Source organism: Pseudohoeflea suaedae (assembly GCF_004354915.1).
Lineage (GTDB): Bacteria > Pseudomonadota > Alphaproteobacteria > Rhizobiales > Rhizobiaceae > Pseudohoeflea > Pseudohoeflea suaedae.
Genome location: NZ_SMSI01000001.1, coordinates 1,714,585 through 1,770,980, shown reverse-complemented (window position 1 = coordinate 1,770,980; position 56,396 = coordinate 1,714,585). Strand labels below are relative to the sequence as shown.

Sequence of the window (56,396 nt, the reverse complement as noted above, 5' to 3'; positions counted from 1 at the left end):
AGGTGTGATTGCCCCGTCGGTCTTGAGTGACGCGATATCCGTTCTGCGCGTTTCGCTCACGGCAGTCCGGCTTCTCGTCTTCCGGCGCGGGCTGACGGATTTGGGTGCCGATGCACCGACGCGCAGGGCCGGTGTGTCGCAGGGATGATCCAGCCAGGTGGTCAGGTCCTCGTCGAGCTTCATCACGGTGACCGATGCGCCTTCCATGTCGAGCGACGTGCAGTATTCGCCCACCCAGCTGTGATGGATCGCAACGCCCTTCCCCTCGAGCGTCCCGGCCGTGCGACGGTGGAGAAGATAGAGTTCCAGCAGCGTGGTGGATCCGAGACCGTTGACGAGAACGGCAACGCGATCGCCCTTCCCAAGTTCAAGTTCCTCGATGATCGGCGCAAGCAGACGGTCGGCCACCTCATCGGCGCTGCCGGCGGGGCCGCGCTCGACGCCGGGCTCGCCATGAATGCCCATGCCGATTTCCATCTCCCCGACCGGAAGCTCGAAATTGGCCTTGCCGGTCTGCGGCATGATGCAGGCCGAAAGTGCGACGCCCATGGTCCGGGTCGCATCGTTTGCACGCGCGGCAGCGGCCTCGACCTCATCGAGCGAGAGACCCAGATCGGCAGCGGCGCCGGCAATCTTGAAGACGAAGAAATCGCCGGCGATGCCGCGGCGTTCCTCCTTCCTGTCGAGCGGCGCGGAGGCGATGTCATCCGTGACGACGAATGAACGCGCGGTGATGCCGTGCCTGGCGAGATTTCCCTCGGCCATGCCGAAATTCATCACGTCGCCGGTGTAGTTGCCGTAGAGAAATAGAACCCCCTCGCCACCGTCGGCCGCAAAGCCCGCATCCATGATCTGGGACGGCGACGGCGAGGCGAAGATGTTTCCCAGAGGCGCGGCATCGGCCAGCCCCTGCCCCACATAGCCGGCAAAGGCCGGCTCGTGGCCGGAACCGCCGCCGACCACGATCCCCACCTTGCCCTCGCGCGGACCGTTCAGCGCGACGATTGCGCGGCCTGTTTCCCCTTCCACCGTGAGGTGGCGCGGATGGGCGGACACCATGCCGGCGATCAGATCCTCAATCAGGCGGTCGGGGTCGTTGATCAGTTTCCTGTGCGTGTCGGTCATGCGATCCTCCCAGATCTGTTTTCTCGTTTCCACGCTCAGAATCGAACGCCGTGCCTGCTTTCGAGTACTCTGAGCGTACGGGCGATTTCCGCCTCGGTCGTCTCATCATTCCAGTTCAGGGCATCCCCGACAATCCGGCCGATTCGCCCGAGCAGCGCTCTCGTGAGCTGACCGGTGATCGCCAGCGGCGTGCGGCGCAGGATCACATCCTCGAGGTGGATCACCTGCTCGTTGCGCGCGATCCAGTCGATCTCCGCGGGGCTGAAGCCCGGCGCGTCGCCGAAAAGATCCGGCTTTCCACCTTCGTGCACCGCAATGGCGCGGGCGGTGGACCCATAGCGGTCGAGCAATCGTTCGACGCGGGCTTTTTCCGCACCGCTTTCACGCGCCACTTCCGCGATCCAGCCGCTGCGGTCGGCCGCCGCCGGCAGCCCCTGCGCGCCTCCTATGGCCATTGCATCGGTCGTCGTCTTGCGGGTTGCGGCCAGACGGGCCAGCACCGTGTCGGCCACGTCGGCGGAGAAGGCGCGGAAGGTGGTCCACTTCCCGCCCACAAGCGAGATCACGGGGAACGGCCGGCCCTGCTCGGGCTCGTGAACGGGGGCCGAGTGATCGCGGCTGATGAGGCCGGGCTCGACGCCTTCCGAATTGGGCAGCGGACGGATGCCGGCATAGCTGTAGACGATCTGGGTCTCGTCGAACTCGAGGCCGGGCAGCAGCTCGCGCAGGCTCGACATGAAATAGGCCGTCTCGTCATCGGTGCAGTGGGCCTGGTCCGGCTCACGCGCGGGAATGTCGGTCGAGCCCACCAGCGCCTTGCCCAGATAGGGAAAGACCAGAAGGATGCGCCCGTCATTGGCCTCGAAATAGATCATCCGGCCATCAAGCTGTCTAACCAGTTCCGGATGATCGAGAAGGATGTGCGAGCCCTTGGTGCCGCCGATCAATTTGGTCTCGATACCGATTGCGGCATTGACCGCATCGATCCAAGGGCCTGCGGCGTTGACCACCAGTCTCGGGCGAACCCTTCCCACCGTGCCGTCGGGTTTGTCGAAAGACACCACGCCGCCGGCCTGCCCGCTGACCGATGTCCAGTTGCAGGCTTGCGAATGCTCCGACAGCCTCACGCCGTCATGAACCAGTTCCATCACCAGCCGCTCCGGCGCGGTCACGGCGGCATCGTAATAGGTGCCGACCGCGACGATACGCGGGGTGAGCGCCGGAATGGCCTCGAGCGCTTTCTTTTTTCCCAGCATGCCGTGCCTGGGCATGAACCGCGCGCGGGCGCCGAAATGGTCGTAGAGCGAGAGCCCTATCTTGATCAGCAGCGCGCCGCGGCTGCGCGGTGCGCTCTTGGCGCCGAAGAAGGTGCGGATGGCGGGCCATATCCCCCTGGTCCACGAATAGATCGGGATCACGGTGGGCAGCGGCTTGACCACATGGGCGGCGTTCTTGAGCAGGAGATTGCGCTCATAGGTCGATTCCGCCACCAGGCGGAACTCGCCGGTTTCGAGATATTTGAGCCCGCCATGGATCAGGCGTGACGGGGCCGCACTGGTTCCCGAGCCGAAATCGCCCTTGTCGATGATGACGCAGGCAAGCCCCTGCGCGCAGAGATCGCGGAAAAGTCCCGCGCCGTTGATCCCCGCCCCGATGATCAGGACATCTATATCCGTGACTGTACCGTCATTCATTGCGCGCCGCGCACCTTCTGATCGAGTTCGTTGAGCCGGTCCCAGCTGGCGCGCATCTCGCTCGCGATCTCACGGTAGACGGCATAGCGTTGGTGATAATGCGCCGCGCGGGCCGGATCGGGCCGATAGGTGGTGGAAACCGCCTCGAGATCGCGCGGATCGGCATCGAACCGCTCGAAGGCTCCGACCGCCGCCCCGGCACAGAGTGCAGCGCCCCAGGCGGCCGCCTCATCGGTCCCGGTGACCGTCACCGGCATGTCGAGAATGTCGGCAAAGAGTTTGGCGACCACCGGATTGCGTGACGCTCCGCCCGTCAACCGCGCGACATCGGCGCCGAAATTCCGTCTCAGGACATCCACATGGTCGCGGTGATTGAAGGCGATGCCTTCCAGCAGCGAGGCGAGCACGTCACCGCGCCCGTGCCAGCCGCGCAGGCCCATGAAGCTCGCGCTCGGCGCAGGCCCCATCGGCGAGCCGAAGAGGTAGGGATGGTAGACCACCGAGCTCGCGCGACGCAGGGCTTCCTCGAGTTCGGGCGCCAGCACCGCATGGATGCTGCGCCCTTCCGCCTCCGCCTTCTCGCGCTCGGCGACGCAGAACGTGTCGAGAAACCATTCGTAATTCGTGGTCGAGGCCGGCGAGATCGCCATGTTGTTCCATAGGCCCGGCTCGATCGCATTGCGGCAAAGCCAGTCCGGGCCGACGCGCGGCTGGGCCGAGACGCATTCGTTGATCGAATAGGTGCCGGCGACGATGCCGACCACGCCGGGCACATGCGCAGCGATGCCGAGCACCGAGGCTGTCACGTCGTGAACGCCGGCGGCCACCGGCGTGCCCTGCCTGAGGCCAGACGCCCTGGCGGCTTCGGCGTTCACCTCGCCGACGATTGCGGCCGGATGGCTCGACGGCGGCAGCGCCCCGGCGAGCGACGACAGGCCGAAGAGGGCCAGCGCATCCTCCGAATAGTCCTGCGTACGGACGTCGGTGAAGGACGTGCTCGCCTCCGTGCGATCGGTACCGATGACGCCGCAGAGGCAGTAGCGCAGCCAGTCCTTGCAGGCCATCATGTGGCCGATGCGGCTGAACCGGTCCGGTTCGTTGGCCTTGAACCAGGCAAGCAGCGACGAAGGAGCCGCCGCATGGGGCGCCTGCCCCGTCAGTTCGAGGCTCTTTTCGGCGGTACCGTCTTTCTGCCAGCCGGCGACGATACCGGCGGCACGGCTGTCGAGCGACAGGACGCCCGCGCCAAGCGGACGCGCGTGCTCGTCGAGAAGATAGATCCCGTCGCCATGGGCCGTCGTCGCCACCGCGAGGATGTCGCCGGCATCGATGCCTGAACCGGCGATCACCTCGCGGATGGCCGAAGCCGTCTGGCTCCAGAGATCGTCCATGTCGCGTTCGACATGGCGCGGGTGCGGCATCAACTGGCGGACATTCCTGCGCACGACGCCCAGCTGCCTGCCCGCGAGATCGAAGAGCACCGCCTTGGTGACAGTCAGCCCGCTGTCGATCGCCAGAATGCAGTCCATGGACCGGTCCCTCCTCCCCGAATACGCGTCAGGCGTCCTTCTGGTACTTCGCGCCGACCTCGTCGATGGCGTTGACGTTGCCTGCCGAGCGGCCCTCGGGATCGAAGGAAGCCGAGAGAAACGCCTCGGCGATATCCTTGGCAAGTTCGGCGCCGATCACGCGCGCGCCCATGGTGATGATGTGGGCATTGTTCGAGGTTGCGGCCTTGCCCGCGGAATAGGTGTCGTGGCACTGCGCGGCGCGGATGCCCGGCACCTTGTTGGCGGCCATCTGGACGCCGATACCGGTGCCGCAGATGAGGATCGCGCGGTCATATTCACCGGCGATCACCGCGGAAGCCACGCGGTCGGACAGGTTTGCGTAGAACTTGTCGGGACCGTCCTGGGTGCGGGAGACTTCGGACACCTCGTATTTGGCCTTGAGGTGCTCGGCGAGGATCTTGGCGAGGTCTTCGCCTGCGCTGTCGCCTGCTACTGCGATTTTCATGATGATATCCTTCCTTCAGATGATGTCGGCGCAGCTCTTGAGGATGCCGAGATAGCCCTCGACGTTCCATGCGGAGCGCCCGATGAAAAGCCCGTCGATATGCGGGCACTGGATGAGTTCCTGACAATTGCCGGGATTGACGGAGCCGCCGTAGAGGCACGGCACCTTGCGGCCGAGCACAGCGGCTGCGACTTCGATGATTTCGGCCTGACGGGCGTCGGCATAATCGGACGTGGCGGGAATGCCCTTCTCGCCGATGGCCCAGACCGGCTCGTAGGCGAGAAGGATTTCCGCCTGAAGCTGGTCGCCGGAAAGCTTGCCGAGGGCGCCGCGCACCTGCGCTTCGAGCACTTCACGCGCACGGCCCGCCTCGCGTTCGGCCAGCGTCTCGCCAATGCAGACGAGCGGGATCAGGCCGTGACGTACCGCGGCTTCCGTCTTCAGCCCCACCGTCTCGTCGGTCTCGCCGAAATGCTCGCGCCGTTCGGAATGGCCGAGTTCGACGATGTCGAGATTGCAGTCCTTCAGCATTACCGGGGAGACTTCCCCCGTCCAGGCGCCCTCGTCTGCCCAGTGCATGTTCTGCGCGCCGACCTTCACGGAGGTTTCGGCGAGCAGTTCCTTCACTTCGCGCACGGCGGTAAAGGGCGGGATCACGAAACGCTGGATACGCTGGTCGCGGTCGGACTTGGCCAGGGCTCCGGCGAACTCGCGGGCCTGCGCCAGCGTCTTGTTCATCTTCCAGCTGGTTCCAATCCAGAAATCGGGTGTTGTCATTCTGCGGCCTCGTCTTTTCCGGCAAGTGTGAGGGGAAGCCCGTTTTCGCGAAACAGTCTCATCGTTTCGGCGTCGGGGCGGTCGTCGGTGATGATGTGGTCGAATTCGGCCAGTGCGCCGAGCCGGTAGAGCGCGGCATGACCGAAACGCGAATGATTGACGACGAGGCAGCGCGCGCGCGCCCTGTCCATCATCTGGCGCTTGGTGCGCAGCACCTGTTCGTCCATGTGGAAGACCTCGAGACCGGCAACGGCCGGTGTCGAGATGAAGGCGATGTCGGCGCGAAGCCCGGAAAGCGATTCTTCGGTCACCTTTCCGAGAAAGGCATTGAATTTGGGCGAATAGATGCCGCCGAGTGCGATCAGCGTGATCCCCGCCTCGCTTTTGAGCGCATCGATCACCGCCGCATTGTTGGTGATCACGGTCAATGGACGCTTGGCTTTCAGCCGCTCGCCCAGGAGAGCCGCCATCGAGCCATCGTTGATCATCACCGTCATGCCGGGCTCGACGAGTTCGAGCGCTTCCCTCGCCATCGCCAGCTTCGCCGCGCCGCCCTGCCTTTCGCGGAAGCGGAAATCGCTTTCGAAGCGAATGCCCGACTCGATCGTCGCGCCGCCGCGCATCTTTCGCAGCAGGCCGGCATTCTCCAGTTCGTCGAAATCACGGTGAATGGTCATGCGGGAGACGGAGAAACGCTCGGCGAGGCTGTCGAGATCGACATTCCCCTCGGCCACCAGCAGATCCATGATCGCCTGTTGTCGGCTTTCGCGCTTCAAGACCGATCCTCCGTTGAGGCTCCATCCCATAACACGAACATCACGTCAATAATGTGATTTTGTGATTTCACACTGTTACAACAGGATTGTCATCCCTCGCGCTTCGCTCTAGATGTCGAAGCGCAAAGAGGAACCGTCCATGCCCCCGTCATCTGCCGCATCAAAACCCGTCGTCCTGAAGTCCGACAGCGCGATTTCCGCTCCATCGCTTTGTGACATCCTCACCCGGTGGGCCGCGGCCGACCCCGGCCGGCAGGCAATGAGCAACCTCATCATGCGCATCGCGGAGGCCAGCATTCCTCTTGCGGCCAGGCTGGCCCAGGGCAAGCTGCCGGGCGATCCGACGGCAATCGTCGGAACCAACGATTCCGGCGATGCCCAGAAGGCGCTCGACATGGCCGCCCACGACCATTTCATCGACGCCTTTCACGGTGTCTCGGTGGCCAGTGTGTTGTCGGAGGAAGTGGAGGACGTCACCGATGTGGATGCGGGCGGCGCATTCGACATCGCCATGGACCCGATCGACGGTTCGGGCAATATCGGCATCGGCGCGCAGCTCGGCGCATTCTTCGCGATTTTCCCCGCGGGCGAGAGCTTTCTGCGTTCGGGGCGCGACGTGATCGCCGCAGCCTACGTGTCTTTCGGCCACTCGATCGATCTGGGCTTCTCGGTCGGCCAAGGCGTGCACATCGCCACGCTGGACGCGACGACGGGGGCATTCCACGTTCACCGGGAGAACGCCACGGTGCCGCAGAGCCACAACACGATCGCGCTCAATGCATCCTATTACCGGCGCTGGTCGCAAGGTCTGCAGAACTATGTGGACGACCTGATGGCCGGCAAGGACGGACCGCTGGAACGCGACTTCAACTTCCGCTGGCCGGCGGCGGCGGTGGGCGACCTCAACCGGATTCTCAATCGCGGGGGACTGTTTCTCTATCCGGGCGATACGAGGCCGGGCTACGAGAAGGGCTATCTCAGGCTCGCCTATGAGGCCTTCCCGATCGCCTTCCTCATGGAACAGGCGGGCGGCATCGCAACCGATGGCGCGGCCCCGGTTCTCGATCTGGCGCCGTCGCGCCTGCATGACCGTGTTCCACTGATCTTCGGCAGCAAGCGCGAGGCTGAAATCCTGCACGGCTATTTCGCAGGCACCGCCGTTCCCGACGCCTAATCCGCCTCAAGCAGCGCCCTGGCGGTCCGCTCATCGGTGATCAGGCCGTAGAGCTTGCCACTTTTCAGGATCGCGCGGATCGTCTCCACCTTTCCCGGGCCGCCGGCAAGCGCGATGATGCGCTGCTCGCTGGCCCTTTCCATGGTCACGGCGAGCGTGCGCGAGGTCAGCTCGGTCTCCAGCACATTGCCGTCACGGTCGAAGAAGTGTCCCAACATTTCGCCCACGCCGCCGGCGCGCGCGATCTCCTCGATCTCCGACGCCTCGATCATGCCGGAATGAACGAGCTGGGTTTCGGCTTCCACGGTGCCGAGTCCGACGAATTTGAGCGGCGCTTTTTCAGCCAGTTCGAACACCTCGGCCACCCCGCGCTGGGAGAGCAGAACTTCCCGGTCCTCGGTTGTGTTGGCGAAGAACGGCACCGGCATCACATAAGCCTGGGCACCGGTCTTCTCGGCCAGAAGATGCATCACGTCATGGGGATTTGCGGCGAAGTTGCGCGTCAGTCCGCCGAGCAGGGAAACGAATTTCAGGCCGTGCGCGTCGAAACGAGGCATGGAGCGGACGGCTTCGGCAAGGGTACGACCGTGGCCGAGCCCGATCGTGCTCTCCTCGCCACCTTCCATCCAGCGGCGCAACAGCGAGGCACCCGCAAGCCCCAGCGTCCTGAGCGGGAGGCCGGGCTCCTCGAGATCGGGCGCGACCTCGCAGGTCTGCAGGCCGTAGCGGGCGCAGATGTTTTCGCCCATCTCGATACATTCGATGATGTCGCCTTCGATCGTGACACGGACCGCTCCCTCGGCAACCGCGCGGGCAATCAGGCGGTGCGCCTTGACCGATGGCACGCCGATGCGCTTTGCCACTTCAGCCTGACGCAGGCCGCCGACATAGTGCAGCCATGCGGCCCGGATTGCGAGCGACCGCTCCTCGTCTCCCGACAGGCGCCCCTTTGCCATGGTCTTCTCCCTCCGTCCCCGATGTGAACAAGAGCACCGGGACCCTGTCGTCTCAGCGTGAAAGGGACCTTGCCGAGACCCTTCGCCGCGCTTTCGGTCTCAAATCTTCAGGTCGGCGGCCCCACTGTCGATATGCGGCGCCCAGAAGGCCACGCTCTCGGCAATCTGGCTGATGACCTGACGGTCGTTGGGCTCGCGCTCCTTGAAGGACAGTTCGAGGCAGATCTCGTTGTCCTCGGCACCGCCCTCGGCAAATGCCTTCAGAAGCGGCTCGGGTTGGATCGCCCCCCTGGCATTGTATTCGGCTGTAAACGGCTTGTGGCCGGACTTGTCCATCATCGACTGCTTGATGTGAATGATTGGCGAGACCTTCGGCACCGCCCTCGCCCAGGCATAGGGATCGGTGTCATCGGGGTTCGGAGACGTCACGTCGCCATGATCGATATCGGCCATCATCCACATCGGGATCGCCATGCCGGCAGCCGTGAGGCGATCCTGGAGTTCCATCGTCGCCTTGATCGTCTCGCCGAATTCGCGCCCGACACTCATCGGCTCCCAGTAGACATAGGAGAGCCCGGCATCTTTCGCGTGCTCGGCGACTTCCGCCCAGCAGTCGATGGCAATGCTGATCAGTTCCTCGCGGCGGACCGGATCGTCGAAATCCTTGTAGGTGAAGATGGCAAACTGGGTGCCGACCGAGACACCGCCGAGATCGGCGATGATGTCGGCGAATGTCTTGAACCAGTCGACATAATAGCGGCGCACCCCGGCATCCGGGTGGCCGAAATGATTGAGCCGGCCATAGGGCCCGGTCATGCCCGACGTCACACGCGCGCCGGTGCGGTCGAGCGCGCGGTCCATCTGCCGGGTCAGCCGGCGCAGCACAGGCGCCTGCCAGCTCGGGTTGATGAATTCGTGGGTGAGCTGAATATCGCGGATTTTTATGTCGCGCGCGATCGCCTCGACCAGATCGTCGGGATCGGCGAAGCGGTTGACCAGCGGGTTTGTATTGAGCGACAGCGTCAACGGCATGGTCAGGCCGCCTTGACTCGGGTGCGATCGAACCAATCGGCAAAGGCCGCCTGCTCCGCATCGCTCAGATGCAGACGGTGCTTGGTGCGACGCCAGATGACGTCTTCCGCCGTCTGCGCCCATTCATGCTTCACGAGATATTCCACCTCGGCCTCGTAAAGACAGCCGCCGAAATGGCGCCCGAGACCCTCGACGCTCGTCGCCTCACCCACGATCTGCGCGATGCGGGTGCCGTAGCACCGCCCGTAATGGCGCCGCAGCTCGCGCGGCATCCAGGGGTAGTCGGTCTTCATGGTGTTGCGGAAGAGTTCATAGTCGGCGTTCTTCATGTCGCCGCCGGCAAGCTGTGCGTCCGCGGTCCAGTCGCCGCCCATCTGCGGGAAGAATTTCGCGATCTTGTGCAGCCCGCGTTCGGCGAGTTCGCGGAAGGTGGTGATCTTGCCGCCGAAGATGTTGAGAAGCGGCGCGCCGCCGGTCTCGTCGAGATCGAAGACATAGTCGCGGGTCACCGCCGACGGATTGCCCTGGCCGTCGTCGAAGAGCGGCCGGACGCCCGAGAAGGTGGTCAGCACGTCGTCGCGGGTCAACTGTTCCTTGAAGTAGCGGTTGACCGCATCGATCAGGTACTGGACCTCGCTTTCGTCCGCCTCGACGTCCTCGGCACGGCCTTCATAAGCGATATCGGTGGTGCCGATCAGCGCCTTGTCGCGCTCATAGGGGTTGATGAAGATTACCCGCTTGTCGTGGTTCTGCACCAGATAGGCGTTCTCGCCCTTCCAGAATTTCGGCACGATGATGTGGCTGCCTTTGACAAGGCGCACATTGCGCAACGAGTTCGACCCCGCCACACGGTTGACCACATCCGTTACCCACGGGCCGGCGGCATTGACGACAACCCTGGCCTCGAACTCGCGCATCTTGCCGGTCACGCTGTTCTTTGTCGTGACCTTCCAGACACCGTTCTCGCGCCGCGCGCTCACGCAGGGGCTGCGGGTGAGAACCTCGCAGCCGTGCTCGGCGGCATCGACAGCGTTCAACACGACCAGACGCGCGTCATCGACCCAGCAGTCCGAATATTCGAAACCCTTGGTGTACTGATCCTTGATCGGCGCCCCTTCCGGATCGCGACGGAGGTTGAGCGTGCGCGTTCCCGGCAGCTTCTTGCGGCCGCCGAGGTGATCGTAGAGGAACAGTCCCAGACGCACGAGCCAGGCGGGACGATCCTCGGGGCTGTGAGGCAGAACGAAACGCATCGGCCAGATGATGTGCGGGGCTGCGTTCATCAGCACCTCGCGCTCGATCAGCGCTTCCCGGACCAGACGGAACTCGTAGTATTCGAGGTAGCGCAGACCGCCATGGACCAGCTTGCCGGAGCGCGAGGACGTGCCTTCCGCCAGATCGTCCTTCTCGCACAGGACGACGCTCAGCCCCCTGCCCGCCGCATCGCGCGCGATGCCCGCGCCGTTTATGCCGCCGCCGATGACGAAGAGGTCGACCTTGGTTGTCTCGGTCATTGCTTTTCTCCTTGCGCCACGCGGGCTGCCGCCAGATCACCCCAGACAGGGGCCAGCGCCTCACGCGCGTTGCGATACGATGTGTAGAGCGTGTCATAGACCGGCACGAGCGCCGGGTCGGAGGCCTCGGCGGGGCCGAGAAGCGGTGTGACCCATTCGGCGATGCAGGCATCCATGTTGGAATAGGCACCGATGGCGACAGCCGCCATCATGGCGCAGCCGGCGGCCCCCGCCTCCTCCCGCGACGAGATGCGCACGGGGGTATCGAGAGCGGCCGCGAGGACACGGCGAAGGGCTGCGGAACGAGCCGCGCCACCGGTCAGCCGAAGTTCGCTCGGCATCTCGCCCATGGCCTGATAGCAATCGCGCGCCGCCATGCCGAGACCCTCGACGACGGCCCGGATCATGTCGGGGAAACGATGATTGGCGTTCAGCCCGACAAAGCTCGCCCGGGCGTCGGCATCGACGAAGGGACCGCGCTCGCCGGCCTCCGAGATGTAGGGATGATAGACCAGCGCCCCGGGCACGGATCTCTCCATCCAGCCGTCGATCCGACTGACCAGGTCCGCATGGGTCGGTCGTTGCCCCATCTCGCCCAGAAGGTCCTCGGCCACCGACAGCGCCCAGTCGATATTGAGCGTGGAAGCCATGTTGGTCTGGACCTGGGTGACGAGATCGTCGGCAGGCAGGCAGATCACATAGCCGGTGCCCTCGGCATTGAGATGCACATCGCCGGAACGCACCGCGCGCATGTGGACACCGGTCGACCCCACGGTGGAACAGGCCACGCCGCGCTCGCCGGTGTGGACGCCGCTGCCCAGCGCGGTCATCACCATGTCGACATAGCCGAGCGAAACCGGCGTGCCTTCGGCAAGCCCGGTCTGGCGGGCGGCATTTGCGGTCAGCGGGAAGGTCTGTTTCGATCCGTCGACGATCTCCGGCAGAAGATGGCGACGGCCTTCGAGCCCGAGGGCGGAAATCACGATGTCGGAATAGCGGCGATCGCGGAAATTGCCGAAGGTGAAGCTGGCTTCCGACGGATCGGTGGCACGCACCCCGGTCAGATTGAGAAAGAGCCAGTCCTTGCAGTGCAGCGCCACTTCCGAGCGGTCGAGCAGATCCGGACAGGTCGCATCCATGTGGGCCATCTGGGTGCCCTGCTGGCAGGTATTGAGCCCCGTTCCGGTCGCTTCGAAACGCTGGCGCTCATGGGGTCCTGCCGCGAGCTTCCCGACCGTCGGCGCGGCGCGCGCATCAAGCCAGATCCAGGCGTCTCCGGCGGGCCGATTGTCCTTGCCGACAAGCCAGGTCCCATCTCCCTGCCCGGTCAGCGCGATGGCCGCCGTGCGGTTTGCAAGATTGTCGACCGCTTCGCCCAGACCGCGAATGGCTGCAGCGCAATCCTCCCAGGTCCGGGCCAGTGACTGGGTGGCCGAACCGTCGCGCCCCATCTCGTAGCGATTGCGCACGGAGGCCGAGCCGATCTGCTCGCCGGACAGCGTGAATGCCACGGCCTTGATGACGGACGTCCCGGCATCCACACCGATGATGATGTCAGCGCCGCTCATGATCGCACTCGCGTCGAGGGGCGTAGCCGCAATGGAAAATCATCCTCGCTCCCTGATCTCTTTCGCCTCCCTGCGCGCCTCGTTGCGAGGCCCGCAGCAACGCCCGATGGAAACGGCTTCCTCCAGCCACCACCGGTGTCGCGTTTTAAAATCGTGTAGCACAGAAAAAATGGAAAATGTGTATTTCTTTGCAGACAACGTAATTTTTTTCAAATATGGTCATGCGCAACATCGGGGTCGCTCGCGACGCCGCAGGACAGTCCACAAGACGGGATTGAGGAGTTCCGGGACTGCCTTGAATGGGGAGGAGACGCGCCGTTCGAGCGCCGCCGACTTCCCGACACACTGAAACCGACCACCCATGACGGGTGGCTTCCCGCAGGCTCTCCACCGAGCCCACGAGAATGGATACAGGACGGACATGAGCGGTATCGCAAAAGCCAGCAAGGCCAGCACCAACAGGCGCAGAGCGATCATCGGCATAGCTGCCATTGCCCTTGTCGGCGCCATCGCGCTCGACACCAAGGTCGTCACGGTCGGCTCGGACGCGGATCTGCGCCAGCAGGCCTTCAACCCCGACAATTTCGGCCAAGAAGAATATCCGCGCGTCCGCGATTTCGTCGAAGGCCGCGCGCCCGACGCCGTCACGCTCGCCAATGAACTTGCCTCCGACAAGAAGGCGGCGATCGCAGCCTATGGCACGCAGGCCGGCGCCTTCCCCGTCATGCCGGTCAAGTTCAGCGGCACCGCGGGCGAAGGCAAGTCCGGCATCTTCGATGTGAATGTCGACGGCATGCCGTCCGGCTACAAGATCCGCGTCCAGACCGGTCCGGCCATCAACGGCACCGAGCTCAGGGACATTCCCGGCGACATCGAGTTCGGCGCCTTCAAGAACCAGATCGAGTATCAGAACGCAGGCGCGGGCATCAATCGCGCCATGTCCGAGGCGACGCTGAACGATCTCGATCGGGATACCCTCACCGGAAAGACCATTTCCGTGACCGGCGCGTTCACCATGATCAACCCGAAAAGCTGGCTGGTCACCCCGGTCGCTCTCGAGGTGCAATGATGGCGGCGCCGGTGACCGCGCAAACGCCGAATACGGGCTCCGGCACCGCCGAAGTCGTTCTTGCCGCGCGCAACGTCGCCAAGAATTTCGGCGCGGTGCAGGCACTCAAGGGCGTCAATTTCGACGTTCATCGCGGCAAGGTCACCACGCTTTTCGGCGAGAACGGCGCGGGCAAGTCCACGCTGATGAAGATCCTGTCCGGCGTGCAGCTCCCCTCCTCCGGCGAAATGCTGCTCGACGGCAAGCCGGTGTCGTTCACCTCGACCGTCGACGCACGCGAACACGGCATCTCGATCATCCACCAGGAACTCTCGCTGGCGCCTAACATGAACGTGCGCGACAACATCTTCATGGGCCGCGAGATCATGGGGCGCGCCGGCGTCGATTTCGCCGAAGAAGAGCGCCAGGCGCGCGCGCTGATGAAGGAACTCGAGGAAGACATCGATCCGCTGACCAGGGTCGAGGATCTGCGCCTCGGCCAGCAGCAGATCGTCGAGATCGCCCGCGCCTTGTCGGTCAAGTCCCGCATCCTGATCATGGACGAGCCCACTTCCGCGCTGTCGGCGTCGGAAGTCGAGGTGCTCTTCAAGGTCATCGGCGATCTCAAGGCGCGCGGCGTCTCCATAGTCTACATTTCGCATCATCTCGAGGAAGCCCTGACCATCACCGACCATGCGGTGGTGCTGCGCGACGGCGAGATGACGGCCTATGCGCCGCGCGCGGAAATCGACCTGGAATGGATCGTGCGCAACATGGTGGGCGAGAACTTCGACCTCGGCTCGCCGCCCACCGGACACGAATTCGGCGCGCCCGCGCTCACTCTCGAAAATCTTTCGGTTCCGGCCAATACCGGCATCGGCAACGCGGTGAACGGACTGAACCTGTCGGTCAAGGCGGGCGAGATCGTCTGCATCTACGGACTGATGGGCGCAGGCCGCACCGAGATGATGGAATGCGTGGCGGGCCGCACCAGGGCCAGCGACGGCCGCATCCTCCTTCACGGCGAGGATGTCTCCGAACTCACCATCGCCGAGCGCATCGAGGCCGGTCTCGTGCTGGTGCCGGAAGACCGCCAGCGCGACGGCCTTGTCCAGACCATGTCGGTCGGGCGCAATCTCTCGCTCGCCTCGATCGGCAACTTCACCCGTGCCTTCCTGACAAATCTCAGGGCCGAGGCCTCGATCATCGAACGCTCCATCCGCGAAGTGACCGTCAAGACCGACGGTCCCGATGCGCCGATCGGCTCGCTGTCGGGCGGCAACCAGCAGAAGGTGGTGATCGGCAAGATGCTGGCCACCTCACCGTCCGTCGTCCTTCTCGACGAGCCCAGCCGCGGCATCGACATCGGCGCCAAGGCGGAGGTCTTCCGTATCCTGGCCGACCACGCCCGCGACGGCATGGCGGTCATCTATTCGACATCCGAAGTCGGCGAATGCCTGGCCATCGCACATCGCATCATCGTCATGCGGCGCGGCCAGATTGCCGCCGAGTTCACCCACGACACGACCAAAGAAGCAATCATGGCCGCCTCCGGCGAGAGCCTGGTCGCATAGAAAAGTTTGCAGGGAGTTCCGCCCATGTCGGAAACGACAACCAACGCCGCAGAGACGGCACCGGCGAAGAAGAAGAGCTTCTCCATCGTGCATCTTCTGCTCGAGGGCCGCGCCTTCTTCGCACTGATCGCGATCATCATCACCTTCTCGATGCTGTCGCCGAACTATGCCACCGTCTCGAACTTCCTGATCATGTCGAACCACGTGGCGATCTTCGGCCTTCTCGCGATCGGCATGATGCTGGTCATCCTCAATGGCGGCATCGATCTCTCCGTGGGCTCTGTTCTGGGGCTCAGCGGCGTGTTCGCGGGCTTCCTCATGCAGGGCGTGGAATTCCAGTCGGCCGGCGTCATTCTCTACCCGCCGGTCTGGGCGGTTGTGGTCATGACCATCGGCCTCGGCGCTTTCGTCGGCCTCTGCAACGGCGTCCTGATCGCCTATTTCAGGGTGCCGGCCTTCGTCGCGACGCTCGGCTCGCTCTACGTGGCGCGCGGCGTGGCGCTCCTGATGACGAACGGTCTGACCTTCAACAACCTCGCCGGCAACCCCTCGCTCGGCAATACCGGGTTCAGCTGGCTCGGCTTCAACCGTCTCTTCGGGGTGCCGATCGGCGTGATCATCCTGGCTGTCGTCGCCATCGTCGCGGGCCTGGTTCTCTCGCGCACCGCCTTCGGCCGCTGGCTCTATTCGTCGGGCGGCAACGAGCGCGCGGCCGAATTGTCGGGCGTGCCGGTCAAGCGCGTGCAGGTGTCGGTCTATGTGCTGTCGGGCATGTGCGCAGCCATTGCGGGCCTGGTGCTGAGCTCGCAGCTCACCTCCGCGGGTCCGACGGCAGGCACCACCTATGAGCTGACCGCCATTGCGGCCGTCGTCGTCGGCGGCGCCTCGCTGATGGGCGGACGCGGCACCGTGCGCGGCACCCTGCTCGGCGCCTTCGTCATCGGCTTCCTGAGCGACGGCCTCGTCATCATCGGCGTCAGCTCCTACTGGCAGACGGTCTTTACCGGCGCAGTCATCGTGCTCGCCGTCATGCTCAACTCGATCCAATACGGAGGTCGCCGCAGCGGGCGCTGACCTTCACCACCTTCGCGAAAGCCCGGGAGGAGACCCGGACGCGAGACACAGCCGGGCAACCGGTGCAACAACCCCACAGGGAGGATAACCACATGTTGAAACTGACCAAACGCGCATTTCTCGCCGCTGCCGCAGCCCTTCCGCTGATGACCAGCGCCGCCTGGGCCGACGGCCTGATCTCGATCATCGTCACCGACCCGGCCAACCCCTACTGGTTCACCGAGGGTGAAGTCGCCAAGAAGACCGCCGAAGAGCTCGGCTACACGGCAACCGTGGCCGCCCACAAGGGCGACACCAATGTCGAATCCAACCTGATCGACGCGGCCATCACCAACTCGGCCAAGGCCATCATCCTCGACCCGGCCAATGCCGACGGCTCCGTCGGCGTGGTCCGCAAGGCCACCGAAGCCGGCATCCCGGTCTTCCTCGTCAACGCCGAGATCAACGAAGCCGGCATCGCCATCGCCCAGCTCGTCTCCAACAACGCCCAGGGTGCTGCCATCGGTGCCGTCCAGTGGCAGGAACTCGTCGGCGACAACGCCAAGTATGTCGAGTTCTTCGGCAATCCGTCGGACAATAACGCCGCCACCCGCTCGAACGGTTACAAGACCGTGCTGAGCCAGTATTCGGGCCTCGAGAAGGTCGCCGAGGAAGTGGCCAACTGGGACCGTACCCAGGGCTACAACAAGATGCAGTCGATCATCCAGGCCAACCCGGAAATCGACGCCGTCATCTCGGGTAACGACGAGATGGCTCTCGGTGCGATCGCAGCGCTCAAGGAAGCCGGCAAGCTCGAAGGCGTGACCGTCGGCGGCTTCGACGGTTCGCCCGATGCCGTGGAAGCCATCAAGGCCGGTGAAATGGCCTACACCGTTCTCCAGCCGGTCGCCGTCTTCTCGCGCGAAGCCGTCATCCAGGCCGACCACTACATCAAGAACGGCGAGCCGATGGTTGCCGAGGAAAAGCAGCTCTTCGATTGCCTGCTGATCACCCCGGACAACGTTGCCAACTATACCGCTCCGTTCACGCTGTCGGAATAATATCCTCCCAGGACGAGACAGCGAGAGGGCGCCCTTCGGGGCGCCCTTTTTCGTTGCGGGCCAGACAGTTGAAACAGTGCGTCAAGAAACTGATTCATTGACGCAACGGCCAGCGGCCGATATTCATGAAGCTTCTCAGGGCGGGGTGAAATTCCCCACCGGCGGTTACAGCCCGCGAGCGCCTTCCGGTTATCGGAAGGGTCAGCAGACACCGGTGAAATTCCGGGGCCGACGGTTAGAGTCCGGATGGAAGAGAACGAGACGAACCGGCTTCATGCCGGGGCGTGTCTGCAGCTCTGGGATCTTGTCATTTTGAAAGGATCAACGAGCGATGACAAAATCCCCAAAATTCGCATTCATCAAGGCCCGCTGGCATGCCGAGATCGTCGACAAGGCGCTCGAAGGCTTCCGCCAGCGCCTGACCGAACTCGGCGTCGATGCCGATGTCGTCACCTTCGACGTGCCGGGCGCTTTCGAAATGCCCCTTCTGGCCAAGAAACTCGGCGAAACCGGCAGCTATGACGGCATTGCCGCGGCCGCTCTCGTGGTCGATGGCGGCATCTATCGCCACGACTTCGTGGCAGCGGCCGTCGTCAACGGGCTGATGGAAGCGCAGATGGCCACCGGCACGCCGGTCTTCTCGGTTTCGCTGACGCCGCACCATTTCCAGCCGAAGCCGGAAATCGAGGCCTTCTATCTCGATCATTTCATCGGCAAGGGCCGCGAGGCAGCCGATGCAGCCGTCCAGACCTGGCGGCTTCACGCGAGCCTCGAGGCGCCCAAGGCCGTCGCGGCTTGATTGCCACACCCTGTTTCAGCCCGGCCCTCACGCATCTTCGCAGGGCCGGGTTTTGCTTGTCCCTTCCCCGCTCTTGGTGCTAAGGCCATCGCGCTCCGGGCGGATGCAATGCAAGACTTCGCGGACGCCCGGCACCAGCTACAGTTTCCGGGAAAGAACCGATGTCCACTTACAAGTCCGATTTCCTCAACGTGCTCAACGAGCGCGGCTTCATCCACCAGTGCTCCGACTTCGACGGTCTGGACGCGCTGCTGAAAAAGGAAACGGTCACCGCCTATGTGGGCTATGACGCGACGGCCACGAGCCTGCATATCGGCAACCTGATCTCGGTCACGATGCTCTACTGGCTGCAGGAAACCGGCCACCGTCCGGTCACCCTGATGGGCGGCGGAACCTCGATGGTCGGCGATCCGTCCTTCCGCGACGACCAGCGCAAGCTTCTCACGCCGGAGCAGATCGACCAGAACATCGAAGGCATCAAGAAGATCTTCGGCCGCATCATGCGCTACGGCGACGGCCCGACCGACGCGCTGATGGTCAACAATGCCGACTGGCTGATGAAGCTGAACTACATCGAGTTCCTGCGCGATGTCGGCCGGCATTTCTCGGTCAACCGCATGCTCTCCTTCGACAGCGTGAAACTGCGCCTCGACCGCGAGCAGTCGCTCTCGTTCCTCGAGTTCAACTACATGATCATGCAGGGTTACGACTATGTCGAACTCAACCGCAATTACGGCGTCCGCCTGCAGATGGGCGGCTCGGACCAGTGGGGCAACATCATCAACGGCGTCGATCTCGGCCACCGCATGGGCACCGACCAGCTCTACGCGCTCACCACGCCGCTTCTGACCACCAGCTCCGGCGCCAAGATGGGCAAGTCGGCCAATGGCGCGGTGTGGCTGAACGGCGATCTCTTCAGCCCCTATGACTACTGGCAGTACTGGCGCAACACCGAGGATGCCGACGTCGGCCGTTTCCTCAAGATCTTCACGCGCCTGCCGCTCGAGGAAATCGCCCGGCTCGAGGCCCTCGGCGGCTCGGAGATCAACGAGGCGAAGAAGGTGCTCGCAACGGAAGCCACGGCCATCGTGCATGGTCGCGAGGCCGCCGAAGCCGCGTCCGAAACCGCCCGCAAGACCTTCGAGGAAGGCCAGGCCGCCGATACGCTGCCGACGGTGGCGGTCGCCAGGGGCGATCTCGACAACGGCATCGGGCTCCTTTCCCTGATGGTCGAGGCGGGGCTCGCCGCCTCCAACGGTGAAGCCCGCCGTCACATCAAGGGCGGCGCGGTGAAGATCAACGATGCCGGCGTCAGCGACGAGAAGGCCATGGTCGACAGTGCGATGGTCGGCTCGAACGGCGCCATCAAGCTGTCGCTCGGCAAGAAGAAGCACATTCTGGTACGCCCCGAATAGGCAGCCCCCTCCTCCGGCTCTTCGAAACCGGAGGCCTTACCTGAATTCGAAGATGTTGCGGAACACGCCCGGCGCGATCAGCGACAGCGGGTTGATGACCACTTGCGGGCTGTCGGCATCGCCGACGAGGCGGAAGGTGATGCCGAGCAGGCCCTGGTCGCGTCCGTTGCCGAGAATGGCGCCGATCAGCGGCAATTCGCCGAACAGCCGGTTGATGCCGTAGGCGGGCATGAAGGTGCCGGCGAGATCCATGTTGCCGTTCTGGTCATACACAAGACCCCGGAACGCCGCGCCGATTTCGGTGCCGCGCAAGATGCCTTCATCGAGGTTGAGGTAGCCGCGCCCGCTTTCGATGCGCGCATTGGCGACCTCGAAGCTTGCTTCGGTGACGTCGATATTGCGCCTCACCGCATCATTGAGGCTGCGGCCCTGCGAATCCGCGGGGCTCGAAACGAGCGCCTTGAGCTTCTCCTCGCCGACAATCTTGAAGTTGCGGATGTCGACGACGCCGCGGCGCGGACCGTCGCCAGCGCGCTGCAGCCGGACATTGAGAAGCCCGCCCTGCATCTTGCCGTAGACGCCCGCAAAGCGCGCGAAGGCTCCCGCATCGCCCGACGTCATCTCCACCTTCTCCTGGCCGGACTGCGACTGGCCGTCGACGTCGATCACCACGGCCTGACCGGACGGCGATACCGCCTTGAAGGAGAGCTTCTCCGTCCTGCCGTTGCGGCCGGCATAGCTGAACCGGGCATCGGACAGCGAGGTCTCGTAAAAGCCCCGGACCTGACCGAGGCTGCCCGAGGCGGCAATCACGAAATTCTCGCCGCCGCCGCCATCCGTCGCGGCCACATTGCTCTTGGCCTCGGAGATCAGCTGCCTGAGATCGGCGGAAGCGCCAGAGACCTTGATGTCATAGGCCTTGTTCCGGTGGGTGATGTCGGCACGGTAATCGTCGCCGGGCGAAAGCCGGATGCTGTCGAGGCGAGCAGAGGAGAACGATCCGTCGGCAATGTCGATATTGCCGGTCACCTTGAAGCCATCGCCGGAAACCACGAGATGACGGAGCTTGTGGCTGTTGCCCTCACTCTCGATGTCGAAGCTCGCGGTTCCGGGAATGCCTGCGCCCTTCTTCCAGCCGATGCCGGGAACGGTCAGCGTGGCTCTGTCCAGCTTCAGCGTGATTGCATTCTTGCCCGCGCCCTTTTCCTCAAGCTTGAGGCCGACGGGGCCGCTCAGCAGCAGTCCCGTGCCCGGCGCGATCTTCTCGCGCTGAGTATCGTCGAGCGTGCCGGAGATCAGCCGCTTGCGCTCGACGCCGGAATTGGAAACGGGCTCGGTCAGGTCGAGCGTCAACGGAATGCCGTCGACCGTGGCATCGGCGGTCAGATGGGCGCGCGCAGGCGTGACGTTCAGCTTGCCCTCGATATCGCTGAAGGTCCGGCCCTCGACCTGCTTGCCGATATCGACGCCCGCAAGGTCCATGTTGACCTCCCACTCGGTGGGTGGCGGATCCTGTTCGCGCACCAGCCCGAAACGGGCCCGGACCTGGGAGGAAATCTCGCCCGACAGTTCCTCCGGCTTGAAACCGATGCGATCGAGAACGTCGATCGGGTGGTAGGTGATCAGTTCGGCCACCGCATCCGCCGCGCCGGACACCGAAAGCGAGAGATCCGCCATCAGCGGCTTTTCCTCGGTGTCGGGAATGGTGAGCGTTCCGTCGCTGACCTTGACGACGCGTCCGGTCGGGAAATATCCGCCGGCGGAGGAGACCGACACCTCCACCTTGGTCCCGCGCAGGCTGAGATGGCCATTCGCATCCCTGAGTGGCGGAATGTCACCGGCGACGTTCATGCGGGCCCGCTCGATATCGAACTCGATCTGGAACTGGTTTTCGGTGAATGGCGGCGCCCTTTTGCCCGGCGGGAAGTGCCCTGCCGGCGCGGACAGCTGAATGCGGCCGTTGGAGACGGTGCCCCCGTAGAGGTTCTCGAGAACCCACTGGCGCGCCCGCTTGCCCATCCAGTAGGGCCAGAGCTGCTTGACGGCAGTCGTGGGCAAGCGATCGGTCTGCGCGTAAAGCGTGATGGCCGGCGAGATGCCCTCGACGAACTGAAGCGACAGCGACGCGGCCATGTTGTAACGGCCCGTGACGAGCGCCAGCTGGTCGGCAACGATGCGATTGCGGTTGGGCATGATGCGGCCGAAGGCGCGCGCGTCGAACTTCACCGGCGAATCGGCGGAATCGCCCGGAGCGGCAAGCCCGTTGGCGATCACCAGATCAAAGGCCATCCCCGGATAGTCGCGGTTGATATCGGTGCGTTCGGGCACATTGTCGATATCGATCAGGCCGCCGTTGAAGGGCAGTTTGGTGTCACCGATCTGAAGCAGCGAGGGCATGATCTCGATCTTCTTCTGCTCGGCCTGATAACTCATCGCGGTCTTGAGCTCGCGCAGTTCGGCGCTCACCCCGCCCAGCATCATGGAGCCCGGCTCGCCGTCGATGGTCAGTTGCAGCTCGGGCACGCCTCCGGGTGTCGCACGCGTTGCACTCAGGCCGATGTCGACCAGCGTCTCAAGTCCGGTCGCGCGGCGCTCGAGCCCGTCGGACGTATAGTCCACGGGCAGACCGGTGACTGTGGCCTCGAGCTGGGAAAGATCGTCGCGATCTCCCTTCGTGGCGTGGACGGCAAAGCCGAAATCCCGGCTCTTGAAGGACAAGGTCGCGTCGATGTCGAACTCGTCTTCTTCCTGGCCCGTCAGTTCGGCACGCTTGACGGTGATACCGCGCAGATCGTCACCGAGCCGGATATTCTCGAGAACGATGGTCTCGGTCCCGCGATTGGCCAGGACCGAGCCGACACGGTCCACCGCTTCGAAAGCCTGCTCGATGCGCTCATCGAGACTGTCCACGCGGAAATGGGCCAGATCCGAAAAACCGATTCCGGGACCGCTGCCTGCGATCAGGTGAGCCCCCTCCACCTCGATGGAATTGACCTTGAGCGATCCGCCCATCATCGCCAGCGGATCGAGCAGCAGACGCAGCCGGTTGACCGCATATTCACCGCCCGTGCCGTCGGCGGGTCTGATCTTGACGTTGTTGGCGATCAGCGCGACCTGCCCGCGCGACGTCATCCGCACACCGGCGCCGCCGATCTCGGATGTATAGGTCTCGCCCAATGCGCCGGCGAGTGCCGAACGCGCCCGGTCTTCGATCACACCGTCGACGAGACCGCGATCGAGGGCGATCAGGATGGCGCCGAAGACGACGAGGAAGAGGATGACGAGAAAGGCCACCGCCTTGATGTGGGCCTTTACCCACCCGCCCGACCGGCCGCCGCGGTGAGCGTTGACGATGATCGGATCCTCGCACTGGGCAGACGGCAGGTCATGCAGCGCCGTGATGTCGCGCCGCGAGAAACTAACCTTCTGATGCGGCCCTTTCGCCATGCGCTGCAGTCTGCCCCGTCCAATTCGAAAAATATCCGGGCGCAACGCTCCCGACTGGTTTGCGCGCGTCCGTTCGGGCACTATACCGGGCGGGCCCGAAAGGCATATCCCGAGAACGCTTTATCACCAGGGAAGAACCCAATGAGCACAATCGAAGTCGGACAGAACGCCCCGCAATTCTCCCTGCCTCGCGATGGTGGCGGAACCGTGTCATTGGCGGACTATGCCGGCAAGAAGGTGGTGCTGTATTTCTACCCCAAGGACGACACCAGCGGCTGCACCGTGGAAGCCGTCGATTTTACCGCGCGTGCCGGCGAATTCGAAAAGGCCGGAGCAGTCGTCATCGGCATGTCGCCGGACCCGGTGAAGAAGCACGACAAGTTCGTCGACAAGCACGGGCTCAACGTCATCCTCGCCTCCGACGAGGAGAAGAAGGTTCTCGAAACCTACGGCGTCTGGGTCGAGAAGAGCATGTATGGCCGCAAATATATGGGCGTGGCGCGCACCACCCTTCTGATCGACGGTGACGGCGTGATCCGTCAGGTCTGGGAAAAGGTGAAGATCCCCGGCCATGCCGAAGCCGTGCTCGAGGCCACGCGCGCGCTGTGAGCGAAGCTGAAGCCCACGCATTCCGGACACGCTCGCTGAGGGACGCCGCGGCACGCGCGGTCGCGGCATCCGATCTCGACGAGAAGACGGCGCGCACCCGCGCCGCCTATGCGCGCTGGAAATCCCGCACCATCTCGCTCCGCGATCCCGGCGACTTCAAGCCGCCTGCCCGGCCCGGGCGTCCGGACAAGCCCGAGCTCGTGCCGCCGACGCAGGTCAAGCGCCGCACGCTCAACTCCGAGCGCGGGCGCATCATTCTCCTGCATGCCATCTGCCACATCGAACTCAACGCCATCGATCTGGCGCTCGATATCGTCGCACGTTTTGCCGACAGGCAGATGCCGCTGTCCTTTTTCGACGGCTGGATGCAGGTCGCCTTCGAGGAAGCCAAGCATTTCAACATGGTGCGCGACCGGTTGCGGCAACTGGGCACCGACTACGGCGACTATCCGGCCCATGACGGTCTGTGGCAGGCGGCACACGACACCCGCAACTCCCTGATGGCGAGACTGGCGGTCGTTCCGCTCATCCTCGAGGCGCGCGGGCTCGACGTGACCCCTTCCATGCGCGCGGCGATGCGGGCCGCCGGCGACGAGGACAGCGCCGCCGTTCTCGACGTGATCTACGAGGATGAAAAGAAGCACGTGGCAATCGGAGCGAAATGGTTCCGCTTTCTCTGCGCCCGCCACAAGCTCGATCCGTCCGCGGAGTTCCAGGCTCTGGTGCGCGCCAACTTCCGTGGCGGACTGAAACCGCCATTCAACGACCTGGCCCGGGCAGCGGCAGGACTGACGCCCTCCTTCTACCGCTCCCTGGCGGCGCAGAGCGCTTCGTGAAAGAACGGCTCCAAACAGCCGGAAATCGCCTGCCGGAAAGCGTTTATTAACCTTAACACGGTGTAATCGCCGCAATCAGTTTTCGGATTGCAGGGGACTATCCGTGTCGCAGGGGCAGCAAAGCCGCATTTTCGGCAAATGCAAGAAAAGTCATACGATCATCTTCGCCAGCGGAGAGAAGATCCGTCACGTGACCTTGCAGCCGTGGGTCGCGGGCGTTGCCGCATCCTTTGCGGGCGTCATGGTCATCTCCTATCTTGCCGCGACCTCCTACCTCGTCCTGCGCGACGACCTGATCGGCGCCGCCATGGCGCGTCAGGCGCGCATGCAGCACTCCTATGAAGACCGTATCGCCGCACTTCGTTCGCAGGTCGACCGTGTGACGAGCCGCCAGCTCCTCGACCAGCAGCTGATGGAAGACAAGGTCGCCGAACTTCTCGCGCGCCAGGACACGCTGACCTCGCGACAGGGCCGGCTCGGCCCGCTCCTGGAACGTGCGCGCGCCGCTGATGCCGCCGACACGGTCCCGGTTCCGCAGAAGAAGCCGGAGCAACAGGCGAGCAACCAGACTTTGGAAGTGCCCCGTTCCTCGCGTCTTGCGGCGCTTACGGCCGTCCGCACCCCGGTTGCCGAGCCGGCCCAGATCGGCATCAATCCGCTGGCCTATGCCGATCCCGTCGAAAGCGTCGGCCAGCGCGCGGACAGGATTTTCTCCAAGGTCACGCTGTCGCTCAAATCGATCGAGCGCGACCAGGTCGAGAAGATCCAGAACCTCGCCAACAACGCCTATGACACCGCAAGCCAGATTTCCGAGATCATGGAAGCTGCCGGCCTGCCCGCCCCGCAGGTGGAAGCCAGCGGCATCGGCGGTCCCTATATCCGCGCAAACGATCCGTCGGCCTTCGACGCCTCCATCGACGATCTGGATGCCGCCCTCACCCAACTCGACACGGTACGCGAAAGCGCCTTTTCGATGCCGGTTTCGGTCCCCGCACCGGGCGCGCAGATCACCAGCCGTTACGGCAAGCGCAAGGATCCCTTCCTGGGCCGCCTCGCCTTCCACTCCGGCATCGACTTCCGCACCCAGACCGGCACTCCGGTTCATGCGTCCGGATCCGGGACCGTTGTCCGCGCCGGCCGTGCAGGCGGCTACGGCAACATGGTCGAGATCGACCACGGCCACGGCCTGACCACGCGCTACGCGCATTTGTCGAAGATCCTCGTAAAGAAGGGCGACCGGGTCGATTCCGGCGCCACGATCGCGCAATCCGGCAATTCCGGCCGTTCGACAGGCCCGCATCTGCATTACGAAATCCGGCGCAACGGCAAGGCGATCAACCCGATCGGCATCGTCAAGGCAGCCTACGAATTGCGTCCGTTGCTGGCGTCGAACTGAACGATTATTGCCGGAATGGGCACTCAACCTTTTCATTAACGGCTTATTCTAACCATATTCCCCCATAAATCCCTTGTTTTCCTTGACTCTGGCGGATGTTGGCCCTAAGTCGGCTCGCAAGGTCGTTGGTCCAATGACACCCGGCCATTGACGCCGGATACGTCTTTTCCGGCCCGACGTGCTGACGAATAAGCAATCCCGATACACGCCGAAACGGAAACACATTCCCATTGACGACGTTCGCTGATCTTGGCCTGAGCCAGAAAGTTCAATCCGCCGTATCCGACGCAGGTTACACGGAACCGACCCCAATCCAGGCGGGAGCCATTCCGCCTGCGCTCGAACGCCGTGATGTGCTGGGAATTGCCCAAACGGGTACCGGCAAGACCGCTTCCTTCGTGTTGCCGATGCTCACCCTTCTCGAAAAGGGCCGTGCGCGGGCTCGCATGCCGCGCACCCTCATTCTCGAACCGACCCGCGAACTGGCGGCACAGGTGGCCGAGAACTTCGAGAAATACGGCAAGAACCACCGGCTCACCGTGGCGCTCCTGATCGGCGGCGTGTCCTTCGACGAGCAGGACAGGAAGCTCGAGCGCGGCGCTGACGTGCTGATCGCGACGCCCGGCCGTCTGCTGGACCATTTCGAGCGCGGCAAGCTGTTGATGAACGGCGTCGATCTCCTCGTCATCGACGAGGCCGACCGGATGCTCGACATGGGCTTCATCCCGGACATCGAGCGCATCGTCAAACTCATCCCGTTTACCCGGCAGACGCTTTTCTTCTCGGCCACCATGCCCTCGGAGATCCAGAAGCTCGCCGATGCCTTCCTTCAGAACCCGGTTCGCGTGGAAGTGGCGCCGCCCTCCTCCACCTCGGTGAATGTCAGCCAGGCGCTCGTGTCCTGCACCGGCAAGGATTACGAGAAACGTGCCACGCTGCGTGACCTGATCCGCGCCCAGGAAGGGCTGACCAACGCCATCATCTTCTGCAACCGCAAAAAGGATGTGGCCGATCTCAACCGCTCGCTCCAGCGCCACGGCTTCTCCGTCGGCGCGCTGCACGGCGACATGGACCAGCGCTCGCGCATGGCAACGTTGCAGCAGTTCAAGGACAACGAGATCACGCTTCTCGTGGCTTCCGATGTGGCAGCCCGCGGCCTCGACATTCCGGCCGTCAGCCACGTCTTCAATTTCGACGTACCTATCCACGCCGAAGACTATGTCCACCGCATCGGCCGTACCGGCCGTGCCGGTCGCTCGGGCGCAGCCTTCACGCTCGCCGGGCGCCGCGACGGAAAATATGTCGAAGCCATCGAAAAGCTGATCGACCGCAAGATCGAATGGCTCGACGGCGTCGAGACGTCAGCCTCCTCCTCGGACGAGGACGAGGAAGACGCCGGCCGTTCGCGCCGTGGTCGCGGCGGCAAGGGTCGCGGCAAGAAGGACGGCGACGACAAGGCGCCGAAGGCCAAGCGCGGCAAAGCCAGGGATCACGAGGACGTCACCTACGAGACGCCCGAGGAACTGTCTTCCGACGACAGCGCCAATCCCGCGCCGGAGGGCGAATGGGTGGAAGCGCCCAAGCCGCGCGGTCGCAAGAAGAAGGACGCTCCGGCCAAGGTTCGCGAGAACGAGGTGGTCAATTACGAGACCGCCGAGGAAATGTCCTCCGATCCCGAACAGACACCTGCTCCGGCGCCGCAGCGCGAGAGCCGCTCCAAGCCCAAGCCGGCAAACGACGACCGCCGCCGCAATCGCCGCAACAGGCGCGATGACGACGACGACATGCCCGTGGGTTTCGGCGACGACATTCCGGCCTTCATGATGATCAGCTCGAAGATCGGCTGACCGGAAGCGACCGACGAACAGAAAAGCCGCGCCAACCGCGCGGCTTTTTCTTGTTTTTCAGGACGATATCTTCGCGAGCATTCGCCTGACCGCGTCCTTCAACGCGGCCAGTTCGCCGTTTTGCCACGTGTTCCACAGGAGTTCGAAATCGACACGGTGATAAGCGTGCCGCAAGTGATTTCCTATGCCCCTGATCTGGGACCACGGGACCGCGGGTTCTTCGTTCTTGAGATTCTCTGGAATATGCTTGGAAGCTTCGCTCAATATTTCGAGAAATCTCTCGAATGCTGCGCGCCGGACATCGTCGCGATACAAATCCTCAAAGCGGTTGCCCTCCAGAAGGGCATCGATCTTGTCGATCGAATCCACGATATCTTGAAGTCTGAATACAGTCCGGTCTGCCATCAGAAGACTTCGATTCCCTCCCGATCGAGTTCGCTCCTGAACTCCTGGTCGAGCGAACGGCGCATGAATGCATTCGCGGGAATACCGATTGCCTCGGAAACGATCTGCTCGACACCGACAAGATTGATAATCGAAAAACGGCTTTCAGATTCGACGTCGATTGCGATGTCGATGTCACTGTCAGCTGTTTGCGATCCGCGCGCCTGCGACCCGAACAGAATCAGGTGCCGCACGCCCTCGTTCTCCAAGCGGGGCCTGAGGGTCTTTAGCTTCTGAACCAGATCAGTGGCTGTCATCAGACTTTACATCCTTCCCAGGCGATCGCTGGGAACCTGTACCTCAATGGCCGTCCTTGCAAGAGTTCATTCATGAACCCTCGATCCGTCCGCCCGCTGCCCTCACCGCTTCGGGCGTATCCACGTCGATACGCGCGGCCGGGCCGATATCGATATCGATGACCGGCAGGCCGCTTTGTTCGATCAGGGCGCGGGCGCCGACATCGCCCTCCAGCTTCATGATGTCCGGCACCAGACTGGCGGGCAGGATCACCGGGTTGCCGCGATGATCGCCGTCGGCCGCACGGATGATCGCCTTTGCATCATGCTCCCCGAAGGCTTCGAGCAGCAGGTCGATATGGGCCGTTTCCAGCTTTGGCATGTCACCGAGCAGGATCATGATGCCGGAAAGATCGGGGCCAAGAGCCTCCACGCCGGTCTTCAGCGACGAGGCCATGCCCGAGGCGTAACCGGTATTCTCCGCGATGGTCAGTTCGAGGCCTTCAAGGGCCCCCGCCACATCCTCGGCGCGGAAACCGGTGACCGCCGCCACCGCCTCGGCCCGGCTCGCAAGCGCGCGCTGCGCCATCAGACGCACCAGCGGTTCTCCGTCGAACTCGGCCAGCAGCTTGTGGCCGGCGCCCTCACCCATGCGGCTCGCACGTCCGGCCGCCATCAACACGATGCCGACACCCATGACCTGGGCTTTGTCGCGCGGCAGCCGGGGCTGGGGTCTTGTCGGGATTTCCATCAGCAGCCCGCCGACGCCCATTGCGGCCAGATCGTCATTGCCCGGGCTTTCGCCGGCCATGATCCGGGCCAGAACCCAGTCGAAGCCGTTCTCCCTGGGTGAACGGGCGCAGCCCGGCGCGCCAATGACAGGCTTGCCGCCGATCGAGCCGATGACAATGAGATTTCCCGGATCGACGGGCATGCCGACGCGTTCGACGTGTCCGCCAGCCTGCCGGATGGCTGCGGGGATCACATCGTTGGTGTCCGTTACCGCCGAAGCGCCGAAGATGATGATCATCTCGCAGTCCGCGGCGATGGCTTCGAGTTCCGAGGCCAAGGCGGCTGCCTCGTGCCCGACCTCGGCGGAAGCCACGATCGTCGCGCCGTACGCGGCCAGGCGGGAGGCCGTCAGTTCGCGCGTCTTCACCATGACCTTCGGCTTGAGCGTCGGCAAGGCCGTCGCCACATAGCCGACGCTGCGCAACGCGAAAGGCCGGACATGCGAAAACCCCTGCTCCGCAATCAGTGTCTCCGCACGCTCGACCGACGCCCCGGCAACGGCGAGTGGGATGATCTTGATGGTCGCCACCATGTCGCCCCCGGCGACCACGCTGCGGTCATTAAGGCAGGCATAGGTGATAGCCGGATCGATCGAGTTGAAGGCATCGACCCGCGCCTTGTCGGCGCGAAACAGGCCGGCCGAGCTGGCGTGGAGATTGACGCGACCGGTCGCCGGCGCCCTCGCCTCGACACCTGCTCCCAAGAAAGCGGCAGCAATTCGCCCCGCAGCCTTGTTCTCGTCGATATCGCCCGTGTCCAGACGGGCAACGATGACATGTTCAAGACCTGATTCAAGAAGCTGCGAAATTGAGTCCGCGTCGAGCTGCAAGCCCTTCTTTAATCTTGCTTTTCCGGCTTGCGTGGAATGGGCGAGAATAGCCCCTTCAGCGTCGTGCACCGGAACCGGGCCAAACTTCACGCCGCCGCCCCTTCGTCGGCATCACGGACCGGCAGGTCCCGCGTTCTGAGCGCTTCGATCACCTGCGCAAGAACCGAGACGGCGATCTCGGCGGGGCTCGCCGCCCCGATCGGCAATCCGATTGGTGCAGCAATGCGCCCGATCGTCTGCTCGCTCAGGCCGGCTTCCTTCAACCGTTCGACGCGGCGGCCATGGGTCTTTCGCGAACCGAGCGCGCCGACATAGAAGCACCCGGTCTTCAGCGCCGAGATCAACGGATAGTCGTCGATCTTCGGATCGTGGGTCACGGCGACCAGCGCCGTGAAATAGTCGAGAGGCCGATCCTTGAGCACATCCTCCGGCCAGTCGGCCACGAGATCGCTGTCCTCGAAGCGCTCCGGCGTCGCGAAAGCCGTGCGCGGATCGATCACGGTCACGTCGAAACCCGCCATCCGCGCCATCGGAGCGAGCGCCTGGCTGATGTGGACCGCGCCGATGATGACCATGCGGGCCGGCGGAACGTGGACATTCAGGAAGAACTCGCGGCCTTCCGCCTCGGCAATACCGGATTTTCCGGATTTGAGCGCCTTGCCGATCGCCTCGCCGAGCTCGCCGGCGACATGATCGCCGGCGCGCACCATGCGATCGCGGCCGTCATTGAGGTCGGTGACGATGACAGCGGCCTCACGAGCGCGCTTGGCGGCATTGAGGGATTTGAGAACATGGGGATCCATCAGCCGAGCCGCTCCAGATAGACGCGGATCTTGCCGCCGCAGGAGAGCCCGACGCGCCAGGCGGTCTCATCGGCAACGCCGAATTCGAGCATGCGCGGTTTGCCGCTCTCGATCACCTCGATCGCTTCGGCAATCACTGCTCCCTCGACGCATCCGCCGGAAACGGAGCCTTCGAAATTGCCCTCGGCATCGATGACGAGATGGCTGCCCGTCGGACGGGGGGCGGACCCCCAGGTTTCCACGACCGTGGCAATCGCCAGATCACGGCCTTCGTTCATCCAGCCCTCGGCGATCATCAGCGGATCTCGGATATCTGCTTGTTCGGACAGGGACATGCGCAGCCCTCCTTGTTCAGAAGTCTCTCCTCAATATGGTGCGCCGTTGCCCGGTTCCGCAAGTCCGGGAGAACCGAATGGTCCTCCCCTATGCCGCAGGCACGGCCAGCCGGCGCGGATCCCATTTGCCGTGACGGTCGTCGCCGAGCGCCGTGACCAGATCCGACATCGCCGCGATGTTGTGAACGGCGCGCACCTCGTCGACGTGGCGCAGTATGGTGCGCACGCCCCGCGCGCGGGCTTCGAAGCCATCGAAGCGCAGCAGCGGATTGAGCCAGACGAGCCGACGGCACGAGCGGTGGAGGCGATCCATCTCGCGGTCCAGTTCGTCGATCGAATCGCGCTCCAGCCCGTCGGTAATGAGAATGACAGTCGCCCCCTGGCCCAGCACCCGGCGCGACCAGTTCCTGTTGAATTCGTTGAGCGTTTCACCGATCCGGGTGCCGCCCGACCAGTCCTTGACCATGCCGACGCACTGGTCCACCGCCTCGTCGGGGTCGCGGTAGCGCATCTGGCGGGTGATGTTGGTCAGTCGGGTACCGAACAGAAAGGTGTGAACCCCGCGCCTGCGCTCGGTGATGACATGCATGAAATGCAGGAAGATGCGGGTGTACTGGCTCATCGAGCCGGAGATGTCTGCGATGATGACGAGCGGCGGGTGCACTTTCCGCTTCCTCCGGTAGCGCGGCAGGATCAGGTCGCCGCCGGTCTTCATCGCCGCGCGCATCGTGGCACGCGGATCCACCCGCATGGCACGGTTGGCCGCTTCGAACCGGCGGGTCTCGATCTCGTCGAAAGGCAGGGAGAGAGCGGCGATCGCCTTCTTCGCCTCGGCGAGTTCGGCAGCACTCATCTGCGCAAAATCCTGCGTGCGGTTGACCTCGCTGCCGGATGCGGTCTGACTGGCGTCGATCTCGATCTCCGGCTTCTCCTGGACCGGACGATGCTTGTCGTGACCTTCGAAGAGAGCCTCGTTGACCCGGGATTCGCCCGCCTTGGGTTTTTCCTTCGGACGGCTGTCGGGCACGACGGGCGAAAACATCGCAATCATCTTTTCGACCAGATCGCGCGAGCGCCAGAACAGCCTGAAGGCCTGATCGAAGACGACGTGATCCTCGCGGCGCTTGACGAAGACCGAGTGCAGCACCCAGTAGAACTCCTCCCGGCTGCCGATGCCTGCGACGGTAACCGCCTCGACCGCATCGCGCGAGCTGGCCGGACCGACCTTCATGCCGGCCTTCCTCAGTGTTCGCGCGAAAAAGGCGATATTGTCGGCGAGTTTGCCGGGATCGCCGGAGGGCATGACGATGGCGTTGCCGGCTCCGGTGCGCGATGTATCGCCCGCCTCAGCCATCAGCCTGCCCGCGCCAGATCCGCCTTCACCTCGTCGAGGATCTGGCGTCCCGCGGACCCTTCGATCCGGGCAATGTCGTCCTGATATTTGAGGAGCGTACCGAGCGTATCGGAAACGGTCTGCGGATCGAGCGCCAGCCGGTCCAGTTCGGTCAGCGCGGTCGCCCAGTCGATCGTTTCGGCCACACCGGGGTTCTTGAAGAGCTCCATCTGCCTGAGCTTCTGTACATAGGCGACAATCTCGGCAGTCAGCGCCTCGGCAGCCCCCGGCACCTTGCGGCGGATGATCTCGAGCTCGGCATCAGCCTCCGGATAATCCACCCAGTGATAGAGGCAGCGACGCTTAAGCGCGTCGTGGATCTCGCGCGTCCGGTTGGTGGTGATGATGACAATCGGCGGCTCGGCGGCCTTGATGGTGCCGAGTTCGGGGATCGTGACCTGAAAGTCGGAGAGGATTTCGAGCAGGAAGGCCTCGAAAGCCTCGTCGGTGCGGTCGAGTTCGTCGATGAGAAACACCGGCGCGCGCCCGGGCTCGCCCTGCAGCGCCTGAAGCACCGGACGGCGGATCAGGTGGCGTTCGTCGAAAATATTGGTCTCGATACGATCACGGTCCGCCTCGCCGGTGGCTTCGGCCAGCCTGATTTCCAGCATCTGCGCGGGGTAGTTCCATTCATAGACGGCCGACGAGACGTCGAGACCTTCATAGCATTGCAGCCTGATCAACGGGCGATCGAGCGCGTGGGCAAGCACCTTGGCGATCTCGGTCTTGCCGACACCCGCCTCCCCCTCGAGGAACAGCGGCCGGCCCATGCGCAGGCTGAGAAACAGGACCGTCGCCAGCGCGCGGCCGGCCACATAGTCATGCTCTTCCAGCATCTTCAGCGTTGCCTCGATGCTCTCAGGCACGTTTCGACTGGCTGCGGTCATGTCACCTCCCCTGAAACTCGCAATCACACTGTATGATAGGAGCGGTTTAAGTAAATGAGGGCCGGGGCGCTTTCTCCCAGGCGGATGGCCTGGACCTCGCCGAACAGCACCATGTGGGTGGCCACATCCTTGGCCTCGACCAGCTTGCAGTCATAAACCACCGCCGCATCGGCAAGCGTCGGCGCGCCGGTTTCCATCTTATCCCAGACACCCTGTTCGAAACGCTTGTCCGGATCCATCGGGACGAGACCGGAAAAGACGTCCGCGAGCGGCTGATGACGGGCGGCCAGCGTGTTGAGCGCGAAGGCACCGGCTTCGACGAAGGTACGGTTGGCCGCATTACCCTTCGCCACGCAGACGAGAACGGTCGCGGGATTGTCCGAGACCGAACAGGCAGCGGTCACCGTGACGCCGCGCTTGATGCCGTCATGATCGGCGGTGGCGATCTGCACATGTCCCGCGTAACGCGCCATGGCATCGCGATAGAGTTCGGGTGAAATTTTCGAATAGCTCAAAATGACTTGCCTTTATTCGACTATGTCGTTTCCGGTCGCGCGGAGGCATGTGTAGCCATAACGGCTCCCCTTGTCTCGCCTAGATAGGCAGCCATAGCCCGATTGAAACCCGGCGAGAGGGGAAAAACCCCGTATCCATAGGGGAATAGCGGAAACTACGACTTTGCCCGCGCTTCCAAATGGAGCTGATCCGCACTAGGGTTTGCTCATCATGATGCATATCACGACTGCCCTTGTTTTCACCCTCGCAAGCCTCGCCGCCGGCCCCGCTGCCGCCGCAGACCTGCGCGTGGGCCTCGCCATTCCCGAAACGGGCCCCTTCGCGCCGCTCGGACAGCAGGTGATCGACGGCTTCCGTGTCTGGGAACAGGATACGGCCAGGAGCTTCACCGATCTCGTTGAAGGCGAGGATCGCTGCGACGCCAGGAGCGGGGTCGAATCGGCGCAATCCTTCGCCGAGGCGGGCGTCGATGTCGTCGTCGGCTATCTGTGCGCGGAAAGCCTCGCGGCTGCCCTGCCCCTTCTCTCTGCCGAGGGCATTCCGGTGCTCACGCTCACCGTGCGCGCCGACATCCTTGCCGAGGAGGCCAGCCGCAACGACTGGTCCTTCTACCGCCTTGCACCTCGCGACAGCCAGGAGGCCGAGGTCGCCGCCGAATCAATCATCTCGCTCTGGGCCGACCGTCCCTTTGCGCTGATCGAGGACGGCACGATACAGGGGCGCGAACTTGTGGAAGCCATCCGGGTCGATCTGGAAGACCGGGGACTGAAGCCGAACTTCATCGACAATTACCGCCCGGGACAGGAGCGCCAGCCGAGCCTGGTTCGTCGGCTCGATGCCGCAGGCGTGGCGCGTGTCTTCGTCGGCGGAGACCGATCGGACCTGGCGATCATCGCCCGCGACACGGCATCGGCCGGGCTTGATCTGACATTCATGGGGGGTGACGCGCTCAACGCGCCGCGGGGCGAGGCACCGATCCCGAACGGCACGCTGGCCGTCATTGCAACAGACGCGTTGCCGGACGCAGCCTCCTCGTCAGCGGCGAGCGCCTTTGCCGCTGCCGGTCTTCCCATCGAGGGCCTGCGGCTCCCGGCCTATGTCGCGGCCCAGGTCCTCGGCTCGCTCGCTCCCATGTATGAACGCGGCAATCTGGGCGAGTTGCTCGAACGCGGCAAGTTCGGGACGGCACTCGGCGTCGTCAGCTTCGGCTCCGACGGCGAGCGCCAGCAGTCCGGCTTTTCGCTCGCAGAATGGCGCGACGGGCGTTTCGAGCGCGTCACCTCCGCCGCCCCGCAAAACTGAGGCAATCGCCGTGAAAACGAGAAATCTCATTACCGATGTGGCCGGCCTGACCGTCGGCAATGCCCATGACGAAAAGGTCAGGTCGGGCGTTACCGCCATCCTCTGCGACAAGCCCACCGCGGCAGCCGTCCAGGTGCTCGGCGGCGCGCCCGGCACCCGCGAAACCGATCTTCTCGAACCCCACAACATGATCGACGGCGTCGATGCGATCACGCTTTCGGGCGGATCGGCCTTCGGGCTCGATGCGGCGTCCGGGGTTCAGGCCTGGTTGCGCGAGCACGACCGCGGGTTCCTGCTCGGCCCCCACCGCATCCCGATCGTCCCCTCGGCAATCCTCTTCGACCTCGTCAACAATGGCGACAAGGACTGGGGCCGCTTTTCGCCTTATCGCGAACTGGGATTCGCGGCCGCCGACACCGCCGGCGAAACCTTCGAGCTCGGCACCGCCGGAGCCGGCTACGGCGCTTTGACCGCGGGGTTGAAGGGCGGTCTCGGCTCGGCTTCGGACAGGACGGACAGCGGCTTCACCCTGGGTGCTCTGGTCGGTGTCAATGCCGTTGGCTCCGTCACGGTCGGCGACACCCGCAACTTCTGGGCCGCCCCGTTCGAGAAGGACGGCGAGTTCGGCGGTCTCGGCCTCCCCCACCCGATGCCCGACAATGCCGGCACGCCGAAAGTGAAATTCCGCGAGATGACGAAACAGGCGGGCGCCAATACCACGATCGCGGTCATCGCCACGGACGCGGTTCTGGACAAGGCCGCGGCCAAGCGTCTGGCGATTGCCGCCCATGACGGCTTTGCCCGCGCCATCTGGCCCGCGCATACCCCGTTCGACGGCGATCTGGTCTTCGCGCTCGCCACCGGCAGGAGCGGCAAGAAGCCCGATCTGCACGACTTTCTCGACCTCTGCGCGATGGCGGCCTCGACCATGGCCCGCGCCATCGCGCGCGGCGTTTACGAAGCCACACCGCAGGACAACGACATGTTCCCGGCCTGGAAGTCGGTGGACCGTTAGGCGGCATTCGCCCCGCGCTTGCATCTCCCTCACCCCGCAGCGCATAATCGGCGCGGGGCGAGAGGAGAGTTTTATGTTCAGAACCTGTCTGGCTGCAGCCACCATCGCCCTCGTCCCCGCATCAGCGCTCGCCGGCGATTTTTCGGAATTCCGCCCCATCGGCTTTTCGAGCCATGGCGGCGTCTTCGCCTTCGAGGAATTCGGCGTTCAGGACGGCTCGGGCTTTGCCTATGCCAACCGCTACTACATCGACACCACAACGGACCGGTATCTGCCGGGCACGCCTGTCCGCGTGAGGCTCGAGGATGAGACGAGGACGGTCAATGACGCGCGCGCCGAAGCGAGGGCCCAGGCTCTCGAGACCGAGACGACGAGCGGGGCGGCCGACGACCCAGGCATCTTCGCAGCCTTCCAGCCGGCCACCGAACCGCAATCGGACGGCACATTCCTGCTTTACCAGCCATTTGCCATCGAGCCCTATCCCGGCGACACGTGGGGCGTATCCCTCACGGAGAAGACGCTTACGCCATCGTCGAACTGCACGTCGTTCGATCAGGCGAACAAGGGGTTCCGGCTCGAGATGAAGAAGGCCGCCGGCAATGCGGACGCCATCCTGCTTCATGACGACACCTCGATCCCGAATTCGCGCGGCTGCCCGCTGTCCTACAAGATCGCCGGAGCGATGACGCATCGCAATCCGGACGGTTCGACAACCCATGCGATTCTGGTATTGATCAGGAATATCGGTTTCGAGGGCCCCGACGGGCGCTACATTGCGGTGACGAAAAGGATCGACTGAGGCTTGCCCGACATTTCAGCAACTCCGGACCGGAAGACGTCTTCCGGTCTTGTGGCGCGTTTGCGCTTCGCCCTGCCCTCTGCCCGCTCCGCAAGCGTCGGCGCCGTCCTGTGGGGCCTCGCCATGACACTGTCGGCGCAGCTTGCCCTGTGGATCGCCATCCGGCTCGATACCTGGCATCTGCAGGCACTGTCGATGCTGTTCTTCGCCGGAGGCGCCATCGCCTGGCCGCTGGCGCTTTGCGCGATCCGCTTCTGCTCCTATCGCCGTGCGCCCGAAACCTGGTTTGCAGCCTCGGTGCTGTTTCTCTCCTGCGGCACCGTGATCGTCACTGCAGGCCTCTTCGCGCTCCAGTACCGGATCTACTATGCGCAGTGGCACAGCGAATTCCTTTCCAAGATCTGGATCTTCCAGTTCGTCTTCACGACAGCGGCGGCCGTCTACCAGTTCGCCGTGATGGGCTTGCGGCTCTATTTGCCGCTCGGCGCGGTGGTTCTGTTCCTCACCGCACTGATTATTGCGCGAAATGCAGGAAAGGCCGGGCGTTCCGGCACAATTTTCCCTTTCTGAGCGCCGCGGGCCGTTTCCTTTCGCACAGGTTTTGGGATAGACCGCTCCCGACCACCCTCATCGCCGACCGAAATACGGATACGCCCATGATCCCCCGTTATGCCCGTCCCGAGATGACCGCCATCTGGGAGCCCGCCACCAAGTTCAAGATCTGGTACGAGATCGAAGCCCATGCCTGCGACGCGCAGGCCGCGCTCGGCGTCATCCCGAAGGAGAACGCGGAAGCGGTCTGGAGGGCCAGGGACGTGGATTTCGACGTCGCCCGCATCGACGAGATCGAAGCCGTCACCAAGCACGACGTCATCGCCTTCCTCACCCATCTGGCCGAGCATGTCGGCTCCGAGGAAGCCCGTTTCGTTCACCAGGGCATGACCTCGTCGGACGTGCTCGACACCTGCCTCAACGTTCAGCTCGTTCGCGCCGCAGACATCCTGCTTGCCGACATGGACAAGCTTCTCGCCGCGCTGAAGACCCGCGCCTTCGAACACAAGAACACCGTCCGCGTCGGCCGCTCGCACGGCATTCACGCCGAGCCCACCACGATGGGGCTGACCTTTGCCCGCTTCTATGCCGAGATGGACCGCAACAAGGCCCGCCTTCAGGCCGCCCGCGAGGAAATCGCCACGGGCGCGATCTCCGGTGCCGTCGGCACCTTCGCCAATATCGATCCGGCGGTCGAGGAACATGTCTGCGAGAAGCTCGGCCTCAGGCCCGAGCCGATCTCAACCCAGGTGATCCCGCGCGACCGTCACGCAATGTTCTTCGCCGTCCTCGGGGTCATTGCCTCGTCGATCGAGAACGTGGCGATCGAGATCCGCCACATGCAGCGCACGGAAGTACTGGAAGGCGCGGAATTCTTCTCGATGGGCCAGAAGGGCTCCTCGGCCATGCCGCACAAGAAAAACCCCGTCCTGACCGAAAACCTGACAGGCCTTGCCCGCCTGGTGCGCATGACCGTGATCCCGGCCATGGAGAACGTCGCTCTCTGGCACGAGCGCGACATCTCCCACTCCTCGGTCGAGCGCGGCATTGCGCCTGACGCGACGATCACGCTCGACTTCGCGCTCAACCGTCTCGCAGGCGTCGTCGAGAAGATGCTCATCTTCCCGCAGAACATGCTCGACAACATGAACAAGTTCCCGGGTCTGGTGATGAGCCAGCGCGTTCTTCTGGCCCTCACCCAGGCCGGCGTGAGCCGCGAGGACGCCTATTCCATGGTGCAGCGCAATGCGCTCAAGGTCTGGGAAGAGCGCCTGGATTTCCGCGAGCTTCTGCTCGCCGACGCGGACGTCGTCAAGGCGCTCGGCGTGGACGGCATCAACGCGAAATTCGACATGGACTACCACACCAAGCACGTCGACACGATCTTCCGCCGGGTCTTCGGCGAAGCCTGATCGAACCGTCCCATATTGCTATGCAGCAAAACTCGCCATGAGTTTGCTGCATAGCAGCATTGGCGAAAAGGCGTTTGTTTCTCTTCCCCCACGCGTGCATCCTGCGACTGGGAGAACTCGAACTAAGGGGAAACGAACATGTTTTCGAACCTGCAGAAATTCGCCGCCAAGTTCCGCGTTCCGTCGCAGCACGAGCTTGAAATGCGCTACCTCAACGAATCGCGCGACATCTACGATCTGGAATATCGCAGCCGCCAGATCGACAATGGCCACTTCCGCGGCCGTCGCTGAGCGGCATCAGGCAGCGCATGAAGTTTCAGGGCCGGCCTCACGCGAGCGCCGGCCTTTTTCATGCCTGCACACCTCTTTCATGCCTGCACATATGACGGCTCACTCGATGCCGCAAAAACCCTTGTCCTGGAAGCGCGGCCAGTCCTCGACCGTCAGCGGACCGAGCGAGAGCGTGAACTGCTCCTCGTCCTCGTCCACCTCGCGCTCTCCCCTGCCCGTCAGCAGGTTCACATCGCACTTCCTGGCATCGCCGCCCTTCACCAGGGTGTCGTAGCTGGAATAGGTATAGCCGGCGAGCATCATCTTCCCGTCACGCCATGCCAGTGTGAGCGTCTGGCTCCAGCGATGCCGGCCCACGGAGTCATTGTGGGAGAGCAGCCTGATCGAGCTGTTCGCCGCGATCGTGACCGAGGGACGGTTGCCGACCATGCCGCCTGGCAGGCCACCCCAGACGAGGTCGGGATAATAGGCTTTCGGCCTGATCCGGTCCTTGTCCTTTCCCGCGCCCTTCATCAGCAACAATCCGTGGTCCCTTTCGCCGGCGTCTTCGTCGGGCGTCAGAAGCAGCACGAGGTCGACCTTGCCGTCACCATCGACATCGCCCGAGGCCGCGGAGACGATGCGGTTCGCGAAGTCCGGAATTTCAGCTGCCTGAGCGCTCCCCGCACCGGCCGCGGCAGGTCCCAGAACTGCGGCCAGCGCGGCTGCAATCACTGCCGTCCTGCGGCGAATTGTGTTCGTACTCTTCATTCAGGGCCTCCTGTCGGCGGATACTTATCCTGTCGCTTCACGGCTGGAAAGCAATTCCGCTCGCTGTGACATTCGTACATCTTATGTGAGCGATTGCGCCGGATTTCGGCCCCAATCACGCATCACATTTCCTCCTCAAAAGAACCCCGGCGCCGCGACGCTTCACGCCGACGACCGGGGCAACCCGCAGGAGGTTGAGTAAATTGACTGACATACAGCAGGACCACGGCCCGGCGCAGACGCGTCGCTTTGGCCGAACCAAGACGGAAATCGAGATCGAAGACGCCGCGACGGTCACATGGCTCATCGGTGTCGCAGCGGCAATCGTGGCGGGCGGCTATCTTTTCCTCTCCACATTTTCCGGCGTCGATCAGGCGACCCTGGATGCAGCGGTCGGCGCACGCTCGGCCAACGCGGCCCACAGCGGCACGGCCACGGTAGACGGCTCTCACCTATCCGAAGGAATGCAGGCCACGCCAGTCGCCGCCACCTCGACGCTCGCCACGCCTCCGATCGCCACCACTCCCATCGCCACCACACCCATCGACTGACATTCAGGTCGTTTCCCCGTCCGGTGTTCCCATGCCTCCGGGGCAACGACGTGGGTTCACCGACAGCCGCCGCGGTTCTCCCGAGCCGCGGCGGCATCTTTTTAGGGCTGTCGCGCCATATCAAGAAAACTTGAAATATCGCCGAATATTGACATTTTGAGGCCAAAAGACCACATCCCCGCCCATGAAAGTCGCAGAAACCGATATTCTCATCGTTCCTGGATTCAAGAATTCCGGTCCTGATCACTGGCAGACACGCTGGGAGAAAAAGCTCTCCTCGGCGCGTCGGGTCGAGCAGGCGGAATGGACGAAGCCGCTTGTCGAGGACTGGACGGCGACGCTCGCCGAGGCCGTCAACGGCGCCGAGCGGCCCGTCGTGATCATCGCCCATTCGCTGGGGGTCGCGACATTCGTTCAGGCCGTGCCGCAATTCGAAAAGAAGATCGCCGGCGCCTTCCTGGTCGCCCCGCCGGAAGTTGCCAATCCGGGCATAAGGCCAAAGCACCTGATGACTTTCGGCCCCTATCCGGAAGAACCGCTCCCCTGCCCGTCCATCGTCATTGCCAGCCGCGATGATTCCTTCGGCAGTTTCGAACATGCCGGCGACATGGCGAATGCCTGGGGCTCGCTCTTCATCGATGCCGGCCATTCCGGCCATATCGATGCAGCCTCCGGCCATGGTCCCTGGCCGGAAGGCTCGATGGTGTTCGCGAAATTCCTCTCGCGGCTGACGGCTGAGGCCTGATCCCGGTCAGCCGCGCACTGCACCGAGAATCGCGTCCGCCCCGGTCTGGATCAGCACATCGTCGTTGGTCGCGGTGATCATACGGTATCCCATCCTTGCGGCCGCGATGGCCGATTCGGCGGAATTGGCATAGATCGCCGAAAGCTTGCCGGCCTCCGTGCAGCTTCTGGCGATACCGGCGATAAAATCCTGCATCTCCGGCAAGAAGGGGTTCATCTCCTTGCCGCCCGACCAGGAAATCGACAGATCGGATGGGCCGACGAAAAGGCCGTCGATGCCCTCGATCGCCAGAATCTCCTCGTAGATCTCCACGGCGGCCATCGTCTCGATCATCGCAATTGCCAGGGTCTGGGCGTTCGCAGACTTGAAATAGGTGCCGGCCGTGTGCTCGCGGTGAAGGTTGAGAGCCTGCAACGGTCCCCAGGAGCGCTCGCCCAGCGGCGGGTATTTCATCGCCGCAACGAAGGCCCTGGCGTCTTCGAGCGTGTTGATCATCGGCGCGATGACGGCCTCGAAGCCGGCATCGAGTCCGCGCGAGGCGAGATCGAATCGTCCGACCGGAATGCGGAGGATCGGCGGCTTGCCCGCGGCCATGATCTCCAAAGGCTCCCGGAGCGCGGATGTTTCGGTGTGCATGCCGTGCTGCATGTCGATCACCACCGCATCGAAACCCGCATGCGCCATGCGAGCCGGCATGCCGGCCGCCGGGTAGGATGACCATGCCACGAACAGGGGTTCGGGTTGTGCCAGACGTGGGTTCAAAAGCATGCGGGCTCCTCCATTTTTTCCAGTATAGACCAATCCAACAAAAAACCGCTCCCGGGAAGCCGGAAGCGGTTGGGACAGGCTCGAATATTGCTGCCGCCTATTCGGCCTGGATCTGTTCGATGGCAATATGTGCCAGTTCGAGCATCTTGGCGCGGATCTCCTCGTCGGACACCGCGATGTTCTTCGCGTCGAAGTCGCCGCGCACCTTGCGGAAGACGTCTTCGTGACCGGCTTCCTCGAAATCGGCAATCACGACGGTCTTGGCATAGGCATCGGCGTCGTCGCCGGAGATGCCCATCTTCTCGGCAGCCCAGAGACCGAGCAGCTTGTTGGCGCGGGCTTCCGCCTTGAACTTCATTTCCTGGTCGTGAGCAAACTTGTTTTCGAACGCTTTTTCGCGATCATTTAAGCTGGTCATGGCCTTCTCCGGCTAAGTGTTATCGTTTCCTCCCCCGCAGGGGATTGCCCGCCATAAACCAAAAGGTGGGCAAAAGTGCAATGAGATGAAACCGAACCCTGACTGAATTATCGGTGACTTCGGGACCCAACGGCGTTGTCGAAGCCGCCGCGATGCGATAATACCCCAGAAAATGGCCAATCACGACCGGATGGCTCCCAAACGTCCGGCCAAAACACAGAGATTTTCCAATGAACCGTCGTCGCCGCATTTACGAAGGCAAGGGCAAGATTCTTTATGAAGGCCCGGAGCCCGGTACGCTTATCCAGTTCTTCAAGGACGACGCGACCGCCTTCAACAAGAAGAAGCATGATGTCGTTGACGGCAAGGGCGTCCTGAACAACCGGATTTCCGAGTTCATATTCAGCCATCTCAACAAGATCGGCATCCCCACCCACTTCATCCGCCGCGTCAACATGCGCGAGCAGCTGATCAAGGAAGTGGAGATCATTCCGCTCGAGGTGGTGGTACGCAATGTCGCAGCCGGCTCGCTGTCCAAACGCCTCGGCATCGAGGAAGGCACCGTGCTGCCGCGCTCGATCATCGAATTCTACTACAAGGCCGATGCGCTCGACGATCCGATGGTCTCGGAAGAACATGTCACCGCCTTCGGCTGGGCAAGCCCGCAGGAAATCGACGACATCATGGCGCTCGCCATCCGCGTCAACGACTTCCTCAACGGCCTCTTCCTCGGCGTCGGCATCCAGCTCGTCGACTTCAAGATCGAGTGCGGCCGCCTCTATGAAGGCGACATGATGCGCATCGTCGTTGCCGACGAAATCTCGCCCGACTCCTGCCGCCTGTGGGATGTGACGACCAACCAGAAGCTCGACAAGGACGTCTTCCGCCGGGACCTCGGCAGCCTTGTCGAAGCCTATCAGGAAGTCGCCCGCCGTCTGGGCATCATGAACGAGAACGAACCGCCGCGCCCTTCCGGCCCGGTTCTGGTAAAGTAAGCAGGGACTGTCCGGACCAATGATCAAGGCACGCGTAACGGTAACGCTCAAGAACGGCGTTCTCGACCCCCAGGGCAAGGCCATCGGCCATGCCCTCTCCGGCCTCGGCTTCGACGGTGTCGGCTCGGTGCGCCAGGGCAAGGTGTTCGACATCGAGATCGAAGGCGACGACCGCGCAGCGGCCGAAGCCGATCTCAAGGCCATGTGCGACAAGCTTCTGGCCAACACCGTGATTGAGGACTATTCTGTAACCCTTATCTGAGGTTGCAGGAGGCCTTGATGGCCGATGTCACGCAGGAATTCATGTACGAGCTGATGAAGCGGATTCACGCCGATATCGGCGAATTGAAGCTGGCTCAGCAGGAAACGAAGGCAGAGCTCGTAAACATGCGCGGCACTATGGTCGCCATGCAATCCGATATCCATAACATGTATGGCATGCTGTATCGGCTTGACGACCGTGTTGCGCGCATCGAAAAGCGGCTGGACTTGCGCGAATTCACCGAAGGCCACAGTCCCTACAATCCGGATGCCTGAGTTTTTCGCGGTCAGCGCATAAAACCCTCGAAAATTGCTGGGAAGCCCCACCCTTCGCACTCGCAATCGCCGGCGGAGTGCGGTAAACGGGGCCAATTCCATTCTTCTTGAAGCGGACTGCCCATGAAAACCGCCGTCGTCCTCCTCCCCGGCCTCAATCGCGATCGCGACATGATCGCGGCGCTCACCAAGATTTCCGGCACGCCGCCGGTCACCATCTGGCAGACGGAGACCGAGATCGCAGACGATATCGACCTCGTCGTCGTGCCCGGCGGCTTCTCCTATGGCGACTATCTGCGCTGCGGCGCAATTGCCGCCCGGATGCCGGTTCTCCGGGCGCTCAAGGAAAAGGCCGAACGCGGCACCCGCGTGATCGGCGTGTGCAACGGCTTCCAGATTCTCGTCGAAGCCGGCCTGCTGCCGGGCGCGCTGATGCGCAATGCTTCGCTCAAATTCGTCTGCCGCGAAGTCAAGCTCGAAGTCGCCAATGCTTCGACCTCCTTCACCTCGGGCTACACACAGGGCCAGATCATCCGCTGCCCGGTCGCCCATCACGATGGCAATTACGTCGCCGACGAAACCACGCTGAAATCGATCGAGGACAAGGGCCAGGTGGTCTTCCGCTACGCCGAAGGCACCAACCCGAACGGTTCGATGAACGACATTGCGGGCATCGTCAACGAAGCCGGCAACGTGCTCGGCATGATGCCGCATCCGGAAAATCTCATCGAGGCCGCCCATGGCGGCGACGACGGCAGGGCGCTCTTCGCAGCGGCTCTGGAAGTCGCCGCATGATCACCGCGCGCCGCCTGACCGCCCTTTCCCTCGCGGCTGTCGCGGCCGCCGCCCTGGCCGGCTGCAACGAGCAGCCGAAGCCTTCGTCGGGCTCGGCGCACGCCCAGGCGGTTACGACACTGCAGAAGGTCAACACGCAGGCGCACCAGTGCTGGCTCAAGGACGATGCCTTCAAGGCCTATGGCATCGTGCCGGAGCTCGACACCTCGGGCACCCCGCGCCTTCTCGTCATTCCGCGCGGCAAGCCGCAATCCCTCCCCCAGCTGGTCATCGCCGCCATGGGGCCGGATGTGAGCCTTTACGGGCCGCTGACCGATTCCGCCCTTTCGCCCCGGATCAAGGCCGATGTCGGTCGCTGGTCGAAGGGCGCATCCGGCTGTGCATGAAAAACAGGCCTTCTTCGGGGGATAGCGCAGTCAAAACGGGTGCCATCAGCACACCGCCTGCGTTATAGGAAGGCCAGACAACGCCCCCGAGAAATCCGCGTTTCCGAAAGACAGTTGCCCATGTCCATTCCCAATACCGTCGCCATCACCGAAGAGCTGATTGCCGCCCACGGCCTCAAGCCCGACGAATACGAGCGTATTCTCGAGCTGATCGGCCGCGAACCGAGCTTCACCGAACTCGGCATCTTCTCGGCGATGTGGAACGAGCACTGCTCCTACAAGTCGTCCAAGAAGTGGCTGCGCACGCTGCCGACCACCGGACCATACGTGATCCACGGCCCCGGCGAGAACGCCGGCGTGGTCGATATCGGCGACGGCGACTGCGTGATCTTCAAGATGGAGAGCCACAACCACCCCTCCTATATCGAGCCCTATCAGGGGGCCGCGACCGGTGTCGGGGGCATCCTGCGCGACGTCTTCACCATGGGCGCCCGCCCGATCGCGGCGATGAACGCACTCCGTTTCGGCGCCCCGGACCATGCCAAGACCCGCCATCTGGTGGCCGGTGTCGTCGCCGGCGTGGGCGGTTACGGCAACTCCTTCGGCGTGCCGACAGTCGGCGGCGAGGTGGAATTCGACGCCCGCTACAACGGCAATTGCCTCGTCAACGCCTTTGCCGCGGGTCTTGCCAAGACCGACGCGATCTTCCTGTCCGAAGCCAAGGGCGTGGGGTTGCCCGTCGTCTATCTCGGCGCCAAGACCGGCCGTGACGGTGTCGGCGGCGCGACCATGGCATCTGCCGAGTTCGACGACACGATCGAGGAAAAGCGTCCCACCGTTCAGGTCGGCGACCCGTTCACCGAAAAATGCCTGCTCGAAGCCTGCCTCGAGCTCATGCAGACCGGCGCCGTCATCGCCATCCAGGACATGGGCGCTGCCGGGCTCACCTGCTCGGCCGTTGAAATGGGCGCCAAGGGCGATCTCGGCATCGAACTCGATCTCGACAAGGTCCCGGTACGCGAAGAGAACATGAGCGCCTACGAGATGATGCTGTCGGAAAGCCAGGAGCGCATGCTCATGGTTCTCGAGCCCGCCAGGAAGGACGAGGCGGAAGCCATCTTCGTCAAATGGGGTCTCGACTTCGCCATCGTCGGCAAGACCACGGACGACCTGCGCTTCCGGGTCCTGCACCAGGGCGAGGAAGTCGCCAATCTCCCGATCAAGGAACTGGGCGACCAGGCGCCCGAATATGACCGCCCCTGGCGCGAGCCGGGCCGCTTCTCGCCGCTGCCTGCGACAGATGTCGCCGAACCGGAAGACTACGGCCGGGCGCTCCTGGCGCTATTGGGATCGCCCAACAATTCCTCGCGTCGCTGGGTGTGGGAGCAATACGACACCCTGATCCAGGGCAACTCGCTGCAGATCCCCGGCGGTGACGCCGGCGTGGTACGCGTCGAGGGGCATCCGACCAAGGCGCTGGCCTTCTCCTCGGACGTCACGCCGCGCTATGTCGAGGCCGATCCGTTCGAGGGCGGCAAGCAGGCGGTTGCGGAATGCTGGCGCAACCTGACGGCCGTCGGCGCCGAACCGCTCGCCTCCACCGACAACCTCAATTTCGGCAATCCCGAACGCCCCGAGATCATGGGCCAGTTCGTCAAGGCCATCGAGGGTATCGGCGAAGCCTGCCGCGCCCTCGGCTTCCCGATCGTGTCGGGCAACGTGTCGCTCTACAACGAGACCAATGGCGAAGGCATTCTGCCCACCCCGACCATCGGAGGCGTCGGCCTCATCCCGGACTGGGCGCAGATGGCCAAGATCGGCACGATGCAGGACGGCGATGTCGTGCTGCTCTTCGGCGGCGACGGCACCCATCTGGGCCAGTCGGTCTATATGCGCGACGTTCTGGGCCTTGCGGAAGGTCCCGCACCGGAGGTCCATCTCGGCGACGAAAAGCGCAACGGCGACTTCATCCGCTCGCTGATCCGCAACGGCCAGGCCACCGCCTGCCACGACATCTCCGCGGGCGGTCTGGCGCTCGCGCTCGCCGAAATGTCGATCGCCTCCGGTCTGGGCATGTCGATCGACATTTCCGAAGCCGCCGGCCCGGCGCACGCGGTTCTCTTCGGCGAGGATCAGGCGCGCTACGTCGTCACCGTTCCCGCCGACATGGGCAATTTCCTCATGGTCAATGCCGAGGGCGCTGGCGTGCCGTTCCGCAGGCTCGGCACCGTGGGCGGCGACACGTTCTCGGTCGAGGGGATCCTGAGCCTCGATGTCGGCCAATTGCGCAACGCGCATGAATCGTGGTTTCCTGACTATATGGAAGCGACCGCCGCGGAAGCGGCGGAATAGGATCAGGCAGCACCAGCTGCACAGGACGGAAACGAGGAGTACCCGGAATGCCCATGAAGGCTGGCGACATCGAGACGATGATCAAGCAAGGCATCCCCGACGCAACGGTGAAGATCCGCGATCTTGCCGGCGACGGCGATCACTTTGCCGCCGAGGTCGTGGCCGAGAGTTTTCGGGGCAAGTCGCGCGTCCAGCAGCACCAGATGGTGTACGAGGCGCTCAAGGGAAACATGGGCGGCGTGCTTCACGCACTCGCCCTTCAGACCTCCGTGCCTGAGTAGACTTCAGCCATGGCCGGCTTCTTCGACGAGTTCATTGCCGATGTCGTTGACGCTGCCGGCAAGGAACTGACCAAGCCAAGACGCCGGCGGCGGAAGTCCACCACGCTCCGCCGCAAGGTCACCTCGACGCTTGAAAAGGCGCTTATCGAGGCCGTTCTCGGCGAAAAGACCACCACCCGCAAAACGAAGACGAAACGTCTCGCCAGACGCGCCAGCACGCGGACACGTACCAAGCGACGGACCACCACGCGCAAGACGGCTGCGCGCCGGGCATCCTGAGTTCGCGGTTTCCGGGCCAACTCCACTGTCTTCGTCATGCCCGGACTTGATCCGGGCATCCAGTCCGTGATCCGACCCCATTGCAGGAACCAGCGCTCGGGCGTCTCCGTCTTGGAGACCGAGGCAACCATTGCGTGAAGCCTTCGACGGTTCAGGTTCAGGATGACACGTCAGGGTATGGATTCTCGGGTCAAGCCCGAGAATGACGAGTGGAGAGACTGTGCACCCCGCCCGAGAATGACGAGTGGAGAGACTGCGTACCCCGCCCGAGAATGACGAGTAGAGAGACTGCGTACCCCGCTATCCGCAGAGCATGATGCCGCCACACGCCACTCTCCCCCTTGCGGGGAGATGTCTGCGCCAGCAGACAGAGGGAGAGCACGATACCACCACACGCCACTCTCCCCCCTTGCGGGGGAGATGTCTGCGCCAGCAGACAGAGGGGGGTGCCCCTCCGCGATTTCGGTGTCTGCGCCAGCAGACAGAGGGGATGCCCCTCCGCGATTTCGGTGTCTGAGGCATTCCCCGCTGTCATCTTCGGTGACATCTCCCCCGCAAGGGCCGAGAGAGGAAGAGGCGCTCGCCTTCGCGCCTATTCCATCACCGCGATCACCGTTCCTGCCGGTTCGCGCTTCTCCGCATAGACGGTGCCGTCGGCATAAAGCGCCGAAACCGAGCCGTCGAAAAACAGCGCGTTGGGGCAGTCAAAGGCGTTCTTGAAGGCCATCGCGAAGCCGTAGAAGTTCACCGGGTCGAGCGACAGCGCCATGACGACCTTCCCCTCCGGCGTCACACCGATACCGTTGCGGGTGTAGGTGGAGGTGCCGGCGACGAGGAACCGTGGGTGCAGCTGCCCGTCGATGACCATCATCGGGCCCGACTGCGAAGCGATGCGCGGCCTGATCCCGGCCGTCACATAGGCCTCCGTCTCCATCACGCCGGGCTTGCCGGTCTCGTCGACATAGAAGATGCCGTTCGGTTTGAGAAAGAAATTGCCGAAGCCGCCCGAGGTGTTGACCGGGGCGATCTGCTCCCCGCCCTCGACAAGAAGGCCGACAGGGCTCAGGTCGGAATGGTACATGCCGGCATTCATGGCGATCAGCGGCGCACGGCCCTCCGCCTTGCTCGCTGCGACGAAACCTTCCACATCGCCCCAGGGCTTGCCGTCCGGACCGGCGTGGAAGAGCTCGAGATCGGCGGTCGCCGGGTCGATCTCGCAGACCACATAGCGGATGCCGTCCACCTGCGTCTTCCTGCAGCCATGCGTCAGTGCTTCCACCTCGTTGCCCTCCACGCCTTGCGCGGGTTCGACCGTCGTCCGCGACGTCAAAGCCCACCACAGGATGGCAGCCACGACAAGGGTGGCAAGCACCGAGATCAGAAGCAGAAGGTAGCGGTTCATGGAAAAATTCCCGGTCGGACGAGGATGGGCATCGGCTTGTATTGTCGCAGCCGAAGGGCTATTTCAGGGCAAGAACCCCGTCGGGCCTTGAACCCGGATGCGAAAGGACAGTTTTATGACCGCCATCAATGAATTCATCGACAATGAAGTCAAATCCAACGACGTCGTCCTGTTCATGAAGGGCACGCCGCAGTTCCCGCAATGCGGTTTCTCCGGCCAGGTCGTGCAGATCCTCGATTATCTCGGCGTTCCCTACAAGGGCATCAACGTTCTCGCCGATGACGACCTGCGTCAGGGCATCAAGGATTACTCCAGCTGGCCGACCATCCCGCAGCTCTACGTCAAGGGCGAATTCGTCGGCGGTTGCGACATCATCCGCGAGATGTTCCAGGCCAGCGAACTCCAGCAGCACCTTCAGGAGAAGGGCGTGCCGGTGAAGGCTGCCTGATTGGCACGGCACTTTAAGAAACGCGCAAAAGAGGCGGATTTTCCGCCTCTTTTCGTTTTTGCGATCAAGCCAAAACCGATGATCGCTGAGCTTTGAGTTACCGACTGTCGAGGTTTCGCACATGACATGGACCGTCTATCTTTCCGGGGAGATCCACACCGACTGGCGTGAGCAGATCGAAGCCGGTGCGAAGGCTGCGGGCCTTGAGGTTTCCTTCTCCGCGCCCGTCACCCATCATGAAGCCTCCGATGATGTCGGCGTCGCGCTGCTGGGCAAGGAGCCGGACAAGTTCTGGCACGATCACAAGGGCGCGCAGATCAACGCCATCCGCACGCGGACGCTGATCGGCAAGGCCGATATCGTGGTCGTCCGCTTCGGAGAAAAGTACAAGCAATGGAATGCCGCCTTCGATGCCGGCTATGCGGCGGCTCTCGGCAAGCCGCTGATTATCATGCATCAGGACGAGCATGCCCATGCGCTCAAGGAAGTGGACGCGGCTGCCCTTGCCGTGGCGAGAACGCCGGAGGAAGTGGTGTTGATCCTTCAATATGTGATCGACGGCACCCTGGCCGGCTACACGGACAAGGAGGCCGGTCGATGACGGGGAGCGCCTATTCCGGATTCGGCCCTCAGACCCTGCCCTTCCTGAAGGCACTCGGCTTTCATCAGAACCGGGAATGGTTCGAGGACAACCGCGAGATCTACGAAACGGAATTGCGGGAGCCGCTCGCGGCGCTGATGGACGATATCGCCGCGCGGTTCGCGGACGAGGACATTCCGCTGACCTGTTCGGCGAAACAGAGCATCTTCCGCATCAATCGCGATGTCCGGTTCTCCAGGAACAAGGAACCCTACAAGACCAATCTCGGTGCGATCGTCACGCGCTCGGGCGCGAAGAAGGATCCGGGGCTTCTCTACATCAACATCGCGCCGGACAATTGCTTCGTCGGCGCCGGCTTCTATCGCCTCGAGGGCGAGGAGTTGCGCGCGTTCCGTGAGGCGATCATCGAAAAGCCGGGGCAGTTTCGGGCCGCAGTCGCGCCGCTCACCCAGCGCGGACACAGCTTTATCGAACGGGACATGCTCAAACGGCCGCCGCGCGGATTCGAGGGCATCGAGGATCCGGAAACGCTCGAACTCCTCAAGCTCAAGCACATCGCGCTGTCGCGCCCCTTCGAGCCGGACATGCTCAATGGCCGGGCGCTGATCGACGAGATGGTCGACGTGGCACGGGCAGCTCTCCCTCTTCTCGAATTCGGCTGGCGAATCGTCGATCCCTTCCGCGCCGCAGCCGGCGAGGTTCCGGCTGGACGAAGATAGGTCTCGCAACCGCCATGACAAAGGTCAAACGGACTGACATATTTGGTATTGCCCGCAGCTCCAGGTAAAGCTACCTAGAGAAAGGCCACGGAATCCTGACGATCCCGGCCCGCCGCGAAGCGCCCCCGGACATTTCCGCCCGGCCGCGCGACCATCACTTCTAAGCGAATACGCACGACGCGCGCCATGTCCGGCGCCTTGCGGATGGAGTTCTCATGCTCGACAAGCGTTCCGACCAGCAAACCGCTGCCCCGTCCCCGAGCTACCGGCTGCCCGGCGCAATCGGCTTCAACGAGTTCATCGTGCTGATGGCCGCACTGACCTCGATCGTCGCCTTCTCCATCGACATCTTCCTGCCGGCGCTGGCCGATATCGGCAACGACTACCAGCTCACGGATGACAACGACCGGCAGCTCGTCATCGTCGCCTTCACGGTCAGCTTCGGCATTACCCAGCTCTTCTTCGGCCCGCTCGCCGATCGCTTCGGCCGCAAGTCACTGATGATCGGCAGCCTGATCTTCTATGCGATCGCCTCGTTTGCGGCGAGCTTCGCGCCGAGTTTCGAGTTTCTGCTGGTCACCCGCATTTGCCAGGCCATCGGCGCTTCGGGCGTCCGCATCACCACCTCGGCCGTCATCCGCGACTGTTTCGAGGGCCGCGACATGGCCCGCGTGATGAGCTACATCTTCACCACTTTCATGGTCGTGCCGATCTTCGCGCCAGCCCTCGGCCAGGGCATCATTTCGGTGGCCGAATGGCACTGGATCTTCACTTTCCTCGGCACGGGCTCGCTGCTGCTCGCGATCTGGTGCTTCATCAAGATCGAGGAAACCCTGGCGCCCGAAAACCGGCGCAGCCTGGCGGTTCGCTCGATTGCCCAGGCAGCCGTCGAAATCTCCACCAACCGCGTTGCCGCCGGGTATTCGCTGGCCTCGACGCTGTTCTTCGGCGCGCTGTTTTCGATGGTCGTGTCGGTGCAGCAGATCTTCGACGACATTTACGGGCTGGGGCAATGGTTCGCCCTCGCCTTCGCCGGCAATGCCGTCGGCATGGCGATCGCGAGCTTCATGAACGCACGTCTGGTGCGCAAGCTCGGCATGCGCCGCATGTCGCACGCAGCCATGGTCAGCTTCGTCAGCGTGTCCTTCGTCATGTTCGTGCTGGCCCTCATCGGCACGCCGCCTTTCGCGGTGATGTTCACCCTGCTGGCAATCGCGATGATGAGCTTCGGCCTGGTGGCCGGCAATTTCAACTCGATCGCCATGCAGCCGCTCGGTCATATCGCCGGCACGGCGACCTCGCTCATCGGAACGCTGACATTTACCGGCGGCGCGGTTCTCGGCGGCCTCGTCGGGCAAGCCTTCGACGGGACCGTGCTGCCGATCTCCACGGCCTTCTTCAGCTTCGGATTCGGTGCACTTCTCATCGTGCTCGCGACCGAGCGCGGCAAGCTGTTCACCGTCGAAAACGGCTAGGGTCAGGACCTGTTAATCTGGCTGGAATGGTCGGAGCGAATTTGTGCGGATGCGCGAAGCGAGGCCGCAGGAAGGCTGAAGCCTTTCAAGGCCTAGCGACAAAGCAGCCCGTGCAAATTCGTACGATCCGAAGGACGCCTGATCTGGCTGCGGTCTGCCGCGTCAAAGTCCTCGACCGGGGCGATGGCCCCGCTCTTCGGACTTTTCCTCGCATATCTTGCCATCTCAAGCGCCATTCCAGTCACATTGACAGGTCCTGACCCTAGATGATCAGGTTGGCGAGGATCTCGTTTTCGGTGATGTCCTCGTAACCGAGACCGGCCTCATCGAAGGAGCGCATCAGGCGCGGAAAGTTCTCCGGCGACCTGGTCTCGATGCCGATGAGGATCGAGCCGAAATTGCGCGCGGTCTTCTTCAGGTATTCGAAACGGGAGATATCGTCCTCCGGCCCCAGCAGCTCGAGAAAATCGCGAAGCGCGCCGGGACGCTGCGGCAGCCGGAGAATGAAGTATTTCTTCAGCCCCGCATAGCGCATGGCGCGTTCCTTGACGTCGGGCAGCCGTTCGAAATCGAAATTGCCGCCCGAGACCATGACGATGACGGACTTGCCCTCGATATCTGCTTTCGGAAGCGTGTCGAGCACGGTCAGCGCCAGCGCGCCCGCCGGCTCCAGCACGATGCCTTCGGTGTTCAGGATCTCGCTGATGGTCACGCAGATTGCATTTTCGGGCGGCGTGATCACCTGGCTTGCCGGGAAATGCCTGAGAAGATCGAAATTGATCGCGCCGATCTCGGCCACCGAGGCTCCATCGACGAAATTGTCGACCTTGGCCAGCTTCACCCGCTTGCCGGCCCTGAGGCTCTCGGCAAGGCTCGCCGCCCCGGCGGGTTCGGCGAAGAGGAATGCGCTGTCGTCGAGATCGTCCTCGAAATAGCGCGTGATCCCCGCGGCCAGCCCGCCCCCGCCGACCGGCAGGATGACGAGATCCGGCGTCTCGCCCTTAGGCAGTTGCGCGGCGATTTCGGCTGCGACGGTCGCCTGGCCCTGGATGATGTCGAGATGATCGAAGGGTGGCGCCATCAGCGCCTCGTTGTCGCGCGCATAGGCGAGCGCGGCGCCGTAGGCTGCGTCGAACGTATCGCCGATCAGGCGGATTTCGATGAACTCGCCCCCGAAGGTGCGGGTCTTGTCGATCTTCTGCTGCGGCGTGGTGACCGGCATGAAGACCACCCCCTTGCGGCCGAAATGGCGGCACACATAGGCAAAACCCTGCGCGTGATTGCCGGCGGAGGCGCAGACGAATGTCTCGGGACCGCCATCGGCCTCGATCGCCTTGCGAATGAAATTGAACGCGCCGCGGATCTTGTAGGAGCGCACCGGCGAGAGATCCTCGCGCTTGAGCCAGACACGGGCGCCGTAGCGGTTCGACAAATGATCGTTGAGCTGCAGCGGCGTTGCGGCAAACAAATCACGCATTGTCGCGAGTGCCGCGTCCACCTGTGTGTGAAAACCATCGGGCGATTGAGTTTTGTCCATGGGCGGTCTATTGCATGGGGATTGCCGAAAGCCAACCGGAAACGGGGGGCGCGGCGGGATGACGAGGCATGGCGTGAACGGCCAGACATTTCGATCCGCGATCTTCATCGCCGCCATCTTCGGGCTCTATCTCGCCACCGCCATGCTGGTGCCGGCGATGGTGGATCTCTATTATTCCAATGACGACTGGAAGGTCTTCGCGCTGTCGGCCTTCTTCATCGGTGCGGGAAGCCTGGCAGCCGCAATGTCGACACGCGGTAATCCGGCCCCCTTCTCCAAGCGGCTCGGCTTCCTGGTGGTCAACTTCCTCTGGATGACACTGTCCATTTGCGGCGCCATCCCGCTCTATCTCTCCTCGCTCGGCATCGGCTTCGTGGACGCGCTCTTCGAGAGCGTGTCGGCGGTCACCACCACCGGCTCCACCGTCATCAGCGGGCTCGATCATCTCGCGCCCGGCATTCTGATCTGGCGTTCGCTGCTGCAGTGGATCGGCGGCATCGGTATCGTGGCGCTGGGACTTCTCGTCCTGCCGTTCCTGCGGGTCGGCGGATTTTCCTATTTCCGGATGGAATCCTCTGACACCAACGAAAAGCCGTTTGCGCGTTTCGCGGTCTTCGTGCGCGCCTTCTTCGCCATCTATTTCGGGCTGACGGCCACCTGCGCGGTCCTGTACGGCACTTTCGGCATGGGCCTGTTCGATGCGGTCAACCATGCCATGACCACGATGGCGACCGGCGGGTTCTCGACCCGCGACGCATCCTTCGGCGCCTTCGCGCAGTCCCTGCCGCTGCTCTGGACGTCGACGATCTTCATGACGATCGCCGGCATGCCGTTTTCGGTGCTCATTCTCTTCATGGCGCGCGGCCGGCTCGACGCGCTGAGGGACCCGCAGATCATCGCCTATCTGGTGATCATCGCCTGCGCCACGCTTATGATCACCATCTATCTCCGCCTCGGCAACGAAGAGAGCTTCGGCTACGCGATCTCTCACGCGGCCTTCAACATCGTCTCGATCATCACCACCACGGGCTATGCGTCCGCCGACTACACCCAGTGGGGACCGTTCATGGTGGCGATCGCCTTCTTCCTGACATTCCTGGGCGGCTGTTCGGGATCGACGTCAGGCGGCATCAAGACCTATCGCATCGTCATCATCTCGAGCGCCGTACGCGCAGGCGTGCGTCGCCTCATCTATCCGCACGGCATCCACAATATCCGCTACGGCACGGTGACGGTGGATCCCGAGATGGTGCGCTCCGTTTTCCTGTTCATCTGCTCCTATCTCTTCCTCTGGGTGGTCGGCGGCGTGGCGCTGGCGGCCACCGGGCTCGACCTCGAGACGTCGATTTCCGGATCGATCACGGCACTTGCGAATGTCGGCCCCGGCATCGGCGACATCATCGGCCCGGCGGGCAACTTCGCGATCCTGAGCGACCCGGCCAAGGTGATCCTCTCGATCCTCATGCTGATGGGACGTCTGGAAATTCTGGTGATGCTCGTCCTCTTCTCGCCGCTGTTCTGGCGCGACTGAGGCGCGGCAGCCCCGGCTGCACGCCAGGATTTCATCCTGCCCATACGCACAATTATCACTCCGTTAACCATCCCAATTCTACCCTGAGGAGAATTGGGAGTGAGACATGCATGCGTTGAATCGTGCCGTAAAGGCTGACGAGACGGGTTCTCCCGCCTCCTTCGAGACCAATGAAGAGTTGCATCCCGACATTGCCGATGCCCCGGACGAGGATATCGGCAAGCTGAAGCATGCTATGAACCAGATCGGTTCGAGCATCGGCGAACTGTCCGTCAATATCGCCGACACGTCCGGTGTCGTGGGCGATGTTTCGCAGGCTCTCGACAAACATGCGGCCGCCTTCCACGCGCTCACCGGCGACATCGACCAGATCGCCACCTCCAACACGACGGTCGCGGAAGCCTCCCGCGGCGCCATCGACGCGGCACAGGCCACGCGCGCCGGACTGGCCGAAACCACCGAGAGCATGTCGTCGATCCTCGGCAACGCCGTTGCGGACATGA

General features: G+C 63.4%; 57 protein-coding genes and 1 riboswitch (2 of these 58 only partly in view). Of the genes, 33 read left to right on the top strand and 24 right to left on the bottom strand.

Annotation, left to right across the window (positions count from 1 at the left end; genetic code table 11):
- The 6 genes in view from dhaL to E2A64_RS08310 are tightly spaced (at most 35 nt apart) and all read right to left on the bottom strand, a layout consistent with a single transcriptional unit that may run on beyond the window.
- Positions 1-1,125: the 5' portion of a dihydroxyacetone kinase subunit DhaL gene (dhaL, locus tag E2A64_RS08335; RefSeq protein WP_133283910.1), read on the bottom strand. The gene continues 618 nt to the left of window position 1, outside the view; 1,125 of the gene's 1,743 nt are visible here — the first part of the coding sequence; the start codon lies at positions 1,123-1,125; its stop codon lies beyond the left edge, outside the window.
- A 35-nt stretch (positions 1,126-1,160) separates the two neighbouring features.
- Entirely contained in the window at positions 1,161-2,819 is a 1,659-nt protein-coding gene (locus tag E2A64_RS08330; RefSeq protein WP_133283909.1) for a glycerol-3-phosphate dehydrogenase/oxidase, read from the bottom strand.
- Complete coding sequence (locus tag E2A64_RS08325) at positions 2,816-4,348, bottom strand: FGGY-family carbohydrate kinase (protein WP_133283908.1); 1,533 nt, start codon at positions 4,346-4,348, stop codon at positions 2,816-2,818. The genes E2A64_RS08330 and E2A64_RS08325 overlap by 4 nt, the downstream gene beginning before the upstream one ends.
- Before the next feature lie 28 nt (positions 4,349-4,376).
- Positions 4,377-4,835, bottom strand: a complete 459-nt coding sequence (derI, locus tag E2A64_RS08320; protein WP_133283907.1) for a D-erythrulose-4-phosphate isomerase — start codon at positions 4,833-4,835, stop codon at positions 4,377-4,379.
- Between the two features lie 15 nt (positions 4,836-4,850).
- Positions 4,851-5,612, bottom strand: a complete 762-nt coding sequence (locus tag E2A64_RS08315) for a triose-phosphate isomerase (protein ID WP_133283906.1) — start codon at positions 5,610-5,612, stop codon at positions 4,851-4,853.
- The gene (locus tag E2A64_RS08310; protein ID WP_133283905.1) at positions 5,609-6,388 is read right to left on the bottom strand and encodes a DeoR/GlpR family DNA-binding transcription regulator; all 780 of its coding nucleotides are present in this window, start codon (positions 6,386-6,388) and stop codon (positions 5,609-5,611) included. Before E2A64_RS08310 ends, E2A64_RS08315 begins: the two co-directional genes overlap by 4 nt.
- Before the next feature lie 112 nt (positions 6,389-6,500).
- Here E2A64_RS08310 and E2A64_RS08305 point away from each other — a divergent pair, with 112 nt between their 5' ends.
- Positions 6,501-7,562 (top strand): class 1 fructose-bisphosphatase, encoded by a 1,062-nt coding sequence (locus E2A64_RS08305; RefSeq protein WP_342210785.1) that lies wholly within the window; start codon positions 6,501-6,503, stop codon positions 7,560-7,562.
- Here E2A64_RS08305 and E2A64_RS08300 read toward each other — a convergent pair.
- The 4 genes from E2A64_RS08300 to E2A64_RS08285 all read right to left on the bottom strand — a co-directional run bounded on the left by E2A64_RS08300 (position 7,559) and on the right by E2A64_RS08285 (position 12,635).
- Positions 7,559-8,518 (bottom strand): sugar-binding transcriptional regulator, encoded by a 960-nt coding sequence (locus E2A64_RS08300; RefSeq protein ID WP_133283903.1) that lies wholly within the window; start codon positions 8,516-8,518, stop codon positions 7,559-7,561. The genes E2A64_RS08305 and E2A64_RS08300 overlap by 4 nt on opposite strands.
- A 99-nt stretch (positions 8,519-8,617) precedes the next feature.
- Positions 8,618-9,550: a TIM barrel protein gene (locus tag E2A64_RS08295; protein ID WP_133283902.1), complete on the bottom strand. Its 933-nt coding sequence runs from the start codon at positions 9,548-9,550 to the stop codon at positions 8,618-8,620.
- Positions 9,551-9,552: 2 nt separating this feature from the next.
- On the bottom strand, positions 9,553-11,064 hold the full coding sequence (locus E2A64_RS08290) for a glycerol-3-phosphate dehydrogenase (protein WP_133283901.1): 1,512 nt from the start codon (positions 11,062-11,064) through the stop codon (positions 9,553-9,555).
- Positions 11,061-12,635, bottom strand: a complete 1,575-nt coding sequence (locus E2A64_RS08285) for an FGGY-family carbohydrate kinase (RefSeq protein WP_428977469.1) — start codon at positions 12,633-12,635, stop codon at positions 11,061-11,063. Before E2A64_RS08285 ends, E2A64_RS08290 begins: the two co-directional genes overlap by 4 nt.
- A gap of 418 nt (positions 12,636-13,053) precedes the next feature.
- On the opposite strand from E2A64_RS08285, the gene E2A64_RS08280 reads away from it, so the two are divergent.
- The 6 genes from E2A64_RS08280 (at position 13,054) to tyrS (ending at position 19,582) form a co-directional block, all read left to right on the top strand.
- Positions 13,054-13,701, top strand: a complete 648-nt coding sequence (locus E2A64_RS08280) for a DUF2291 family protein (RefSeq protein WP_133283899.1) — start codon at positions 13,054-13,056, stop codon at positions 13,699-13,701.
- Positions 13,701-15,254: a sugar ABC transporter ATP-binding protein gene (locus E2A64_RS08275; protein ID WP_133284317.1), complete on the top strand. Its 1,554-nt coding sequence runs from the start codon at positions 13,701-13,703 to the stop codon at positions 15,252-15,254. The genes E2A64_RS08280 and E2A64_RS08275 overlap by 1 nt, the downstream gene beginning before the upstream one ends.
- A 24-nt stretch (positions 15,255-15,278) precedes the next feature.
- On the top strand, positions 15,279-16,328 hold the full coding sequence (locus E2A64_RS08270) for an ABC transporter permease (RefSeq protein ID WP_133283898.1): 1,050 nt from the start codon (positions 15,279-15,281) through the stop codon (positions 16,326-16,328).
- A 92-nt stretch (positions 16,329-16,420) separates the two neighbouring features.
- Positions 16,421-17,368, top strand: coding sequence for a D-ribose ABC transporter substrate-binding protein (locus tag E2A64_RS08265; protein WP_133283897.1), 948 nt, complete (start codon positions 16,421-16,423; stop codon positions 17,366-17,368).
- A gap of 127 nt (positions 17,369-17,495) precedes the next feature.
- A riboswitch (FMN riboswitch) is annotated at positions 17,496-17,630 on the top strand.
- A gap of 69 nt (positions 17,631-17,699) precedes the next feature.
- On the top strand, positions 17,700-18,167 hold the full coding sequence (locus E2A64_RS08260) for a 6,7-dimethyl-8-ribityllumazine synthase (RefSeq protein ID WP_133283896.1): 468 nt from the start codon (positions 17,700-17,702) through the stop codon (positions 18,165-18,167).
- Positions 18,168-18,328: 161 nt separating this feature from the next.
- Entirely contained in the window at positions 18,329-19,582 is a 1,254-nt protein-coding gene (gene tyrS / locus E2A64_RS08255) for a tyrosine--tRNA ligase (RefSeq protein WP_133283895.1), read from the top strand.
- Between the two features lie 36 nt (positions 19,583-19,618).
- Here the strand turns inward: tyrS and E2A64_RS08250 are convergent, their stop codons facing one another.
- Entirely contained in the window at positions 19,619-23,029 is a 3,411-nt protein-coding gene (locus E2A64_RS08250) for a YhdP family protein (RefSeq protein WP_133283894.1), read from the bottom strand.
- 141 nt (positions 23,030-23,170) lie between these two features.
- On the opposite strand from E2A64_RS08250, the gene bcp reads away from it, so the two are divergent.
- The 4 genes from bcp to E2A64_RS08230 all read left to right on the top strand — a co-directional run bounded on the left by bcp (position 23,171) and on the right by E2A64_RS08230 (position 27,717).
- Positions 23,171-23,638: a thioredoxin-dependent thiol peroxidase gene (gene bcp, locus E2A64_RS08245; protein ID WP_133283893.1), complete on the top strand. Its 468-nt coding sequence runs from the start codon at positions 23,171-23,173 to the stop codon at positions 23,636-23,638.
- On the top strand, positions 23,635-24,474 hold the full coding sequence (locus E2A64_RS08240; protein WP_133283892.1) for a ferritin-like domain-containing protein: 840 nt from the start codon (positions 23,635-23,637) through the stop codon (positions 24,472-24,474). Before bcp ends, E2A64_RS08240 begins: the two co-directional genes overlap by 4 nt.
- Before the next feature lie 103 nt (positions 24,475-24,577).
- The gene (locus tag E2A64_RS08235; protein ID WP_133283891.1) at positions 24,578-25,870 is read left to right on the top strand and encodes a M23 family metallopeptidase; all 1,293 of its coding nucleotides are present in this window, start codon (positions 24,578-24,580) and stop codon (positions 25,868-25,870) included.
- 230 nt (positions 25,871-26,100) lie between these two features.
- Positions 26,101-27,717: a DEAD/DEAH box helicase gene (locus tag E2A64_RS08230; RefSeq protein ID WP_133283890.1), complete on the top strand. Its 1,617-nt coding sequence runs from the start codon at positions 26,101-26,103 to the stop codon at positions 27,715-27,717.
- A gap of 57 nt (positions 27,718-27,774) precedes the next feature.
- On the opposite strand, the gene E2A64_RS08225 is transcribed toward E2A64_RS08230, so the two are convergent.
- The 8 genes from E2A64_RS08225 to E2A64_RS08190 all read right to left on the bottom strand — a co-directional run bounded on the left by E2A64_RS08225 (position 27,775) and on the right by E2A64_RS08190 (position 33,951).
- Positions 27,775-28,122 (bottom strand): HepT-like ribonuclease domain-containing protein, encoded by a 348-nt coding sequence (locus E2A64_RS08225; RefSeq protein ID WP_133283889.1) that lies wholly within the window; start codon positions 28,120-28,122, stop codon positions 27,775-27,777.
- Positions 28,122-28,418, bottom strand: a complete 297-nt coding sequence (locus E2A64_RS08220) for a nucleotidyltransferase family protein (RefSeq protein WP_133283888.1) — start codon at positions 28,416-28,418, stop codon at positions 28,122-28,124. The genes E2A64_RS08225 and E2A64_RS08220 overlap by 1 nt, the downstream gene beginning before the upstream one ends.
- 70 nt (positions 28,419-28,488) lie before the next feature.
- On the bottom strand, positions 28,489-30,108 hold the full coding sequence (locus tag E2A64_RS08215) for an NTP transferase domain-containing protein (RefSeq protein ID WP_133283887.1): 1,620 nt from the start codon (positions 30,106-30,108) through the stop codon (positions 28,489-28,491).
- Positions 30,105-30,821, bottom strand: a complete 717-nt coding sequence (locus E2A64_RS08210) for an XdhC family protein (protein ID WP_133283886.1) — start codon at positions 30,819-30,821, stop codon at positions 30,105-30,107. The genes E2A64_RS08215 and E2A64_RS08210 overlap by 4 nt, the downstream gene beginning before the upstream one ends.
- Positions 30,821-31,156, bottom strand: coding sequence for an XdhC family protein (locus E2A64_RS08205; protein WP_133283885.1), 336 nt, complete (start codon positions 31,154-31,156; stop codon positions 30,821-30,823). The genes E2A64_RS08210 and E2A64_RS08205 overlap by 1 nt, the downstream gene beginning before the upstream one ends.
- Positions 31,157-31,244: 88 nt before the next feature.
- A complete protein-coding gene (locus tag E2A64_RS08200) occupies positions 31,245-32,459 on the bottom strand; it encodes a vWA domain-containing protein (RefSeq protein WP_133284316.1) in 1,215 nt (404 codons plus the stop codon).
- 50 nt (positions 32,460-32,509) lie between these two features.
- Positions 32,510-33,436: an AAA family ATPase gene (locus E2A64_RS08195; RefSeq protein WP_133283884.1), complete on the bottom strand. Its 927-nt coding sequence runs from the start codon at positions 33,434-33,436 to the stop codon at positions 32,510-32,512.
- Between the two features lie 23 nt (positions 33,437-33,459).
- Entirely contained in the window at positions 33,460-33,951 is a 492-nt protein-coding gene (locus E2A64_RS08190; RefSeq protein ID WP_342210783.1) for a flavin reductase family protein, read from the bottom strand.
- A 211-nt stretch (positions 33,952-34,162) separates the two neighbouring features.
- On the opposite strand from E2A64_RS08190, the gene E2A64_RS08185 reads away from it, so the two are divergent.
- The 6 genes from E2A64_RS08185 (at position 34,163) to E2A64_RS08160 (ending at position 39,323) form a co-directional block, all read left to right on the top strand.
- Entirely contained in the window at positions 34,163-35,254 is a 1,092-nt protein-coding gene (locus E2A64_RS08185) for an ABC transporter substrate-binding protein (RefSeq protein ID WP_133283882.1), read from the top strand.
- 10 nt (positions 35,255-35,264) lie between these two features.
- Entirely contained in the window at positions 35,265-36,269 is a 1,005-nt protein-coding gene (locus E2A64_RS08180) for a P1 family peptidase (RefSeq protein ID WP_244598182.1), read from the top strand.
- Between the two features lie 73 nt (positions 36,270-36,342).
- Positions 36,343-37,068: a DUF2259 domain-containing protein gene (locus E2A64_RS08175; RefSeq protein ID WP_133283881.1), complete on the top strand. Its 726-nt coding sequence runs from the start codon at positions 36,343-36,345 to the stop codon at positions 37,066-37,068.
- Positions 37,069-37,071: 3 nt separating this feature from the next.
- A complete protein-coding gene (locus tag E2A64_RS08170; RefSeq protein WP_244598181.1) occupies positions 37,072-37,638 on the top strand; it encodes a hypothetical protein in 567 nt (188 codons plus the stop codon).
- Positions 37,639-37,724: 86 nt separating this feature from the next.
- Entirely contained in the window at positions 37,725-39,032 is a 1,308-nt protein-coding gene (gene purB / locus E2A64_RS08165; protein ID WP_133283880.1) for an adenylosuccinate lyase, read from the top strand.
- Positions 39,033-39,170: 138 nt separating this feature from the next.
- Positions 39,171-39,323, top strand: a complete 153-nt coding sequence (locus E2A64_RS08160; RefSeq protein ID WP_133283879.1) for a DUF3563 family protein — start codon at positions 39,171-39,173, stop codon at positions 39,321-39,323.
- 99 nt (positions 39,324-39,422) lie between these two features.
- Here E2A64_RS08160 and E2A64_RS08155 read toward each other — a convergent pair whose 3' ends face one another.
- Positions 39,423-40,073: a hypothetical protein gene (locus E2A64_RS08155; protein ID WP_133283878.1), complete on the bottom strand. Its 651-nt coding sequence runs from the start codon at positions 40,071-40,073 to the stop codon at positions 39,423-39,425.
- Between the two features lie 203 nt (positions 40,074-40,276).
- Between E2A64_RS08155 and E2A64_RS08150 the strand changes: the two genes are divergently transcribed.
- Both E2A64_RS08150 and E2A64_RS08145 read left to right on the top strand, forming a co-directional pair.
- The gene (locus tag E2A64_RS08150; RefSeq protein ID WP_133283877.1) at positions 40,277-40,624 is read left to right on the top strand and encodes a hypothetical protein; all 348 of its coding nucleotides are present in this window, start codon (positions 40,277-40,279) and stop codon (positions 40,622-40,624) included.
- A gap of 184 nt (positions 40,625-40,808) precedes the next feature.
- Positions 40,809-41,369 (top strand): RBBP9/YdeN family alpha/beta hydrolase, encoded by a 561-nt coding sequence (locus E2A64_RS08145; RefSeq protein WP_133283876.1) that lies wholly within the window; start codon positions 40,809-40,811, stop codon positions 41,367-41,369.
- A 6-nt stretch (positions 41,370-41,375) separates the two neighbouring features.
- Here E2A64_RS08145 and E2A64_RS08140 read toward each other — a convergent pair whose 3' ends face one another.
- Both E2A64_RS08140 and E2A64_RS08135 read right to left on the bottom strand, forming a co-directional pair.
- Complete coding sequence (locus E2A64_RS08140; RefSeq protein ID WP_133283875.1) at positions 41,376-42,137, bottom strand: HpcH/HpaI aldolase family protein; 762 nt, start codon at positions 42,135-42,137, stop codon at positions 41,376-41,378.
- Between the two features lie 97 nt (positions 42,138-42,234).
- Positions 42,235-42,555, bottom strand: a complete 321-nt coding sequence (locus tag E2A64_RS08135) for a DUF1476 domain-containing protein (RefSeq protein WP_133283874.1) — start codon at positions 42,553-42,555, stop codon at positions 42,235-42,237.
- 230 nt (positions 42,556-42,785) lie between these two features.
- Here E2A64_RS08135 and purC point away from each other — a divergent pair, with 230 nt between their 5' ends.
- From purC to E2A64_RS08095, 8 genes are all read left to right on the top strand, one after another.
- Positions 42,786-43,550 (top strand): phosphoribosylaminoimidazolesuccinocarboxamide synthase, encoded by a 765-nt coding sequence (gene purC / locus E2A64_RS08130; protein ID WP_133283873.1) that lies wholly within the window; start codon positions 42,786-42,788, stop codon positions 43,548-43,550.
- A 19-nt stretch (positions 43,551-43,569) separates the two neighbouring features.
- Entirely contained in the window at positions 43,570-43,812 is a 243-nt protein-coding gene (purS, locus tag E2A64_RS08125; protein ID WP_133283872.1) for a phosphoribosylformylglycinamidine synthase subunit PurS, read from the top strand.
- Positions 43,813-43,829: 17 nt separating this feature from the next.
- The gene (locus E2A64_RS08120; protein ID WP_133283871.1) at positions 43,830-44,087 is read left to right on the top strand and encodes a hypothetical protein; all 258 of its coding nucleotides are present in this window, start codon (positions 43,830-43,832) and stop codon (positions 44,085-44,087) included.
- A gap of 123 nt (positions 44,088-44,210) precedes the next feature.
- Positions 44,211-44,882 (top strand): phosphoribosylformylglycinamidine synthase subunit PurQ, encoded by a 672-nt coding sequence (gene purQ, locus E2A64_RS08115; RefSeq protein WP_133283870.1) that lies wholly within the window; start codon positions 44,211-44,213, stop codon positions 44,880-44,882.
- Positions 44,879-45,268 carry a hypothetical protein gene (locus E2A64_RS08110; protein ID WP_133283869.1) on the top strand — a complete coding sequence of 130 codons (390 nt, stop codon included), beginning with the start codon at positions 44,879-44,881 and terminating at the stop codon, positions 45,266-45,268. Before purQ ends, E2A64_RS08110 begins: the two co-directional genes overlap by 4 nt.
- A 120-nt stretch (positions 45,269-45,388) precedes the next feature.
- Complete coding sequence (purL, locus tag E2A64_RS08105; RefSeq protein WP_133283868.1) at positions 45,389-47,620, top strand: phosphoribosylformylglycinamidine synthase subunit PurL; 2,232 nt, start codon at positions 45,389-45,391, stop codon at positions 47,618-47,620.
- A 47-nt stretch (positions 47,621-47,667) separates the two neighbouring features.
- Complete coding sequence (locus E2A64_RS08100; RefSeq protein ID WP_133283867.1) at positions 47,668-47,901, top strand: BolA/IbaG family iron-sulfur metabolism protein; 234 nt, start codon at positions 47,668-47,670, stop codon at positions 47,899-47,901.
- Positions 47,902-47,910: 9 nt separating this feature from the next.
- Positions 47,911-48,180 carry a hypothetical protein gene (locus E2A64_RS08095; RefSeq protein ID WP_133283866.1) on the top strand — a complete coding sequence of 90 codons (270 nt, stop codon included), beginning with the start codon at positions 47,911-47,913 and terminating at the stop codon, positions 48,178-48,180.
- Between the two features lie 592 nt (positions 48,181-48,772).
- Here the strand turns inward: E2A64_RS08095 and E2A64_RS08090 are convergent.
- Positions 48,773-49,582, bottom strand: coding sequence for a phosphodiester glycosidase family protein (locus E2A64_RS08090; protein ID WP_133283865.1), 810 nt, complete (start codon positions 49,580-49,582; stop codon positions 48,773-48,775).
- Between the two features lie 115 nt (positions 49,583-49,697).
- On the opposite strand from E2A64_RS08090, the gene grxD reads away from it, so the two are divergent.
- The 4 genes from grxD to E2A64_RS08070 all read left to right on the top strand — a co-directional run bounded on the left by grxD (position 49,698) and on the right by E2A64_RS08070 (position 52,825).
- The gene (gene grxD, locus E2A64_RS08085; RefSeq protein WP_133283864.1) at positions 49,698-50,030 is read left to right on the top strand and encodes a Grx4 family monothiol glutaredoxin; all 333 of its coding nucleotides are present in this window, start codon (positions 49,698-49,700) and stop codon (positions 50,028-50,030) included.
- A 121-nt stretch (positions 50,031-50,151) separates the two neighbouring features.
- The gene (locus E2A64_RS08080) at positions 50,152-50,631 is read left to right on the top strand and encodes a YtoQ family protein (RefSeq protein ID WP_133283863.1); all 480 of its coding nucleotides are present in this window, start codon (positions 50,152-50,154) and stop codon (positions 50,629-50,631) included.
- Positions 50,628-51,350, top strand: a complete 723-nt coding sequence (locus tag E2A64_RS08075) for a DUF2461 domain-containing protein (protein WP_133283862.1) — start codon at positions 50,628-50,630, stop codon at positions 51,348-51,350. Before E2A64_RS08080 ends, E2A64_RS08075 begins: the two co-directional genes overlap by 4 nt.
- Before the next feature lie 215 nt (positions 51,351-51,565).
- Positions 51,566-52,825 carry a multidrug effflux MFS transporter gene (locus tag E2A64_RS08070; RefSeq protein ID WP_133283861.1) on the top strand — a complete coding sequence of 420 codons (1,260 nt, stop codon included), beginning with the start codon at positions 51,566-51,568 and terminating at the stop codon, positions 52,823-52,825.
- Between the two features lie 262 nt (positions 52,826-53,087).
- On the opposite strand, the gene ilvA is transcribed toward E2A64_RS08070, so the two are convergent.
- Positions 53,088-54,362 (bottom strand): threonine ammonia-lyase IlvA, encoded by a 1,275-nt coding sequence (gene ilvA, locus E2A64_RS08065; RefSeq protein WP_133283860.1) that lies wholly within the window; start codon positions 54,360-54,362, stop codon positions 53,088-53,090.
- A gap of 73 nt (positions 54,363-54,435) precedes the next feature.
- Between ilvA and E2A64_RS08060 the strand changes: the two genes are divergently transcribed.
- Positions 54,436-55,893, top strand: a complete 1,458-nt coding sequence (locus E2A64_RS08060) for a TrkH family potassium uptake protein (RefSeq protein WP_428977468.1) — start codon at positions 54,436-54,438, stop codon at positions 55,891-55,893.
- Positions 55,894-55,999: 106 nt separating this feature from the next.
- On the top strand, positions 56,000-56,396 hold the 5' portion of the coding sequence (locus E2A64_RS08055; protein ID WP_133283858.1) for a methyl-accepting chemotaxis protein. Its footprint extends 1,118 nt past the window's final position; 397 of the gene's 1,515 nt are visible here — the first part of the coding sequence; it begins with the start codon at positions 56,000-56,002; its stop codon lies beyond the right edge, outside the window.

Coding starts and splice junctions, on each gene's coding strand:
- E2A64_RS08080 (WP_133283863.1), top strand. CDS start 50,152: ATGACATGGACCGTCTATCTTTCCGGGGAGATCCACACCGACTGGCGT.
- E2A64_RS08155 (WP_133283878.1), bottom strand. CDS start 40,073: ATGAAGAGTACGAACACAATTCGCCGCAGGACGGCAGTGATTGCAGCC.
- E2A64_RS08135 (WP_133283874.1), bottom strand. CDS start 42,555: ATGACCAGCTTAAATGATCGCGAAAAAGCGTTCGAAAACAAGTTTGCT.
- purB (WP_133283880.1), top strand. CDS start 37,725: ATGATCCCCCGTTATGCCCGTCCCGAGATGACCGCCATCTGGGAGCCC.
- E2A64_RS08090 (WP_133283865.1), bottom strand. CDS start 49,582: ATGAACCGCTACCTTCTGCTTCTGATCTCGGTGCTTGCCACCCTTGTC.
- E2A64_RS08205 (WP_133283885.1), bottom strand. CDS start 31,156: ATGTCCCTGTCCGAACAAGCAGATATCCGAGATCCGCTGATGATCGCC.
- bcp (WP_133283893.1), top strand. CDS start 23,171: ATGAGCACAATCGAAGTCGGACAGAACGCCCCGCAATTCTCCCTGCCT.
- tyrS (WP_133283895.1), top strand. CDS start 18,329: ATGTCCACTTACAAGTCCGATTTCCTCAACGTGCTCAACGAGCGCGGC.
- purC (WP_133283873.1), top strand. CDS start 42,786: ATGAACCGTCGTCGCCGCATTTACGAAGGCAAGGGCAAGATTCTTTAT.
- E2A64_RS08275 (WP_133284317.1), top strand. CDS start 13,701: ATGGCGGCGCCGGTGACCGCGCAAACGCCGAATACGGGCTCCGGCACC.
- E2A64_RS08305 (WP_342210785.1), top strand. CDS start 6,501: ATGTCGAAGCGCAAAGAGGAACCGTCCATGCCCCCGTCATCTGCCGCA.
- E2A64_RS08295 (WP_133283902.1), bottom strand. CDS start 9,550: ATGCCGTTGACGCTGTCGCTCAATACAAACCCGCTGGTCAACCGCTTC.
- purL (WP_133283868.1), top strand. CDS start 45,389: ATGTCCATTCCCAATACCGTCGCCATCACCGAAGAGCTGATTGCCGCC.
- grxD (WP_133283864.1), top strand. CDS start 49,698: ATGACCGCCATCAATGAATTCATCGACAATGAAGTCAAATCCAACGAC.
- E2A64_RS08095 (WP_133283866.1), top strand. CDS start 47,911: ATGGCCGGCTTCTTCGACGAGTTCATTGCCGATGTCGTTGACGCTGCC.
- E2A64_RS08140 (WP_133283875.1), bottom strand. CDS start 42,137: ATGCTTTTGAACCCACGTCTGGCACAACCCGAACCCCTGTTCGTGGCA.
- E2A64_RS08280 (WP_133283899.1), top strand. CDS start 13,054: ATGAGCGGTATCGCAAAAGCCAGCAAGGCCAGCACCAACAGGCGCAGA.
- E2A64_RS08300 (WP_133283903.1), bottom strand. CDS start 8,518: ATGGCAAAGGGGCGCCTGTCGGGAGACGAGGAGCGGTCGCTCGCAATC.
- E2A64_RS08145 (WP_133283876.1), top strand. CDS start 40,809: ATGAAAGTCGCAGAAACCGATATTCTCATCGTTCCTGGATTCAAGAAT.
- derI (WP_133283907.1), bottom strand. CDS start 4,835: ATGAAAATCGCAGTAGCAGGCGACAGCGCAGGCGAAGACCTCGCCAAG.
- E2A64_RS08160 (WP_133283879.1), top strand. CDS start 39,171: ATGTTTTCGAACCTGCAGAAATTCGCCGCCAAGTTCCGCGTTCCGTCG.
- E2A64_RS08100 (WP_133283867.1), top strand. CDS start 47,668: ATGCCCATGAAGGCTGGCGACATCGAGACGATGATCAAGCAAGGCATC.
- E2A64_RS08290 (WP_133283901.1), bottom strand. CDS start 11,064: ATGACCGAGACAACCAAGGTCGACCTCTTCGTCATCGGCGGCGGCATA.
- ilvA (WP_133283860.1), bottom strand. CDS start 54,362: ATGGACAAAACTCAATCGCCCGATGGTTTTCACACACAGGTGGACGCG.
- E2A64_RS08195 (WP_133283884.1), bottom strand. CDS start 33,436: ATGACCGCAGCCAGTCGAAACGTGCCTGAGAGCATCGAGGCAACGCTG.
- purS (WP_133283872.1), top strand. CDS start 43,570: ATGATCAAGGCACGCGTAACGGTAACGCTCAAGAACGGCGTTCTCGAC.
- E2A64_RS08260 (WP_133283896.1), top strand. CDS start 17,700: ATGACAAAATCCCCAAAATTCGCATTCATCAAGGCCCGCTGGCATGCC.
- E2A64_RS08265 (WP_133283897.1), top strand. CDS start 16,421: ATGTTGAAACTGACCAAACGCGCATTTCTCGCCGCTGCCGCAGCCCTT.
- E2A64_RS08325 (WP_133283908.1), bottom strand. CDS start 4,348: ATGGACTGCATTCTGGCGATCGACAGCGGGCTGACTGTCACCAAGGCG.
- E2A64_RS08315 (WP_133283906.1), bottom strand. CDS start 5,612: ATGACAACACCCGATTTCTGGATTGGAACCAGCTGGAAGATGAACAAG.
- E2A64_RS08120 (WP_133283871.1), top strand. CDS start 43,830: ATGGCCGATGTCACGCAGGAATTCATGTACGAGCTGATGAAGCGGATT.
- E2A64_RS08250 (WP_133283894.1), bottom strand. CDS start 23,029: ATGGCGAAAGGGCCGCATCAGAAGGTTAGTTTCTCGCGGCGCGACATC.
- E2A64_RS08185 (WP_133283882.1), top strand. CDS start 34,163: ATGATGCATATCACGACTGCCCTTGTTTTCACCCTCGCAAGCCTCGCC.
- E2A64_RS08110 (WP_133283869.1), top strand. CDS start 44,879: ATGATCACCGCGCGCCGCCTGACCGCCCTTTCCCTCGCGGCTGTCGCG.
- E2A64_RS08330 (WP_133283909.1), bottom strand. CDS start 2,819: ATGAATGACGGTACAGTCACGGATATAGATGTCCTGATCATCGGGGCG.
- purQ (WP_133283870.1), top strand. CDS start 44,211: ATGAAAACCGCCGTCGTCCTCCTCCCCGGCCTCAATCGCGATCGCGAC.
- E2A64_RS08070 (WP_133283861.1), top strand. CDS start 51,566: ATGCTCGACAAGCGTTCCGACCAGCAAACCGCTGCCCCGTCCCCGAGC.
- E2A64_RS08270 (WP_133283898.1), top strand. CDS start 15,279: ATGTCGGAAACGACAACCAACGCCGCAGAGACGGCACCGGCGAAGAAG.
- E2A64_RS08210 (WP_133283886.1), bottom strand. CDS start 30,821: ATGGATCCCCATGTTCTCAAATCCCTCAATGCCGCCAAGCGCGCTCGT.
- E2A64_RS08220 (WP_133283888.1), bottom strand. CDS start 28,418: ATGACAGCCACTGATCTGGTTCAGAAGCTAAAGACCCTCAGGCCCCGC.
- E2A64_RS08225 (WP_133283889.1), bottom strand. CDS start 28,122: ATGGCAGACCGGACTGTATTCAGACTTCAAGATATCGTGGATTCGATC.
- E2A64_RS08075 (WP_133283862.1), top strand. CDS start 50,628: ATGACGGGGAGCGCCTATTCCGGATTCGGCCCTCAGACCCTGCCCTTC.
- E2A64_RS08175 (WP_133283881.1), top strand. CDS start 36,343: ATGTTCAGAACCTGTCTGGCTGCAGCCACCATCGCCCTCGTCCCCGCA.
- E2A64_RS08200 (WP_133284316.1), bottom strand. CDS start 32,459: ATGCCCTCCGGCGATCCCGGCAAACTCGCCGACAATATCGCCTTTTTC.